The sequence below is a fragment of the Paraburkholderia sp. J63 genome (assembly GCF_905220245.1).
Lineage (GTDB): Bacteria > Pseudomonadota > Gammaproteobacteria > Burkholderiales > Burkholderiaceae > Paraburkholderia.
This window is the reverse complement of the sequence record NZ_CAJMZF010000050.1, coordinates 1-57,138: the sequence shown is the minus strand read 5'-3', so window position 1 is coordinate 57,138 and position 57,138 is coordinate 1. Positions and strand designations below refer to the sequence as shown.

Below are 57,138 nucleotides of genomic sequence, written 5' to 3'. Positions count from 1 at the left end.
CCCGTCTGCGCCTGCCTGCGCGTCCCGTTCGGCATGAAGGCGCCGACGGCGTCGAACCGTTCGGGCTGCTTGCCATGTGCTGAGACCGGATGCAAGAACGTCACGGGCGCGGCCCAGCCCAGCGCCGAGGCAATGCCCGAGAGCCCGCGCGGCAGTTCGGGATCCTGATCGTCCGCACGGGCGACGTGCACCACGCCATCGACCGGGAAGCGACCGCGCAGTTTCCGGATCTGTGCGAGCCACCTCCCCACATCGATATCTTCCGGCGATGCGTGCACAAGGATCGTCTCGCCGACATGCATCACGCCAGCCTGCTTGAGGCCGGGCGCGATCAGCTCGATACGCCGGTCCTCCCCGTTGACCAGCAGCCAGCGCAGGCGGCGCCTCCAGAACCAGCCGTGCGCGACACGGAGTTCCTCGGCCACGCGCTGCAGCCGTGCATCGCGCTTCGGCAACGGCGCCACGTTGACGGTGCCGCGGCGATGCCGGCCGAAACGCAGACGGGCAAGCCACGTCCAGGTGCCATAGACCGCGCCGTACAGGAAGTACAGCACCATGCCCAGCAGCGCGATGCCCGCGACGACCCAGCCCATCCAGCCGTGACGCGACAGGCCCCAGTCGTCATCCATCAGGAGTGCCAGGAGCAGCAGCAGGAGACAGAGCACGGTTACGCCAAGCACGTAACCAACGGGGCGGCGCACAGGTTTAACGTCGCTCATGATCAGGTTTCAGAAATCGAGGAAAGAGGACGCACGACGAGCCAGCAGGGCTGCTGTCTCGCCTCGGTCGAGATGAACTGGATCGCGCCGTTCGCACGGCACTGTTCGGCAGCAAGCGCAATAGCCAGCCAGCCGCATGCCGCCCCCGTATGACCCAGTGCGGCGTCGAGATCCGTGGTGACGGGCGCCTCTTCCGCCGTCACCTGCGGTGCCAGCGCGAGGTCAGTGTCTCGCCGCAGTCCGGTCATGCCACTGATCCAGGTACGTTCGATGGCGACAGGCCCGGCTGCGCCCCAGTCCAGCGCAGTATCAAGCACCGTGCGATTGTGATCGGATGGCGATATCGTTGGCCGATGCACGTTTGCGATGGCCAGGCCGCGATCCATGGCAACGCGGCCAGGCCAGCCCAGCAGCAGCGCCACTCCCGCTTCGCCGGTTTCCGCGGGCACCTCGGTACGCAGTTGAATGGCGACGACCAGCACGTACTTCACCGCCGCCGGCGTATCGTCGTCGAGCCACCTGTCGAGCGCCATCACGCGTTCATCGTCATCCAGCGCAACCAGGGTCTTTGCCCGTGTGCCGAGGGCATCACTGATGCGCGCCCATACGGCATCACGCTCTGCCGCGGCCTCCTCGTCGTGGATATCGAACCACACCTCGACCGGTGCGCCCACCGGGATGCCATGGAACAGCGGCGTGATTTTTGCGAGCAGACCATCAACAACGTCGTCGAGCAGATCACCTGTGGACGGGAAGTCGTCGCGCGACAGTTCGCTGTGGGCGCGGACTTCCTTTGTTTCGCGCACGGCACGCGGGACGAGTGCCGTCTTGCCGTCGATGACCTGCTCCGCAAGTTTGTCGCGGCCCATTGCCGTGTCATACGCGTAGCCAAGCAGTGCAAGCGGTCGCCGCGCATAGCTGGTGTTGTGCTGGATGGTCGCGTCGCGCTCAGTGTTGTCGCTCTGCGCGCTCCAAGCGCGAATCTCGTAGCTGTGCAGACGCGCGGCAAAGCCTAAAGCCCAGACCAGCGGCGCCACTGCAAACCAGCCGTAGAACTTCCAGCCTTGTGCGGGTCGGCCCTTTGGCCAGAGATAGAACGTCAGGGCAACGCCTGCGGCAACGGCAATGACGAGCAGCAGTCCCCAGACAATCGGGCTGGGTGGAGTGGCGTCATTAGCCTCTTCGGGAGGCAGATCGAAAAAATCAATGGGCATTGCGCGGCATGTCATTCAAGTACATCTACTGCTCAGACGGCATCGATTGATGCAGTCACCGAATCACAACGACCCGTTTATGTCGCTCTCTCTCGATGCGTAACGGCAGGGCTACAGTCACGAGATAGCCCCGCACGAGCACCCCGGCAAACCACAAAGACATGGGCATACAGAGTGCGGCCACAAACAACAGGACGCCATTCGTTCCAAAATTAGATGACAAGATCCGGTTCAGTATTAGATAGAAAGGCGCAACGCCGTAAATGATGTACATGAAGAATTTTGGGAACGGATTAAGCTCCTTGCAACGGCGCTCAAATGCCCTCATACCTTCCTGGATCTGGAAGTTGATCTCATCACCGCGTTCGTCGAATGTATGCTCGACGAATGACGTTGTGCGAATGGCATTCGTGGCATTCCGATACGTAATAACCACCCAGTAAATGGTCAACAGAATTCCGCCAATGAGCCCCGGCCATTTCATATAGGCGGTCATCGGCGCGAATATAAAAAAATAGAAATAGCCGACAATTCCTGAAAAGTAGTAGCCGGAGAACATACCAATGAGCCATACCAACCCATAGGCCCACAGCGCATTTGTCCCACGATATCCGTAATAGATTGCAAGAGGCCCAAGGCTGCACACGACGGTCAGCAGTGCACTGACTTTCCAGGGCCACTCCGATACGGCAAGATCATCGGCATATGCCGCATACGACACCCAGATGCTTAGCAGCATGATCATCAGGCACGCTTTAATAATCAGTTTTGTTACAAACAAAATCTGATCCGTTCGAGATTTATCGATTGATTTCATCTTACAAATTCAAAATCAGCGGCGAATTGAAATTTCCATTACTGCATGAACATCACTGGATAGCCCTGATAGTCTTTGGCCATGATCTTCTCGAGGTATTCAGCGGCCTCTTCCACCCATTTACCCAGCGAACGTATCCCGGAGGTCAAGTGTCCGGTCGCATTGGTTTTCTGGTCGATCAAATCGAGTCCGTAGCCCACAACTATCGCAGCCACTACGGTAAGACCGATAACAACTATCACCGGCACCGCAATCATTGAAGCGGCAGCGGTTGCGATCGTGCCAATAACCGCCGAAGCGATTGCCGCACTCAAACCCGCCTTGGCGAGATCCATACCGATCTTGCCAAGCAAATCGGCGAAGTCCTTCTTGGGCTTGCCGTCCGGACCAATCTGCTGGTAATCGTGCAACCACTCCGCCGTATCAAGCGTGACAGTAAAGATCAACGCAAGCAGGCCGCCCTTCTTGAAGGCGCCTTTTGACGCCTCCCATGCAGCAGCAGCCCGGGATTCCACTGCCCCGGCACCACCGGCAATCGTCAGAACCTTCTCGTTCTTTACGCCATATCGCGCCGCAGTCAAGAATTTGCGCAACCTCGGATTGCCGGTGAAAACGACATACCATCGCTCGCCGACATTCTTGTGGACAATCTTCATCAACCTGAACTTCTCGGACCAAATCTCGCGGATCCACTCCTTGTTGTCGCTGAAAAAGCCCAACGCCCCACCGAGCTGACCGAACATCCAATTGCGTGTCGCAATCTTGTTGGTATCAATTGCCGTCTCGTCCCCACCACCCGCCGCCACCGCGTCCACCAGTTCCTCCGGAATCGAACGCGAATCAACCTCAACGATGTGCGCTTCCTGTTGCGGTGCCACGGTCAAATCCGGCGCAAGTTTGATGGGTAGCTGAGACGCCAGCAGTGACTGATTTAGAATCAGAGAATCGGCTGCCCCGCCTGCGTTTGTCGATAGCGGGAACAGCATCTTTTCCGGACTTGGCAGCGGTTGGCTTGAAGCAGTTGCGGTGACTGGCCCCGCTTTCTGCCCGAGACCCACGGAGATGATGATCGGCGCAGGTTTGTCCTTCGGATCCTCCGTGCAACCCTGCGTGCAGTCCATCTTGCGAATCGGGTAACGTCCGAGCACCTTGTCGCCCTGCTTGAGAATCAGGCTCCCCTGGAAGGTTCTGCCGAGCCAGATATGACACAGCTCGCCGTCCTGGAACGTCACCTTCGTTGTGTTCAGCTTGCGCTTCGGGTCATAGAAGCGGCTGTATTCATTTTTGGGCTTGTCCGTCGTCACGGTATAGGTCGCCCCGTTGCCGAGCTTGATGTCGAACACCACATCGCGCTGCTTGCGCAGGATGATGAGGTTGTTCACCCCGCACCACAGCTTGGACTTCGGGGATTCGCCTGGCAGGTCGATGTAGTGCTTGACCTTGATGAGCGTGCGGTAATCGCTCGGTTCATACTCGCTGTTGACGTCACTCACTGCTGCCCTCCAGTCGTTGCGGCATCTGCGCCCTGAAATGATCGAATACGGTCTGGACCAGTGAGGCGCGACCATCGGCGCTCGTGGTCAATTTCTGGACGCTGCCATCCCCTTTCAACATGCTCAGAAGCTCTGCCTGGATCGGCTGGCCATCGGCATCCGTATAGCCGACGTGCAGGTCACCAGACTGCCTGCCCGACTGGAACTGCTCCTGCAGGCTGGCAGGGGCTTCGCGGGGCATGCCCGCCGCGCGCACGAGCACCTTGCCCGGACAGCCGATTTCGATGTTGCCGCCCTGCAGCTTGATGTACGCGCCTGCGCCCTCGGAGATCGTGACCGACTTCGCCCCGCACACGTTGAGGCTGCCGTCCGCGCTGGTGATCTTCATGTTCTGCTCGGAGAACAGCTGCAACTGGCCTGCCTGCGCCTGGATATCGACGGTGCCGTTTGCGGCCAGCGCCTTGATGCCCTTGTTCACCGCAAAAAGCGACACGGCCTCACCAGCGGCCATGGTGACGTTATCGCCCGCGTTCACGTCGGCATTACTGCCTGCCGTCAGTGCAACATGGTCACCCCCCGCAAGCTGGATGGTCTTCGGCGTGACCATGCCGATGCCTTCAGGTGCGGACATCAGGATAACGGCCTTCTGCAGGTCCCGGAACGCACTTTCGAGCTGCTGTTGCTGCGCCTTGAGTTGCGACAACTCCGCCGTGGCGTGCTGGGCCTGCTGACGCAGTGAGGCCACTTCGGACTGCGATGCCTCAAGCTGCTGGACCGCCGCCAGCATTTCCAGATGAGGCGCGTCGGGATTCGAATAAGGGTCCGCCGAGAAGAACAGTCCCTTTGCCGCGCGCATCGTCCCCCATGATTTCGTGGTGGCCTCGAAGCCCTCTCCGCGCGGGAGCTTTTTGCTGGTGAGCAGATAGCCCTGATTGAAAGCCGTCTGGCTGTACACCGTCGCGATGCGCGCACTTTCCTTTTGCTGCAGATCGTTAAAGACAATTTCCGCGCCGAGCAGGGGCGAGCGCCATATTGCGTAGGAAAACAACGCATCGTTGCCGCGCACCGGATCCTGGTGTCCAAAATCGTGCAGGGCACCGACGATGTGCATCTTGTCCACATCATGATTTTCCCCATCGAGCAGCACCTCGGTGCCCGGCAGATGGGGCGAGTGGAAGCCGCCCCGATCGGACGATGATGGGCGCAGCAGACGCAGGTTCAGCAGCTTGTTGTTGGTGTTGCCCGAGCCCTGAAGGAACTTCGGCAGGACCGGATAGCGGCCAAATTCGTCCATGTACGCATACGGCGTCGAGTCCAGGGTTCCGACGATGGCGACGATGGGGCCACTCAAAAATTTCCAGTCCCGCCGATAGTTGAACCGTGGCCGGTAGGCCAGGTGCGCGGGCATGCCCTTGAAGCGCGTGTAGGCCGGCTTCGTACGGCTGCCCTTCATCGTGAACGACGTGACCACGACGCCGTATTCGGCGCTCGCGAGCTTCGTGTTGGTGAGCTTGATGACCACGCCTGCCGCGATGCCCTTCGCATCGCTCTCGCCGGCAAGCGTGACCTGACGGGCAATCTGCTCATCGCGCCGCGTCTGCGCGAAGGCCGTGCCCTGCGCCGGCGTCAGATGGCCTTCCGCGCTGCGGCTGATCTGCCCGAACACCGAACGGTCGTCCGCCCCGGCAGAGACACTCGCCGTGGCCCGCAGCGGATCGTCCGGCGTACGGTAGTTGCGCTCCCACAGTTCGATCGTCGCCGGCACCAGCGTGCGCCGCGCATGGACCGCCTGCGCCGCCTCCTGCCAGTTGCTGTTCAGCCCCGAGGCGCCCAGCAGGGGGATATTGATCGAGCGGAGATAGGCACGCGGATTGTTCGCAAAAACAATGGTGTCGAGCTTGCCCTCCTCCCCGCGGCCCTGTTTATAAAACCAGAAGACACCGAGGCGACGGCAGTGACGAACTATGAAGTTCCACAAGGATTCTTCATGCATCACCACCTGTTCCATTTTCTCCGTTAATCCCTCAATCTGGAATTCGACATCGAAGGGCTGCAAATTCTTCCGGTCGACCAGCGCCTGGGTCAGCAGCTCCTGGAGGGTCACGTCTTTAAAGACGTCGCTCTTGATGATGCGCTTGCAGTACGCGACAAAGCGCGGCTCGATGCGCGCCTTGTAGGCAGCTTCATCGCGGCTCGTGCGGATGCGCTTCCAGCACGTCATCACCCCGTTGAAGGTCGCCGCCGCATGGGTGACGGGTTCGCTCCAGCTCGCCGAGGGGATCGAGACCCGCTCGTCGATCTGCAGGCCCGCCCGCTGCCCCACGTACTCCTTGCCATCGAGGTCGAGCTGCGGAGACGTCACCACGACGTCGACCTGGTAGTCCTTGCAGAGCCCGCCTTTCGCCTTGAAGCTGAGCACGTCGAGATCGTGCTGCTTCCTGCCGACCCACAGCCTGAGCTGTTGGGTCAGCCGCGAACCCGGCCGGTCCAGCGTCTCCCTGAATTCCCTGGATACCGCATTCATTTACGCGCGTTCCTTCTCTGGTTGAAAAGAACAAGGCATATTGGTTGCGCTGGCAACCTTTAGCAGTCGAATCTAGGACCGCACCCCGCATCCCGTCAATCAGACAGATCCGCCGATGTCTAAAATCCTCAACACTTTTGGCAAACACAGACAAATCGGAGTCCTTATGTTTTTTGAGATGCGTTTGCATGATAGACGGACGTGTTTCCTAATGGCGCACGGGCGGCGTGAGCAGATCGCGCGCAGGCAACGGGCCGCCCTGCTGTCCGTGATGGCCCAGCGCATTGGCAAGCAGCGCGGCGGCGTCGCGGGCATGCGCCTCGAGGCGTTCCGCGATCTGCTCAAGCAGGGGCAGCACTTCCTCCTGCTTTTCGCGCGAGTCAGGCCGTGCTGCGAGGCGCATCAGACAGCGCAACCGCTGGATGTCCTGCAGGCGCGCATCGGCATGGCTGACCGCCAGCATGACGAGGCTCTGCAGCCGGTCGTAATCGCGCAGGAGGTGATGCAGGGTGGTGCCCGAAACGGGCACGGTGACATCGTCGTCAGTCATGGCAAGCGGATCCGGAAACAGGCCTGCGCACGACGCAACGAGCCGGGTGAGCGGGCACGGTAACAGGGTTGGCGGACCGGCGTTGAGTGCAACCGGCAAGCCCGAGGGCCTCCCCACTACGGCCCGCTCACAGGAAGATGGGCGGGCAGCAGCGACGCACGGCCTGCACGGGCAGGCGTGCGCACTCGACAGTCGAACCCGCCAGGCCCGGGGCACCGCCGTTTCGGTGACGTTTTCGATTATGTACCAGCGCCTGCGGGGAGACAGCAGGCACCGCTTGCGCAGGATCAATTGCAACGCGAGCTATGTGTTGCGGTTTTTCCGGCCCGATGGATCAGGAACCACCACCCTGCGCCGGGGAAATCGCGGTCAGCGCCGCGAGGTTCGTATCGGAAAACCGCATCGGCCAGTACGTCACCGAGCGGGCCCAGAGATTCGCGCTGAACTGGCGGCTGCGCGCCGAGCCAATGCAGAACTCGACAGGCGTCACCGGATTCGCGCTGGCAATCGCGATGGCCGCGCCGCCGTTCACCGAGGCACTCGCCGAGGCACCGGCGCGGCTCCAAGCCATCGCGCCACGAAAGCGCTGCCCGTCCGCGACGGTAAGGTCCAGCGGCGTGCCGGTCGTGCCGCCCGAATAGCCGTTGAGACCGCCAGCGCCGTTCTGCTTGTAGATGCCGATGCCGTTGTCCGTGCCGTCATCGAGCGAGAACGCGAACATGCCGTCGCCGGCAACGCCATTGAACGCACCATCAAAAAGGATCGTCCCCTTGTCGGGGTCCAGCCATACGAGCCCGGTCGTCGTCAGAAAGTCAGCGGATGCTGCGCCGGTCGGGATGTAGGTGGTGCTCGTGCCCGCTTCCATCTGCGCGCCGCCCAGGTACTGCCCCGAGACGCCGTCGCCCGCGTAGCTGTGGCCGGGCTGGTCGGCCTGCATGAGATAGAGGTTCGCGCGGATCGTCGTCGCGCTCGACACCAGCCCGGTGATCCGGCATTCCGTCGGGCGCGAGCGTCGTATCGGTGCTGACCTGGATTCCGTACGGCGACCATGTTTCCGGCTCGTCGGAGTTCGTCAGGAGGTTCGACCGCTGCGACTCCATGAGCAGGCCGTCCACAACGCCGCTCGCGGGATCGTGCCCGAAGCGCGCGGTATTGTTGCCCGCGCTCCCTGTTCCTGACGTTCACGAATACGGGCGGCAGGATCGCCCGCCTCACGGTGACCGACAACGCCTATGGCGCGCGCGAGCGCCTGCTCGTGGTGCCGGCCGGCGCGCGCATCGACGAGCCCTGGGTGCTGGCCGCGAGCCGCCATTGGTACGACCTCACGGTCACGAGCCGCGACGACACGACCTTCGCGCGCCGCTACGCCGGCCACATCGAGAACGGCGAGCCGAGCATCAGCGATCCGGCGGCTATCGTGCCCGTCACGCAACTGAGCTGACGCACGGGGCGGTGGCGGAATCTCTCCTGAAAATAGGGGTCCAGGCACAGGACCCGAGACAGCACCTGAGCGCGAGGGCCCTCGATCCACTCGAAGGCCTTGCTCTTTTGGCCCGCCTGCAGAACGCGCGAAGCGGTGGCAGAATAGTCGGCTTTCAGGCATTTCCCGGCCACGGCGCCCCTCGCGTTACCGGGCGCGGCGCCCGCTTCCCCCCGTTGCACCGTTGAAAAGGATCGTCCCATCATGAGTTCCAGCGTGAAGCCCTATCCGGATACCCAGATTTACGTCGATGGCGCCTGGCGCGCCGGCGCGAAGACGATTGCCGTGATCGACCCCGCCACCGAGGCAGAGATCGGACGCCTGAGCCTCGCGAGCGAGCAGGACCTCTCGGACGCGGCCGAGGCCGCCGCGCGCGCGTTCGGCGCATGGCGCAAAGTCTCGCCGCTCGAACGCAGCAAGCTGATGCGCCGCGCCGCCGACCTGCTGCGCGAGCGCGCCGGCGAGATCGCCGCGATCATGACGCGCGAACAGGGCAAGCCGCTCGGCGAAGCGAAGGCCGAAACGCTCGCGGGCGCCGACGTCATCGACTGGTTCGCCGAAGAAGGCCGCCGCACCTACGGTCGTGTGGTGCCCTCGCGCACGGACGCGGTCCGCCAGATCGTCACGCGCGAGCCCGTGGGTCCGGTCGCCTGCTTCACGCCCTGGAACTTCCCGCTCAACCAGGCCGTGCGCAAGGTCTCCGCCGCGCTTGCGTCGGGCTGCACCGTCGTGCTCAAGGGACCGGAGGAAACGCCCGCGAGCTGCGCGGCGCTGGTGCAGGTGTTCATCGATGCGGGGCTGCCCCAGGGCGCGCTCAACCTCGTGTTCGGCGTGCCTTCGGAAGTGTCGTCGTATCTGATCGCGCATCCGGCCATCCGCAAGATCTCGTTCACGGGCTCGACGCCGGTGGGCAAGCTGCTCGCGTCGAAGGCCGGCGAGCACATGAAGCGCGCGACGATGGAGCTCGGCGGCCATGCGCCCGCTATCGTGTTCGCCGACGCCGATATCCCGCGCGCCGCGAAGCTGCTCGCGGGCGCGAAGTTCCGCAACGCAGGCCAGGTGTGCATTTCGCCCACGCGCTTCCTGGTCGAAGACGCCGCCTACGACGAATTCCTCGAACACTTCGTGGCGGCCGCGCAGGCGGTCAAGGTGGGCAACGGCCTGACCGAAGGCGTGCAGATGGGACCGCTCGCGAACGACCGCCGCCTCGCCGCGATGGAGCGCCTCGTGGCCGACGCGCGCGAGCACGGCGCAAAAATCCTGACCGGCGGCGAGCGCATGGGCCGCGAAGGCTACTTCTTCGCCCCCACCGTGCTGACCGACGTGCCGCTCAGCGCGCGCATCATGAACGAAGAGCCGTTTGGCCCGCTGGCGCCCGTTGCGCGCTTCTCGCGCTACGAAGACGTGGTGGCCGAAGCGAACCGCCTGCCCTGGGGCCTCGCCGCCTATGCCTATACGCGCTCGAGCGCGACCTCGGCGGCGCTCTCGGAAGACATCGAGACGGGCATGCTGTCGATCAACCACCACGGCCTCGCGCTGCCCGAAGTGCCGTTCGGCGGCGTGAAGGACTCGGGCTACGGCTCCGAAGGCGGCACCGAAGCGATGGAAGCGTATCTCGTGACGAAGTTCGTCACCGAGCATCGTTGATCTGCGGACGCGCCGCGCGTGGGCTTTGCCGCGCGCGGCGCGATTGTTGTACGGTTGTCCGCCTTAAACCTCCGGATAGCTGCGCGGATATCGCGGCAAGCCATCGTCCAGCCGAATCCACGCAAGCCGCTGCGAAGTCCAGGTGTGATGCTCGGGCGGCGCCGCACCGGGATCATCGAGTGTGCCTGTCGCCACATCGACTTCATCCGCGAACGCCGCGTGACGGTAAGTGAGCGGCGTACCGCAATCAGGACAAAAACTGCGCTCCACCTGAGCGCTCGAAGCATACGACTTCGGTGCGCCCGCAACAAACTTGAACGCCGCACGCGCAACACTCATCCAGCCGATGAACGGCGCCCCGGAAGCGCGGCGGCAGTCCACGCAATGGCACACCGTGTTGCCGATCGCTTCGCCGGAAATTTCGTAGCGGATCTTCCCGCATGAGCAGCCGCCAGTCAGCATCGCTCCCTCCACGTTCCGTTTTCGGCGGCTTTCGACCGCCTTACACCCGCACTATCGCCCATCTGCATCTACGCATGGAATAGATCGCGTGCTCGTGCTGTTGACATCGGTAACGGCCCCCACGGCCTGATACAGGACCGATCATGCCTCAACACACACCGATATGCCCATTGCGTTCGCCTGAACGTCCGGCGATTACGATTGCTTTTCCAGATCCGCACGACCGAACGCCATTTGGAGGCGAGCAATGACCCGCGCCGCCATCTGCGTTCCGTGCCGGCTCGCGGCCATCGCGGCGGTGATCGGCTGCGCCGGCGCCGCCTTCGCGTGGACCGCCGGCTGGCTCACGCCCAGGCGCTTGAGCGCGCCGCATATCGTGAACACCTTCGAAGCGAATTACGGCGTGCACGCCGGCTACCGACGCAATCACGCCAAAGGGCTTTGCGTGGAAGGCGAGTTCGAGAGCAACGGCAATGGCGCGCGCGTCTCGCGTGCCGCCGTGTTCGCGCCCGGTGACACGCCTGTTATCGGGCGCTTCGCGATTCCCGGCAGCAACCCGTCCGCGCCCGACGCCAGCACACCGGTGCGCAGCATGGCGCTATTGTTTCAGTTGAAAGACGGGGAGCAGTGGCGCACCGGCATGAATTCCACGCCCGTATTTGTGGTTCGCACCCCAAAACAATTCTACCGGCAGCTCGTTGCATCGAAACCCGATCCCGCGACCGGCAAGCCGGACCCCGCAAAGCTCGACGCCTTCTTCGGCGCCAACCCCGAAACGCTGCCGTTCCGTCAATGGGTCAAGGCGCATCCGCCTGCGTCCAGCTTCGCGAACACGGCGTTTTACGGCATCAATGCGTTCATTGCCACCGATGCCAACGGCAACACGCATGCCATACGCTGGCAGATGGTGCCGCAAACGCCGTTCGAGCCCCAAACATCTGCCCAGAAGGCCGACCCGAATTTCCTCGCCGACGATCTCGACGCGCGGCTCGTGCAAGGTCCGCTGCGCTGGCACCTCGTGCTGACCGTGGCCGCGCCCGGCGATCCGACGAACGATGCCACGCTGCAATGGCCGGCCGGACGCGAGCAGATCGACGCGGGCACGCTCGTGCTCCGGCAGGCGACGCCGCAACGCGAAGGCGCATGCCGCGACGTCAATTACGATCCGACCATCCTGCCCGATGGCCTGAAGCCCTCCGACGACCCGCTGCTCGCCGCCCGCTCGGCCGCCTATTCGGTCTCGTTCAACCGACGCACGCGCGAAGAAGCCGCGCGTTCACAGGAAAGCGCGCAACCATGACATCCACCCGCTCCCACTTCAGCGTCATTGCCCGGCTCATACACTGGTCCATGGCAGTCCTGATCATTACCATGCTGTTTGTCGGCGTGGGCATGGTCTCGACCGTTTCGCGGCTCCACAATACCTTGCTCGCGCTGCATCGCCCATTAGGCATTGCGTTACTGGTGCTCGTGATCGTGCGCGTCGTTGTGCGTCTCACGTGCGGCGCGCCGGCCTTGCCTGCCGACATGCCGGCCTGGCAGCGCCTGGCCGCGCACGGCTCGCATCTCGCGCTCTATCTGCTCATGATCGCCATGCCGTTGATCGGCTGGTCGATGCTCTCGGCGGCGGGGTATCCCATCGTGCTCGGCGGCGGCGTGCACCTGCCGCCCATCGCGCCGCACAACGTCGCGCTCTACGCATGGCTGCGCGCGGCGCACACGTGGCTCGCGATGGTGCTGTTCGCCACGGTCCTGCTGCACATCGCAGCGGCGCTCTTTCACGCGCTCATTCGCCGCGACGGTGTGTTCGCGAGCATGGCGCGCGGATAGCGCGCGGGCTCGTCACGCCATGCCTGCGGCACGCATGGCGTCCCTCTGGACTTGCGCGTCGCTCAGCTTGCGGTGCTGCGCCAGCCGAGCCCCAGGCTTTTCTGAAGCGAAACAAAGTCCTTGAGCAGTTGCGCCTGCCCGGAAACCACGTCTTGCTGCGCAAGGAATTCGGCGCGCTGCGTGTCGAGCAGATCGACGAGGCTCGATGCGCCGGCGCGATAGCGCTGGCGCATCAGCGTCGCCGAGCGCTGAGCCGAATCCTGCACCTTTTGCAGCGTCACCAGGTGCTCGCGCTGGTAGCCATAGCGCGAGAGCGCGCCGTTCGCGTCCTGGAGCGCCGCGAGCACGGCTTTTTCGTAGCGCGCTTGCGCTTCGTCGCGCGCGGCCTCGGCGCCATGCACGGCGCCGAGCGTGCGGCCGAAGTCGAACACGTTCCACTGCAGATACGGCACCCCGACCCAGCTGAAATTGCTCTTGCGCATCAGATGGCCGGGGTCCGCCGCCGTAAAGCCCAGATCGCCGAACAGCGTGAGCTTGGGCAAAAAGTCGGCCACGTGCTCGCCGATCTGTGCATTGCTCGACGCGAAGCGACGCTCGGCCGCGCGGATATCGGGCCGCTGCGCGAGCATCGTCGCGGGGTCGCTCACCGGCACCGATGCGGGCAGCGTCGGCAGCGCGCGCGGCGCAGCCAGTTCCGCATCGAGCGCGCCGGGCGCCTTGCCGGTCAGGACTGCCAACTGGTCGAGCGACATTTCCACCTGCGCCGCGAGCGGCGCGAGCGTCGAGCGCGTGGTCTCGACTTGCGTCGTCAACCGCTCGACGTCCACTTCCGCCGCCGTTCCGCCGGCACGCCGCTGCTCGGTCAGCGTCAGCATCTGCTGCTGCAATTCGGCCGTGCGTTGCGCAATCGCGAGGCGCTGCTGTTCGTCGCGCAGATCGATATAGGCCTGGGCCACTTCGGCCGCGAGCGAGACTTGCGCATCGGCCAGATCGGCCTGAACGGCGTCGGCTTCGTCGCTCGCCGCCTCCACCGCGCGGCGCGTGCCGCCGAACAGGTCGATCTCCCACGATGCGTCGAAGCCCGCGGTATAGAACTGCAGCGGCCCGCGCCCCGACCCGGAGCTAGCCGGCTGCTGCGAAAACGCGCCGAGATCGGGCTCGCGCATGCGCGGCGCAGCGGCGCTGGCCGAGACCTTGGGCATCTCGGCCGCCTGTTGCTGCTGCAATTGCGCGCGCGATTCGCGCAGCCGCGCCTGCGCCGCTCGCAGATCGGGGTTGTGCGCAAAAGCAGCGGCGACCAGCGCATTGAGTTGCGGGTCGTCGAATGCGAGCCACCATTCGCTGGGCGCGCGCGCGGGCGTCACGCCCTGCGCCGGCGTGCGAGCGAAGGTGGCGGCGCTCGCCGCCTCCGGCGCGACCGCCGGAGCGCCGCGATAGTCGGGGCCCACGGTGCAGGCCGCGAGCGCACAGGCGGCGGCGAGCACCGTGAGCGGCACGCCTGCGGACCGGAAAGAACGGAAAGGACGGAAAGAGCGAATGGCCATCATGAGTCAGAAGTCGGGGCGTCAGTGGCCGGCGGACGGCGTCTTCACGCCGGGCTGCGGTTTCTTGAGCAGGAGGGCAAGCGGCACGCAGGCGGCCAGCGCAATGCCGAGCACCCAGAATGTTTCGGAGAACGTGATAACCAACGCTTGCTGCTGGATCTGCGCGGCGATCTGGCCCAGCGAGCGCATCTGCGAATAGGCCATGTCACCCGTTTGCGCGAACCAGTTCGCCGCGCCCGCCGCCACGCGCTCCTGCCCGATCAGCGAGTTGGCGCTGAGCGACTCGCGCAGCACCGCCGTGTGAAAGGTCTCGCGGCGATCGATAAGCGTGCCGATGATCGCAAGCCCCACCGACCCGCCCAGATTGCGCGCCATGTTGTAGAGCCCTGCCGCGTCGCCCGAATCTTCGCGTGCGACCGCCGCCATCGAGGCCTGATTGAGCGGCATCATCGCGAGCATTTGTGCCGTGCCGCGCACGAGCTGCGACCACATGAAATCGTGGCCCACGCTCTGTGCCGTGAGCGAAATGTCGAGCATGCAACTGAGCGTGAAAAGCAGCAGCCCGCTCACCACCAGCACGCGAAAATCGACCTTTCCTAGCAGGCGAGGCAGCACCGGCATCATGAGGAATGCGGGCAAGCCTGAAAGCAGCATGATCGCGCCCGACTGCTCCGCGTTATAGCCCGCGACCAGGCTCAGGAACTGCGGCAGCAAATAGGAAATGCCGTAGAGCCCCGCCCCCACCGCGAACACGATCACGATCACGCTTGCATAGCGCGGATTGCGCATGAGCGAAAGACGCAGGATCGGCTTTTTCGCCGTGAACTGCGAGAGCGCGATGAGCGCCATGCCCGCGATCGACACCCACGTGAGCGTGACGATCATGTCCGACTCGAACCAGCGCTCGCGCTGCCCCTCTTCGAGCACGACGGTGAGCGAACTCAGGCCGACGGCTAGCCCCACGATCCCGAGCCAGTCGGCCTTGAAAAAAGCATCCCAATGCGGACGATCAGGCTTGAGGCCGACGATCAGCAGCGTGATGAGCGCAAGACACACCGGCAGGTTGATGAAAAAGCACCAGCTCCAGCTGATGTTTTCCGCGAGCCAGCCGCCCACGACCGGACCCAGCAGCGGACCGAGCAGCACGATTAGACCGAACACCGTCATGCCGATCGGCAATTGCGAAAGCGGCAGGCGCGTGCGGATGATAGTCTGGCCCGTGGGGATCATCGCGCCGCCCGTGAAACCCTGGCCGATGCGCCCCGCGATCATCAGGCCGAGCGAATTCGACCAGCCGCACATCATCGAAAAGCCGATGAACAGGACGGCGTTGGCGAGCAGAAAATTTCGCAGTCCGAAGACACGCGTGAGCCATGCCGCAAGCGGAATCATCACGATCTCGGACATCAGATAGCCCGTGGAAATCCACGTGCCCTCGGTGCCCGTCGCGCCGATCTCGCCTTGAATCTGCGGCAGCGCCGAGTTCGTGATGGAGATGTCGAGCGTCGCCATCAGCGCGCCCAGCGCGCCCGCCGCCACTGCAACCCAGTCGGCGGCGCTCGCGCGCTCGCCGTGCGGATGCGCTGCGCCCGCTTGTGCGACGGCGTCTTCAGCCACGATGGTTCTCTGTGTCGATACGGCGATCGTCGTCGCGCGCGGAGCGCGTATCGACGTCGACGGTCACCGACATGCCCGGCAACAGCACGCTGCGCGTTTCGGGACCGGTGTCGAGGCGGATGCGCACCGGCACGCGCTGCACGATCTTCGTGAAGTTGCCGGTGGCGTTCTCGGGCGGCAGCAGCGCGAATTGCGCGCCCGTGCCCGGCGAGAAACTGTCCACCACGCCGTGCAGCGTATGACCCGGCAGCGCGTCGACATGCATCTCGACGGGCTGGCCCACGCGCATGCGGCCGATCTGCGTTTCCTTGAAGTTCGCGGTGAGGTAGGTCTTCTGCACCGGCACCACGGTGAGCATGCGCGTACCGGGCTGCACGTACTGGCCCACGCGGACCGTGCGGTCGCCTACGCGGCCCGCCAGCGCGCTCCTCACCACCGTGTTGTCCAGATCGAGTTGCGACTGCGCGGCGTTGGCGCGCGCCGCCTCGAGTTGCGCACGGGCCTGCGCGAGCTGCGCGGTGAGCGCGGCAATCTGCGAACGCGCCGCTTCCACGGCGGCCGTATCGGCGGCCAGCGTCGCCTGGGCCTGATCGCGCGTGCTCTTGAGTTCCGCGAGCCGCTCGGTCGTTTCCGCGCCCGTCGCCGCGAGCGGCGCATAGCGCGCAACCTCGTCCTGCGCGTGGCGCAGGCTCACGCGCGCCACTTCCTGCTGGGCCTGCGCCTGGGCGATGTTGGCATGCTGCTGCGCGATCTGCGCCTCGGCATGCTGGATGTCCGCGTCGCGCGCATCGACGGTGGCGTTCGACTGATCGAGCGCGACCTGGTACTGGCGTGCGTCGAGCTTCACGAGCGGCGTGCCGACGTTGACCGCCTGGTTGTCGGCCACGAAGACATCGGTGATATAGCCGCTCACCTTCGGCGCGATCGTCACGCTGTCCGCCTGCAAATAAGCGTCGTCGGTGCTTTCGATGAAGCGCCCGACCAGCCACCAATGCCCGCCCCAAACCCCCGCGGCGACGAGCGCCACGAGTCCGAGACCCGCCAGCACGATGCGCTTCGTGCCACGTTTCTCCGAAGAAACGGCGTCGCCCGGCGCCTCGCGCCCAGGTGCGCCCGCAGTTGTAGACATGTTTGCCCAAACCCCAAATTATTCCGATTGGCAAAATTATTCCATTCGGAAAAATTGTGTCAAGTGATATATTTCTTGCTGCCAGGGCGCAAACCGAATGCTTATGAACGAACCGAAACGATTGCGCCGCCCTTCGGCGGGCGGCTATGCGCGCGGCGACGAAACGCGCCGCAAGATCATCGAAGCCGCCATCAGCCTGTTCGGGCAGCACGGCTTCGAAGGTGCCTCGACGCGGGACATCGCGGCGCGAGCCGGCGTCAACGCGCCCGCGCTGCAGTACTACTTCGAGAACAAGGAAGGGCTCTACCGCGCGTGCGCCGAGTCGCTCGCCGACGAATCGTGGCAAGCCTTCGAGCCCGCCGTGCTGCGCGCGCGCGCAGCGCTCGAACGCGACGCCGACACGGCCGCGCTCATCGACGCGTTCATCGACATCCAGCGCACGGTGGCCGACCGCACGTTCGTGAAGCACTGCGAGCCGGACCAGCGCCTCTTTTTCGCGCGCGAGCAAGGCGGCGGCGAACCCGAAATCGGCTCCGCAGTGCTGCTCGAACGCGTGCGCATGCCGCTCAACGAAGTGAACTCGGCGCTGCTCTCCCGCATCACCGGCGTGAGCGCCGACGATCCGCTCACCATCGTGCGCATGTTCAGCCTCTACGGGCAGTTCCTGCTCTTCTATATCGCGCGCCGCTCGACGCTCACGATGCTCGAATGGAAGGACATCGACGCGGAAAAGGCCGAATTCCTCAAGGCCAACATTGGCGAACAAACGCGCGTGCTGCTCGAACACTGGAGCCGGGAACGCGACGCGAAGCGGGATCGCAAGGCGCATGGCGCCTCCGGCGGCACCCCGCGTGGCTCCTCGCATAAAGCCTGACCGGCAGCGCGAGTTTCCGATCCTGAACCGCATCGTCGTTTCGACGTGCTTCGGAAACTCCGGGCCGCCTTGCACCGCATTGCACGCTTTGGCGCTCCGGCGCCTCCAACTGATCCGTGCGGTCTGCCCGTGCGCGTGCTAGTGTTAAAAATTCATTCCACGCGCAACCGGTTCCGCCATGTCCCCTACCACCGCCGTTCTCAGCATTCTCGCCGCCGTGCTGCTGGGCGCCATGAGCCCCGGCCCCAGCTTCGTAATGGTCGCGCGCAACGCGATCGGCCTGTCGCGTCGCCACGGTGTCGCCACCGCTTTCGGCATGGGCATCGGCGCGATCTGCTTTGCGGGCATTGCGCTCGCAGGACTCTATACGCTCCTTTCCACGGTCGCATGGCTCTATGCCGGCCTCAAGATCGCAGGCGGCCTCTATCTGCTCTATATTGCTTCGCGCATCTGGCGCGGCGCGGGCCAGCCCGTGACGATGAACAAGAGCGAGATGCTGGGCGCGCGGCCGGCCAGATCCTTCTGGACGGGCCTGACGACCCAGTTGAGCAATCCGAAGACGGCCGTGGCTTACGGCAGCATCTTCGTGGCGCTCCTTCCTCAGCATCCGCCGCTCTGGTGCTATTTCGCGCTGCCGCCGCTTGTGTTCGCGATTGAAACCGGCTGGTACACCGTGGTTGCGCTCTGCTTTTCGAGCCAGCGTCCGCGCGATCTCTATCTGCGCGCGAAACACTGGATCGACCGCATTGCCGCCGGAGCGATCGCCGCGCTCGGCTTGCGGCTGATTCTCAGTGCGGGCCAGCGCGGGCTCTAAGACACGCCGCGCGTCTGATTTACGGGAGCGGCGCCACGCGCCGCTCCCGCCCCTCCCCGATTCATCATGAACCCTGCCCCGCAATGTCGGGCGTTCCCGGATTTCCCGGCGCGGTGCGCGCCGCCTCCTGCACGATGATCCGCTCGATCTCGTCGAGCGACGACCTGTGAGCCTCGCGCAACGCGTTCGGTATTCATAAGGCCTCTATAGCGATCAGGTAGATTTTGCTAACTTGACGAGCAGGTGCTGGCGACTGACGTAAAAATTTTCGCGCAATCTCGATCCATGACGTTCTGCCGACTCGCAGTGCTATGGCGCCTTGAATAAAAGCCGTGCCGGTCGCGCCGTGCTGCTTGTGCTTGCGCGCACCGCATCGACGGCGCTGGAGCGCAACCCCAAAGGGTCTCGATGTCCGTGCCAGAGCGGCGATCCGGAGCGCGGCACGTATTCTGCTCATGCACTACGGGCTCCGCGCCATCTGCATTGCGCAGCACGAGCCATCACCGAGAGCGGAGGTGTCATGGAAAACACGGATCGGCTAACCGAAGACTTCGCGCAAGCGCGCGGCGCGCCACGCTGGAATGCGCGCGAAGCAGCACCGCTCTCATGGAGCGCGATCGTAGCCGGGGCCTTCGCAATGGCCGCATTCTCACTGATTCTGCTGATGCTCGGCACGGGGCTCGGTCTTTCGTCACTCTCGCCCTGGCCCGGCAACGGCGCGCACGCGAAAACATTCGGCTTTGCAGCCATCGTTTGGGTTTGTGTGACACAGATAATGGCTTCGAGCCTCGGCGGGTATCTGGCCGGTCGCCTGCGTCGTCACTGGCCCAGCGCGAGTGCGGACGAAGTGCACTTTCGCGACACGGCGCACGGCTTCCTCGCGTGGTCGCTCGCGACGCTCCTCACCGTAATCGCGCTGGGCTCCGCCGTTTCAGGCCTGATACGCGAAGGCGTGACCGCCGAAGCGGCGACTGCGTCGAGCGGCGAACGTATGGCAGCGGATAGCGGCGTGCTCGATCGCGGCAACGCACTGGCTGCATACGACAGCTGGCCAATGGGCTATCTGATCGACGGCATGCTGCGTCCTGCAGCCAACACGCCTGCAGGCGTCGCGCAGGAACCCGGCGGCGCATTCGCAACCGCCGCGCAAAAGCAGGAGATCGCGCGCATTTTCCTCAATACGCTCCCGGCCGGTGGCACGCTGTCTTCCAACGATAGCGACTACGTCACGCGCATTGTGGCCCAGCAGACCGGGCTCGCGCCCGCGGACGCCCGCGCGCGAGTCACCGATACCTGGCAGCGTTTGCAGGACAAGACGCGTGCGCTCGAAACCGCCGCACGGGACAAGGCCGACAAGGCTCGCAAGATGGCCATCCACGTCACGCTTTGGCTGTTTATTTCGCTGCTCATGGGTGCGTTTGCCGCCAGTCTCGGGGCAACGATCGGCGGCCGGATGCGCGAATTGTGACGGCGTTGAAGGGATGCTCTCTGCTCAAAACAACAGGAGGCTGGCATGCGTTCGATTCTTCTTTATCTGTTAGGTGTCCCAATTCCGATCATTATTCTCATCGCCCTGCTTTGGCATTGATTACCTGAGAACGCCGCTACCGGACCCGACGAAGCACCATCAAAGTCCGGCAACGGCACGAAACCCCGCTCCGCCTCCGCCTGACGCGGGCGGCGCGGGGTTTCGCCGGAACATGGAACACATTTATTTCGTATCGGTACTTGACAGTCTATCTTCCAGTAGATAAATTGTAGCCCATGGAAACGAAACTCACCGTGCGCGAACAAGTGCTGGACCACGCCATCACGTTGATGATGCTGCGCGGCTACAACGGGTTCAGCTACCGCGACCTTTCCGAACTCGTGGGCGTGAAAACGTCGAGCATCCACTATTACTTTCCGTCGAAAGACGACCTGGTGCTCGAAGCCGTGAGCCAGTACAGCGACGAGGTCATGCGCGCCCTGCAGGCGGTGGACCCGGCGCTGCCGGCAAACGAAAAGCTCGCCACGTACACGCGGCTGTTCGGCAAGACGCTCGGCGACGGCAACCAGATCTGCCTGTGCGGCATGCTGGCCGCCGACATCGAGACGCTGCCCGAAGCGGTGCGTCAGGCGGTGCAGGCGTTCTTCCGCGCCAATGAGTCGTGGCTCGCGAAAGTGCTGGAGCAAGGTGTCAAGGAAGGCACGCTGGTGGCAAAAGGCAAGCCCGAGAACGCGGCGCGCACGTTGTTCGCAGCGCTGCAAGGCAGCGTGCTCGCGAGCCGCCTGTTTCATACGAAGACGCGTCTCGAAGATGTTGAGGCGATGTGGAAAGTCGTTTCCTGATGGGGCGGCGACGGCGCCAACCCCGAGCAACTGTTTGCGGCAGGCTATAGCGCCTGCTTCATTGGCGCGATGAAGTTCGTCGCCGCGCGCGACAAGATCGCTATTCCGGCCGACGTTTCCATCAATGGCCGCGTGGGCATCGGCGCGATTCCCAACGGTTTCGGCATCGAAGTCGAGCTGCGCATCTCGCTGCCCGGCATGGACCGCGCGGCCGCGCAAGAACTCGTCGACAAGGCCCACATCGTGTGCCCGTACTCGAACGCCACGCGCAACAACATCGACGTCACGCTGACGATCGTTTAACGACGCGCCAGTTGTTTTCCCGATTTCCGATTGGAACGGTCGGGCCGCGAGGTCCGACCTGCGCGGCCGTTTCTCCTTATCGGATCGGAAATTTTCTCTACGCCGTCCGGCTTCGCTCAGCCGCGGCGTCCTGAGCCAGGCCCGCCATCAAGCCGCTCGCGCGCTGGACCTTGGCCTGCACCGCGCGGTCGAGCACCGAACGCCCTTCGGGAAGCGCCAGCGTAAGAAACGCCCGCGCCCGCGTGATGCCGGTGTAGACGAGTTCGCGCGTGAGGATCGGGCTATAGGTATCGGGAAGCACCAGCGCCGCGTGCGTGAACTCCGAGCCTTGGGACTTGTGCACGGTCAGCGCGAACACGGTCTCGACACCCTGCAAGCGGCTTGGCGATACCCATTTCACGCCGCCCGTGCCATCGCCGGCCGGAAACGCCACGCGTAGCACCGGCGGCGCACCCGCCTCCACCGGCAGATCGAGTGCGATACCGATATCGCCGTTCATCAAGCCTAGTTCGTAGTCGTTATGCGTGACGAGCACGGGCCGACCCGCGTACCAGTCGCCGAGCGGCGCGATCAGCCCTTCCTCCTGCAGAATCCGCGCGACGCGCCGGTTGAGGCCTTCCACGCCCCATGCGCCGCGCCGCAGCGCACACAGCAGCTGGAACTCGGTATGCGCCTTCAACACCGCTGCCGCCCACCCGGACAACGCTTCGGACGACGCGCCCGCCTCGGGACGCAAGGCGCGCATCTTGACCAGGTAGTCCCGGTAGCCGCGCCGCTGCGCGGCACCTTCGGGCGCATCGCTCGCGGCATGTTCATCAGGCGCCTCGCTCACGACACCATCGACGATGAGCGCGCGCAGCAGCGCGTCGTCCTGCGCGGGGCAAACGAGCCGCGCAAGATCCGCGTAGCCATGCCGCCATATTTTCGCCACACCGGTGGCATCGCCCGCGTTGACGAGATCGGCAAGCGCGCCGATCCCGCTTTCCGATGCGAAACGATGACTCTCGCGCAGCATCGCCACAGCCTGATCGAGCGGCGTGCCATGCTCGTCGAGCATGGCCGCGTCGATTCGTTCGCCTGTCGCGGCCTCGAGCCAGGCGCGAGACGCCTGCGTGTAGTGGCCTTCGCGCGCGCGCTGGCAGAGTTCGCCCAGCACCGCGCCGGCCTCCACCGAGGCCAATTGGTCCTTGTCGCCGAGCAGGACGAGACGCGCCGTGGGCGGCAAGGCATCGAGCACGGCCGCCATCATCTCGAGATCGACCATGGAAGCCTCGTCGATCACGAGCACGTCGACGGGCAGCGGATTGCCCGCATCGTGGCGAAAGCGCCGGCTGCCCGGCCGCGTGCCCAGCACGCGGTGCAATGTGGTCACCACGGTCGGAATCGCGCTTCGTAGCGCGGCGGCGTCCACCTGCTGCGCGAGCGTCTCGAACGGCAGCCTCGCAACGGCGCCCGCGATCGACTCGTTCAGGCGTGCCGCCGCCTTGCCCGTGGGCGCCGCGAGACGAATCCGCAATGGCCGCGCGCCCGCCGCCACGCGCCCGAGCGCAAGCGTCTGCAGCAGCGCGAGCAATTTAACGACCGTGGTCGTTTTGCCCGTGCCTGGGCCGCCCGTGATGATGCTGAAGGCGCTACGCGCCGCCAGTGCGCAGGCGAGCTTCTGCCAGTCCGCGCCTTTCGCATCGGTACGGCGCGGCGCAAACAGCGCGTCGAGCGCCGCACGCGCGTGCGCGGCGGGCAACCCGGTCTCGAGCCGGGCACCGTGCGCGAGCCGCGCCTCGATCCCCGCGCGCACGTCCTGCTCGTATTGCCAGTAGCGTCGCAGATAGAGGCGCGTGCCCGTCAGCACGAGCGGCGTGCTGCCTTGCTCGCGCCCGACCAGATCGGGTGCGTCGAGCGCGCTCAGCCACTGCGTGAGCGTCACGCCGGCCAGCACCTCGGCGGGCGGCAGCGGCGGCTCGTCGGTGAGCACCTGCGGGCCGTCGGGCGGCAAGGAAAGCGCGAATGCCGGATCAGCGAGCGTCGCCTGCAGGTCGAGACAAACATGTCCGCGTCCCAGTTGATGGCTCGCGAGCGCCGCAGCCAGCAGCAAAAGCGGTGGTGCATCGGGCGCCTCGTCCAGCAAGAAGCGGGCGAAGGCGCCATCGAGCGTGCGCAGCCAGCCGCGTTCGACCCAACGTTCGAGGGTGCCAAGCATCTGCGCCGACGATTCGCATGTGGTTGCGCTCGCAACCACATCGGCGGACGACATGTTCCGCACCGGCTCCTCGGGCATTTCGTCATGCTCCGCATCGAATTGCTCGAACAGATCCCCGGTCACGCCGATGCCGTCCTTCGTCCCGCGTGCTCCCGTGGTACGTCGCTTCGTCATACTGCGTCCTCCAGCGCGCCATGATGCGCGAACAGCGCATCGAGTTGCTCGATCAGCTCGCGCGGCGGGCGCTCGCAATGCAATCCCTGGCTCGGCGCGTGACCACCGCGCAGGAACATATAGACCGCGCCGCCCATGTGGCGGTCGTAGTCGTAGTCGGGCAGGCGCGACTTGAGCAGGCGATGCAGCGCGAACAGATACAGCACGTATTGCAATTCATAGCGTGAATGGAGGATCTGCGAGCGCATCCTGGCCGGCGTATAGGAAGCGTCGTCGGGACCCAGCCAGTTCGACTTGTAGTCGGCCACGTAATAGCGGCCTTCGTGAATGAACACGAGATCGATGAAGCCCTTGAGCATGCCGTTCAACCGCGTCGCATCCAGCGGCGGACGGCCCGCGCCGTCGAGCGTGAGCGCCGTGACGAGCGCATCGAGCTCCTCCGTGTCGACCTTGTGCACTGCGACCCAGAACTCCATTTCGGCCATATAGGACGGCTTGTCGAGCGATGAAAGCACGACGGGCGGCACCGCCTCGCCATCGAATGCAGGCAGTTGCAGCGGCATGCGGATGAACGCCAGCATCCATTGCGTGAGCGTGTCGATCCAGCGATCCCAGCCGCGCACGCTGCAGCGGCGCGCGATCATGTCGCGCAAACGCGCCTCGTTTTGCGCGATCTCCGCGAAGCCCTCGTTCGCCACCCACTCCATCAGTTCGTGCAGGAAGCTGCCCGCGTCGGCGCCACGCTCGAAACCATGCATCGGCGCACCCGCCGGTGCAATGAGGTTGGCCTCGGACGTGGCAAGCGCGGCGTCTTCGTCGACGGGCGCGCTCGCATCGAGCAATTCGAGGAACACGTCTTCGCCGCGCGTATCGGGCGCCATGCGCGCCTCTTCCTCCGCGTGCGCGGCGTAGGCATCCTGCGCCCCCTCCACCGTCTTCAGGCTCGAATAGCTCGCGATCCACCATGGCACGCGCGCACGGCGCGGGAAAGTGCGGGCATGCCCACGCACGACGCCCGGCCCCTGCTGCGCGAATATTTCGTTGCCCGGCTCCGGCGCCTGCGCCACGGCAATGTCCGCGCACGAGCCACGCAACGTTTCGAGCAGCATCGCACTCTGGTCCGCCGGCAAGGCCGCGCCGCCGCCCATGAGGTAGCCGAACGCGCTCGCCTCCACGCTTTGCAACGGCGCATAGCCTATCCATGTCGCGTAACGCGCGCGCGTGAGCGCGACGTACAGCTTGCGCAAGTCCTCGCCCAGGCGCTCGCGGTCGGCTTGTGCAAGCACGCGCGGGTCCGCTTCGAGCGTGATGTGCAGATCGCCGTTTTCATCGTGCCACTTGAACGGCACGTCATCGGCCTTCACGGCGCGATGCGCGCATGCGAACGGCAAGAACACGAGCGGGTATTCAAGGCCCTTCGACTTGTGGATCGTGACCACCTGCACGAGCCCCGCATCGCTTTCGAGCCGCAACTGGCGCGCATCGCCTCCGCCGCCCGCACTTTCGTCCTCGCGCTGCTCGTCGAGATAGCGGATGAGCGCGTGCTCGCCGTCGAGCTGCGTGCTCGCCTGCTGAAGCAGTTCGGCCAGATGCAGCAGATTCGTGAGCGCACGCTCGCCATTGAGGCCCGAGGCCGCGCTCTGCCCGAGCAGACGCTGCGGCACGTGGAAGTCGTTGAGCAGACGACGCAGCATCGGCAGCACGCCCTTCTTGCGCCACACCTCGCGATAGCCACGGAATTGCAGCACGCGCGCTTCCCATGCGATCTCGTCGCGGCCGAGCGCATCGAGCTGGCTCCACCCGAGGCCGAGCGAAGCCGTGGCGAGCGCGCTGCGCACGAGACGGCCATCGTCGGGCTCCGCACAGGCGCCGAGCCAGTAGCGCAATTCCTCCGCCTGTGGCGTCTGATACACGGAATCGCGATCGGACAGATAGACGCTGCGCACGCCACGCTGTGCGAGCGCTTCGCGAATCGCCCGCGCCTCGTCGCGGTTGTTCACGAGCACGGCCATATCCGCGGGCCGCAAGGGCCGCAAGCCGTGCTCGCCTTCGAAGCCCGCGGCCTGGGCCTGGCCCAGATTGAGCAGGCGCACCATTTCGCTCGCGCAGCTCGCGGCCATGCTGGCGAAATAAGCGGTCTTGCTCAAGGGCTTGCCGTCTTCCGCAGCGGGCAGCCACCAGACATTGAGCGCCGAAAGTGCGCTGCCGCCCGCCACGAGTTCGTCGGCACGGCCATGTGCGTCCGCGGCAACGAACGGCAGCGCATTCATCTCGCCTTGCGCGCCGCGAAACAGAAACGCGCCGCTGCCTTCGGGACGCGACTCCGCCGCCTCGAAGCAGCGGTTCACCGCGTCGACCATCGCGCGCGTGGAGCGGAAGTTTTTCTTGAGCGTATAGAGACGCCCCGCGCAGGCGCGCCGAGCGCGCAGGTAGGTATAGATATCGGCGCCGCGAAACGCATAGATCGCTTGCTTAGGATCGCCAATCAAGATGATTGCCGTCTCGCTGCGGTTCGCCCCGATGTCGTAGACCGCATCGAAGATCTGGTACTGGACCGGATCGGTGTCCTGGAATTCGTCGATCAGCGCGACCGGATACTGCTTGCGGATGATCTCGGCAAGACGCGGCCCGTTCGGCTTCTTCAACGCCGCGAGCAGACGCGTGAGCAAGTCGTCGAAACCCATTTGCGAACGACGCGCTTCTTCCTGCGCGAAGCGCTGCGCGACCCAACGGGCCGCATGGCACAGAATGGGCCGCTTCGCCTCAGGACGCGCGGCGAGCGCTTCCCACAATGTCTCCATCGCGGTGAAGCACGCGTGTGAGGGCGGCGTGCCGTCTTTCCAGATTTCGGCGAGACCGGCGGGCGTGAGGCGCGTCCAGACGGCCGCATCGTCCTTGAAGCCGGGATGCGCGCTGTCCGGATCGTTCGCCCATTCGCGCAGTTTGCCGAACCACATTTCGCAATGGCGCGTATTCAGCTTCTTCGCGTCGAATTGCTTCTTCTCGCGCGCCGCCGCAATGAGCCCTTGTGCCTCGTCGATGCCGGCACGCCAAGGCGCCTTGAGCGCTTCGAGCGCCTCCTGGGCCCGATTGCGGGCGTCGAGCAGCGCCGCCTCGGGCGCCTGCGCCTCGGGCAACAACTCCGCATGCGCGAGCAGGCCGCGAATCGCGTTGTACAAGTCGTCGGGGCTCGCGAACCAGGCGCGCACTTCTGCCGCGCTCTGGGCATCGAGCGGCGCCATGAACGTGCGCCAATAGTCCCGCACCACTTCGGCACGCAGTTCGGTCTGATCGGTCTCCAGCGTCTGCGAAAACAGGCTGTCGCTATCGAACGCGTGCTCGCTGAGCATGCGGTTGCACCAGCCGTGGATCGTCGAAACCGCGGCCTCGTCCATCCATTCGGCGGCAAGCTGCAAGCGCCGCGCGCAAGCGGGCCACCGGTCCGCTGCGTATTCCTCCCGCAGATCGTGCAGCAGATCGTCACCGGGCGAGCGTAGCGGCACATCGTCGGGGTGCGCGCGAAAATACTCGGCCGCTTCGATCAAGCGCGCGCGAATGCGCTCACGCAGTTCTTTCGTGGCGGCATCCGTGAAAGTCACCACGAGGATTTCCGGCGGCGTAAGCGCGCGCATGCCCTCGTGCGCGGAGATTATTTCGTCATGCTCAGCGCTTTCGCCGCTATGGCCCAGCACGAGTCGTACGTACAGCATTGCAATCGTAAACGTCTTGCCGGTGCCCGCGCTCGCTTCGATCAGGCGGCTGCCATAAAGGGGAAAGCGCAAGGGCTCCAGCACGTCGGCGATCATGTCGTCTGCCGGGGTCATGCGGTTTCTCCTGCGGTATTGGCAGCGCCCATGGCACCGCGTTCCGGCTTCGACGAGGCAAGCGGCGCGCGCTGTACCGGCATCAGCAATGTCGTTGCCAGAGCAACGAATTCACCGTCGCCGACGAGCGCGTCGAAATCGGGAAATGCCCTGCGCAGATAGGGATTGGTGTCACGCTCGCCAGGCATGCGCGCGGCGCCTTCGTAAGCCGTGCGGGCGGCGTCCCACGCCTCGGCGGGCACGGTTCCGGACACACGATCGAAATCCACCGGCAGCTTGCGCAGCCACGCGAACGCGGTCTTCACGGCGAGCGGCAACGGCCGCCGTCCGCCTTCGTCCCACGCCGCGAGCAGCGCAAGCATCCACGTGCGCGCGACGGCCTGGGCAACGGGCGCGAATTCCGCCACGCCCACTTTGCTCACGACCACCGTCGTCACCTCGCCGGCCGCGAGTTGCGCGGCGATATGCGCGACCCAGTACGCGACGAGACGATCGCCGCGATATTTGTTGTCCTTGACGAGCGTGCCCGCATCGAGGATGACGCGCCCCAGTGCGCCGCCCTCGCCTTCGCGGATATCGTCGACCCAGTCCTGAATCGCGAGCGCACGGCCATCGATTTGCGTATCGAGACGAATTTCGTACTGGCGCGCGAGCGGCGTGGGCCAGCGCGCGAGCGCCTTGCGATACTCGCCGAAAAGATCCTGCATCGGCGCGAGCAGCTCCTCGCCGATCACTTCGCCGAAGCCGCCCGCCGCGAGGTCGCCGCTGCGATGCATGCGTTCGAGACGCGCGCGCGCCACCGTATCGAGGTCCGCAACGCCCTGCTCCATCGCGGTCAATTGTGCGCGAATCAGTTCGCCCTGCAACTGCCACGCCTGCAATGCATCCACTTCGAAGGGCTCGTGATTCTCGCTCGCCTCGTCCTGCATTTCGAGTCCCACGCGCAGACGCTGGCGAAAGAAGCTGCGCACCGGATCGCGCAGGAAGTCGCCCAGCTCGCGCACGGAAAGCGGCTCGTCGCGCTCGGCCACTGGCAAGGGCCCCGTATCCGCCTGCTCCGCGCCGGCCAGCGGCACGGGGCGGCTCCACTCGTGCGCGTAGGTATAGAGCGTCGCGCTGCGCGGATCGGCGGGGAAGTAGTCGGCGCTGAATGGCTGCAGACGGTGTTCGATCGTCAGCGCATCGAGTAGTGCATGGGGCCCGTGAGGCGCATCGTCCTCGTGCTGCGCGAGCCGCCAACCGTCCTTCAGGTGGTCGCGCAACTGCCCGACAAGCACCGAGGGCGGACGCGGCGTGTTGTCGGTCACGCTGCGGCCCACCCACGAAATATGCAGATGATCGCGCGCGGAAAGTAGCGCTTCGAGAAACAGATAACGATCGTCTTCGCGCCGCGAGCGGTCGCCTGGCCGATAGTCGCGGCGCATCAGGTCGAAATCGAGTGGCGTGCGGCTGCGCGGATAGTCGCCGTCGTTCATGCCCAGCAGGCACACGTAGCGAAACGGAATCGCCCGCATCGGCATGAGCGTGGCGAATGTCACCGCGCCCGCGAAAAAGCGCTGTGCGAGGCCGCCGCCGTCGAGCTGCCCGAGCCAGTTCTCCGCGACGATCGCGAGCGGCAACGCATCCGTGAGCGCGGCCTCGTTGCAGGCCTCGCGCCACGTTTCCAGCGCGTTGTCGAGACGTTCGAGCGTATAGGCATCCTCGCCTTCACCGGCGGCGAAAAACGCGGCCTTCAACGCGCGCAGGCGCTCGCACCAGACCTCGACGCTGGCCGGTTCGCGCAGCGTGCGCCATGCGTGATCGAGCGCATCGACGAGGCGCGTGAGCGGCCCGAGCAATGCGGCGTCGAGGCCGCCGATTTCGGCGTACGGTTCGATGCCGCGCCACGTGCCCGAGCGGTCGCCCGCAGCGTAGCCGAGCAGCATGCGTCGCAGTCCGAAGGACCAGCTGTTTGGCGCACTCGCCTCTTCGCCTTGCGGCAGCCCCAGGCTCGCGCGCTGCTCGCCATGGAGGCCCCAGCGGATGTTTGCGCCATCGATCCAGTTACGCAGCGTGGGCACGTCTTCGGCCTCGATGCCAAAGCGCGCGCGCACGGCCGGCACTTCGAGCAGGTCGAGCACGTCGCTCACGGTCACGCGCGCATGGGGCAGCGAAAGCAGCATTTCCAGCGCGCCGATCAGCGGATCGAATGCCCGTTGCGCGCGGTCCGCGATACTGAACGGGATATAGCGGGGGTCGTCGTTTTCGACGAGGCCGAACACGGCCTGAATGTGCGGTGTGTAGACCTCGATATCGGGCACCATGACGATCACGTCGCGCGGCCGCAAGGCCGGGTCCGCCGCGAACGCCGCCAGCAGCCGGTCGTGCAGGATCTCCACTTCGCGCTGCGCGCTGTGCGCCACGTGGAAGCGGATCGACTCGTCCACTTGCGAATCGACAGCGGGCCAATGCTTCTGCGTCTCGGGCAAAGGCCGCAGATCGCGAATGTCGTCCTGCAACTGCAGCAGCAGCGTATGCGCTTCACCGCCGTCGAAGAGATCGATGCGCTGACCGATGCGCGTGAAATGCGGCGTATAGGTCTCGCGCGCTTCGTCGCTATCGTATTCGTCGAGCAAGCCGATGAAGTCTCGCCCCTGCTTGCCCCACGCCGCCAGCAAGGGCTGCGCGTGCAGATGCAATTGCGACTCGTCGAGTATGGCCGGCGCCCCTTCACGGCGGCGCTGGCGCGCGTGCCGCGCGCGCAACAGGTCCTGGTCGGCGACGATGTCGGCCCAGTAATACATGCAGGGGTTGTGCACGCACAGCAGCACCTGGCTCCAGCGCGCGAGCGCGGCCAGCACTTCGAGCGACTGGCGCGGCAGGCTCGAAATGCCGAACACGACGAGGCGGCGCGGCAGCCCGCGCGGACGTGTATCGCCCTCCTGCCATGCCTGGGCGCGCTCCATGAAAAGCTCGTGCACGGCGGCGCGGCCCGTGAGCGCCAGCGCGCTACCGTGCGGCGCGCTCGCGCTCACGTCGGCCAGCAGCGCGCGCCAGAGCGCCGCCTGCCAGCGCGCGTCGTCGGCGAGCGGCACGCGGTTGTTGCGTGCGTCGATCACCACGTCGTCGTGCGCGGCCCACGCGGCGAGCCAGTCCGCGCGATAGACCTGGTACTGGTCGAACAGATCGGCCACGCGCTGCGCGAGCTGGAAGCACTTGCGCTGCTCCTCGTCGTTCGCCATGAAGCGCTTGAGCGGCTCGTAGCCGGGCGTATCGAGCAGCGCGGGCAGCATGCGCATGAGACGCCAGACGAGGCGCGATTTGTCGAACGGCGAGACCGGCGGCACCGCGTCCTCGCCCAGCACCGCGCGATAAACGGCCCAAAGAAAGCGCGACGGCAGCGACATTTCGAGCGCCGCCGCGATACCGCAGCCGCCGTCCTCGGGATCGGCCGCGAACGCGAGCTTGAGCCACTGCGCGATGCCGTTGCTCTGCACGAGCAGCATTTCTTTTTCGAGCGGCGCGATGGGGTGCTGGCTGATCCATTGCACGATCAGGTCACGCAGGCGCTCGGGCTCGTTGCCGTGGACGAGCATCAGCCCCGCGGGCAATTGGCGCGCGCTCAAATGCGGCCTCCTTGCGGAGCCTGGGCGCCACGGACAGCGTGGCCGCCATGAGCGATTGCAAAGCGCTGTGAGCAGGGTCGAAGCGTGAGGAATGCGGCCATGTCGCCTGATGGTGTATGTCTGTTGCCGATAAGAAACCGATGCACCGCACGCGCTTTCCGATGCGAAACCGCTGTGAAATCCGTGCAAAGCGCGGCGCGGGCCGGCTTGCACGCCGGCCCGAAGCGACATGTTACGACATTGGGCGCTCAGCCGAGGCGCGTTCCCGCGGCGGGATCGAAGAAATGCAGGCGCGCGGCCGGCAGGCGTACGGCAATGCGCTCGCCGCGCGCGGGGCGTATCTCGTGCGGCAGGCGCACGACCACGTCGTTGCCGCCCCAGCGGCCGTGCGCGAGATTGTCGGCGCCCAGCAGCTCGCAGGTTTCGACTTCGAGGGAGGCCGCTTCGCCCGCCTCCGTCTGCGTGCCGCCGTTGCCCTGCATGTGCTCGGGACGCACGCCCAGCACGCATTCGCGTCCCGGCTGCAACGCCACGCGCAGCGCGGCCGGAAGCTGCTCCATCGGCAAGGCCAGTTGCGGCCCCATGCCCGCCGTCTCGAAGCGCTGGCCGTCCGCGCTCACGCGGCCGCGCAGCAGGTTCATGGCCGGCGAGCCGATGAAGCTCGCCACGAACATCGACGCGGGCCGGTCATAGATCTCACTGGGCGTGCCGATCTGCTCGGCACGCCCAGCGTTGAGCACCATCACGCGCTGCGCGAGCGTCATCGCCTCGATCTGGTCGTGCGTGACATAGAGACTCGTCGTGCGCAGGCGCGCATGCAGCCGCTGGATCTCGAGACGCATCTGCACGCGCAGCTTCGCATCGAGATTCGAAAGCGGCTCGTCAAAGAGGAACACCGAAGGCTCGCGCACGATCGCGCGCCCCATCGCCACGCGCTGGCGCTGGCCGCCCGACAGCTCGCGCGGCCTGCGTTCGAGCAGCGCGCCGAGCTCCAGAATCCCGGCCGCCGCGGCCACGCGGGCGTCGATCTCGCGGCGATCGAGCCCCTGCAACCTGAGGCTGTAACCCATGTTGCGCGCCACCGTCATGTGCGGATACAGCGCGTAGTTCTGAAACACCATCGCAATGTCGCGGTCTTTCGGCTCCATGCGATTGACTACCTTGCCGCCAATGGCGATCTCGCCCGAGCTCACGCTTTCGAGCCCCGCCACCATGCGCAGCAGCGTGGATTTTCCGCAGCCGGAGGGCCCCACGAGCACCATGAATTCGCCGTCCGCCACATCCACGTCGATGCCGTGCAGCACCCGCTGCGTCCCATCGTACGACTTCGTCACGCCACGCATGCTCAATGCCGCCATGCCGTCTCCCTTCCGTGCGTTCGTTCTTTCGTTGTGCGCGCGTGGCGCTTGCCGTTCATCGTCACCGGTCACTTCTCCACATCCACGAGCCCGCGCACGAACCAGCGCTGCATCGCCAGCACCACGACGAGCGGCGGCAGCATCGCGATCATCGTCGCGCACATCACGAGATGCCATTGCGTGGCCGCGTCGCCGCTTGAAATCATGCTCTTGATGCCGACGACGGCCGTGGTCATGGGCGCCGTGCTCGACATGAGCAGCGGCCACAGGTACTGGTTCCAGCCGTAAATGAACGTAATGACGAAGAGCGACGCGATATTCGTTTTCGAAAGCGGCAGCACCACGTCCCAGAAGAAGCGCAGCGGTCCCGCGCCGTCGATGCGCGCCGCCTCGATCAATTCGTTGGGCAACGTGAGAAAGAACTGGCGAAAGAGAAACGTCGCGGTGGCCGAGGCGATCAGCGGCAGCGTGAGGCCCGCATAGGTGTTGGTCAGATGCAGCGTGGCCGCAACCTGCACGGTGGGGAAAATGCGCACTTCTACGGGCAGCATCAGCGTCACGAAGATCAGCCAGAACGAGAGGCGCCGAAACGGAAAGCGGAAGAACACGATCGCATAGGCCGAAATGATGGAAATGGCGATCTTGCCCACCGAGATCACCAGCGCCGTGATGACGCTGTTGAGCAGCATCGTGCCGAACGGGCTCGCGGCATTGCCCGTGCCCACGTTCCAGACCGTTGCCGCGTTCGCGAACAGATGCGTGCTGGGCACGAGCGAAAGCGGCACCGAGAACACCTCCTGCTCGTTCATCGTCGCCGCGCAGAACGCGACATAGACGGGAAACGCCACGACGGCCACGCCGAGCAGCAGCATCGCGTGGCAAAAGAGATTGAAGTATTTGCGGTTCTCGATCATTGATCAGTAACCCTTAATACTGAACACGCCGTTCGATGAAGCGGAACTGGAAGATCGTGAGTGCCGTAACGAGCAGCATCAACACCACCGACTGCGCCCCCGAGCTGCCGATATCGAGCCCGCGAAATCCTTCGTCGAAGATCTTGTAGACGAGCGTGCGCGTGGCCTGCCCCGGGCCGCCGCCCGTTGCCGCGTCGATCACGGGGAAGGTGTCGAAGAGCGCATAGACCACGTTCACGACGAGCAGAAAGAAGCTCGTTGGCGAAAGCAGCGGCAAGGCAATGCCGAAAAAGCGCCGCACCGGGCCCGCGCCGTCGATGGCCGCGGCCTCGAAGAGCGACTGCGGAATGGCCTGCAGCCCCGCGTAGAAAAACAGAAAGTTGTAGCTGATCTGCTGCCATACGGACGCAATCACCACGAGCGTCATGGCCTGCCCCGGATTGAGCGCGTGATTCCAGATGACATGCACGCGCGCGAGCGCATAAGTCACGAGGCCGATGCTCGGATTGAACAGAAAGCCCCAGAGCACCGCCGCAATAACGGGCGCCACCGCGTACGGCCAGATCAGGAAGGTCTGGTAAAAGCGCTTGCCGCGCGTGACGTGATGCGCCATGGCGGCGAGCACGAGCGAGATCACGAGCCCGCACACGGTCACGAGCGCGGCAAAGACCAGCGTCGTCTTGATGGAGTCCAGATACAGCGGGTCGGTGAAGAGATGCGCGAAATTTGCGAAGCCGACGAATTCCGACGAGGTGCCGAAGGCGTCTTCGGCCTGAGTGGACTGCAGGAGCGCGACGCCCGCGGGCCAGAGAAAGAACACGGCCGTGACCGCGAGCTGCGGGCCGACCAGCAGATAAGGCAGCAGGCTCGCGCCGAAACGGGAGCGTTGTTCCATCGCGTCGATCTCCTCGAATTGCGCCGCCGTAGCGGCGCGCGCCTGCATTTTATCCGAGAGTCACGAGACGACCGCTCCTGTTGTGCCGCGTGCCGCGATCAGCTCGTCCACGACGCGTATCACCTGGCCCGCCGTGATTGCCGTCGTGCACTGGTAGCGCAGCGCGTCGCCCGCATGGCGCGGACACCAGCCGAAGTCGCCGTCGAACTCGACCGTGGTGTCGTTGTAGCAGCTATTGCAGGCGTGAAAATTGATCACGCGCCACGGCGTATGGAACTCGGCTTTCGGATGCGAAAAGCCACTGATCAGCACGACGGGCACCCCCACCGCCCATGCGAGCCAGGACAGCCCACTGCCCAGCCCGACGAAGAAGTCCGCATGCGCGAGCAGGCTCGCGCGTTCCTGCAGTGGACGCGGGCCCGTATAGTCCTCGGCGCCTTCCGGCATCGTGTTCGGCGCGCCGGGCGGCCCATATTCGCGATCGCGGTCGATGCACAGCACGCGATAGCCGCGTGCCTTCAGGTGTGCGACCAGCACGCGCCAGCCATCGGGATGGTTCCAGTATTTGCACTGCGCCAACGCCTGTGCTGCGATGCACACATAGGGCTGCGCCACCACGCGCGAGCGGTCGGCCACGACTACGTTGGTGCGCCGCTCCACCGCCGGCACGCCCAGCATGTAGGAGGCGAAGTCCTGCAAGCTGCTCATGCGTGGATCGGTGGGCTGATGGTCGCGGTCGGCATACGGGGAAAAGCAGCCCACGCGGTAGGTTGCGTAGATGGGCTCGCCGTCATCGTGCGCGGCGCCAGAAATCTCCGGCATTTCCGATACGAAACGCAGCGCCGGATAGCCGGCTTCGAAGAGCGCATGGAGCCATGGCCGCATCTGCACGGTCACCGAACAGCCGTGCCGTTGCCGGAAGGAATCGATCGCCGGCACCCAGGCGATCGCATCGCCCAATGCGCCCGAGCCGATCGTCACCCATACGTGCTTTTGCGCGGCGTCGAACACATGGGAGAAAACCAGCCGGGCGCCGTCGAGCACTTCCAGGCGGAAACGCACGAAATATTTACGGCGGCTCGCCGCGATCTCGCCGGCCGCAGGCACGGCGTCGAAGACGAGGTTCTTCGTATCGAGGTCGTACATGCGCACGCGCCAGCCCGCCACCGGCAACAGCACGCGGCATCCATAGTTGAAGTCGTATCGAATGCCCTCGGGGCCGGCGAGGCGCGGTGCGTTCAGGGGCGCGAAAGCGGCGGCGTGGAGCCCGCGTTGACTATCGGAAACCCCGGAAACTTCGGAAACCCCGGAAACTTCGGAAACCCCGGAATTTTCGGGAAGCGGGCGCGATTCGGGATGATCGTGCATATGCACCGTGGGATCTTGTTTGCGTGGCTACCGGATTCGAAGCGGTGCCGCCGGGCAAGCCGCCCGGCGCCACCGCGCCCGATGATAGTGCAGCGCCACCCTCGCGCGCTGCCACGCAGATCAAGACATCGCCAGATCGCCAGTCCCGCCATGCGAGCGGCGATTGCGTTACGCCAGCGCCGCCGCCGCGAACTTGCCGAGATCCGTACCCGGATCGCGCAGCGCGGCCACGTCGAGCGGCTTGCCCGAGCCCACGAGCTTCTTGCCGCACAGGAAGTCCGGCATCGAACTCACCGCATCGACCGCCAGCAATGTGCCTCTTTTCAGGTAGTAAACAGCGAAGCGGCGCGCGGCCGGGTCGCCACGCACGACGGTTTCGTCGTAGCCCTCGTGCAGGCCCACCGTCTGCAGCTTGAGATCGTACTGATCGGACCAGAACCACGGTGCGTCGCACGCGGGCCGCGGCTTCCCGACAATGGCCGAAGCGGCCAGCTTCGCCTGCTCGACCGCGTTATGCACGCTCTCCAGACGCCCCGTGCGGCTGTAGTGCGCAAGCGGCCGGCTCGCGCAGTCGCCAATGGCGAACACGTCCGGGTCCGAGGTGCGCGCGTCCTCATCGACCTCAATGCCGTTCACGCAAGCGATGCCCGCTTCCTGCGCGAGCGCGACGTTCGGCGTAATGCCGATGCCGACCAGCGCGAGCGTGGCCGGCACGATTTCGCCGCCCGCGAGCTGCACGCCCGTGAGCTTGCCGTGCTCGCCCACGAACGCCTCGATCTTCGCGTTCAGGCGTAAATCGACGCCCTGCGCACGATGCAGATTCTCGTAGAAGGTGGAAACGGTCTCGCCCGTCACGCGCCCCAGCACGCGCGGCGCGGCCTCGAGCACCGTCACCTCGTGCCCCAGTTGACGAGCGGCGGCCGCGGCCTCCAGGCCGATGTAGCCCGCGCCGATCACCACGAGCCGCTCGCCGGGCTTCACGCGCTCGCGCAGCACGTCGGCGTCGGCGAGCGAGCGCAAGGCCACGATGCCCGCGAGGTCGTGTCCCGGCAAGGTCAGCGCGCGCGGCGTCGAACCGGTCGCCAGAATGAGTTTGCTGTAGTGCAGCGCCGTCCCGTCGCTGAGCGCGAGCGTATGGCTCGCGCAGTCGAGCGCCTGCGCGCTCGCGCCGAGCTTCAGCTCGATGCGCTGATCGTCGTAGAACTGGCGCGGCTTGAGCCAGAGCCGCTCGAGATCCGCCTCGCCCTTCAGGTAGGCCTTGCTCAGCGGCGGACGATGATAGGGCGGCACCGGCTCGTCGCCCACCAGCACGACGCGCCCCTCGAAACCATACTGCCGCAACAGCGCCGCCGCGTTGCCGCCCGCGTGCCCTGCCCCGACGATCACTACCGTGTTGCCTGCTTCCTGCATCTGAGCTCCCGTTTATTGATTCGCCGCGCGCATGGGCCATGGCGATTCAGCACGGCACCTTGCCAATCTGGGCTTGACGACGCGCACGACCCGCGCGCGCCGGGACCGGAATCATCTCACGTCCGCGCGGGGAACGGCAAAGCCCTCCATTACGCGCGCGGCAGCGGCAAGCGGGCCAGCGCGAGGACAGCACTGGGCAACCACGCAGTCAATCGAGCGCGCTGTCGTTCGGCGCCGCGTAGAGCGCGCGCAACGCATCGCTCATCGGGAAATGGAAATTCACGCCCCTGGGCGGCACCGGCTGTTCGAACCATTTCGTATAAAGCGCGTCGATCTGGCCGCTTTTCATGAGGCCGTTCATCGTATCGTTCACGAGCTTGCGGAAAGCCGGATCGCCGTTGCGCAGCATGAATGCATAGGCCTCCCAGGATTGCGGCGTGCCGACGATCACCCAGTCGGACGGATGCGCGGTCAGCGAGCGCGCGCCCGCGAGCAGCACGTCGTCCATCATGTACGCGACCGCCCGGCCCGATTCAAGTATCTCGCGCCCCTGGCGATAGTCCTTCGCGCTGATCACCTGCATGTTCATATGCTTTTCCAGATTCATGCGGCGCAGGATGCGCTCGGACGTGGTGCCCTGATTGGTGAGCACGGTCTTGCCCACCAGATCCTTGAAATCGTGGATGCCCGAATCCTTGCGCGTCAAAAGGCGCGTGCTCGCGACGAAGAAGGTATCGGAAAACGTCACCTGGCTGTGACGCGCCTGGAGATTGGTGGTGACGCCGCATTCGAGATCGACGGTGCCGTTCTGCACGAGCGGAATGCGGTTCTGCGAGGTCACGGGAATGAAGCGCACCCGCAGATTCGGGCGATGCGTCTGCGCTTTTACGGCATCGACAACATGATTGCAGATGTCCTGCGAAAAGCCGGTCACATTGCCGTTCGCATCGAGATACGAAAACGGCACGGAGGTCTCGCGATAGCCGATCGCAATCATGTTCGCGGCGCGGATCTTCTCGAGCGTGGGCTGCGCGACCTGTGCGCGAGCCGGTTGCGTCAGTAACAACGACAGCGCGAGCGTTGCCGCGCCGGCCAGACCTGTACGCAACACCGAACACGCTACCTTCGCCACGCGCTTGAGTCGCTTCATGACCCGCTCCCCCCATGCCCGATATTCGTTTCTATTCGTGTAGCGATGTTAGCTCGCGAAGGCCGTTGCGAGAAAGTGCAATCCGCCTGCGCACGCCCACGCGATGCACGCGTAAATTGCTCTGGACTTCGAATGAAATGTAGTGGGTGAAAAAAATGCCTGCGCCAGTCCGGTGCGCGTCACATGCAAGGCGCATAATCGTAGCGGTACGCAATCGGCGCTGTCAATATTTTGTAAGCCAAGCCGAATCTGCGCGCGAGTCCGGCGCCGGGCTAGAATCGTCTATCGAGTTTCGTATCGGATACATCGCATGGAGGAGCGCACGCCATGACTCATGCCGCCCCGCCCCGTCGCCCGCGCGTCTATCTCGCGGGCTTCGACGTGTTTCGCCCCGACGCGCTCGAATACGGCGCACAACTCGTCGCCGCATGCGGCGAATCCGGTTTCGAGGGTCTTTACCCGCTGGACGTCCAAGTGCCCGCGGACCTCGACGGTCCGCGCCAGGCCGCGTGGATCTACCGCGCCAATATCGACGCCATTCGCAGCGCGGACATCGTGATGGCCAACGTCGACGATTTTCGCGGCCCGGGCGAGCCCGACTCGGGCACGGCGTTCGAGATCGGCTTTGCTGCCGCGTTGGGCAAGGAAATCTGGGCCTACACGGCCGATGCCGGCACGCTGGTCGAGCGCGTGCCTTCGCAACCGGGCGCACAGGGCCGGCTCTGCGAGCGCGGTTTTCTCGTGGAGGATTTCGGGCTGTCGAAGAATCTCATGATCGCGTGCGCGGCGCGCATCGTGCAGGGCGATGCGCGCACGTGCCTCGCGGCCATGGCGCGAGGGCGCGTGGACTAGCGGCCCCCGCACCACGCTTGCGCCGCGGCATTCGCGGCATGGCGGAACGCGCAGCGCCTTCAGTGGTGCATCGCGCTCATCGTGCTCATGCGCTGCAGCGCGCGAATGCGCGCGACCGCTGGACGGTCCGCCACCGCGGTCTGGTAGAGCTTCGCGACATCGGCCTTGAGCGCCGTGCGCGAAGCGCCATCGAGATACACCATGTGTCCCGACGGGTAGAAGCGCGCGCTCAGGTTGTTACGTACCTTCTGGTCGACGAGCGGCATCTGCTGCAGATCGATCACGGTCTGGTAGAACGGCGTCACGAAATCGTAGTAGCCGTTTGCCGAAAGCACGCGCAAATCCGGATTCAGCGCCATCACGGCCGCAAGGTCGCCTGCCGTGTAAAGCACGATGTTGCCCTGTGCGTCGATGCCCTTTTGCGCGCCCGTCGGGTCGATATGGCTGAAGTTCCAGTTCTGGAACGCCTGGTCGTTGAGGTCCGTGAACGACGAGTTGGTGCGGAACTTGAGCGTCTCGTTCAGATAGCTGTTCCACATGGCCGTGTACACGCCGCTCACCGCGGTCATGGTGGGGTCGTTGCCGCCCGAATTCGGGTCGATGTTGCCCGCAATACCCGTGTCGATCGCGGTCACGCGGCCGTCGTACGACCCGAGCGCCACGCCCTTGTCCTTGAGCAGCGTGGTGAGGAACAGCGAGTTGCCGCGGCTGTCGTAGGCGGCAATGTCGAGGTTCCAGGATTCGAGAGTCTGCGTGTCGATGCCCGTGAATTGCGAAAGTTTCTTGAGCGTAGCGGGAATCGCCGGATTTTTCGGATCGGGGAATTTTTCCAGCGCGACCCGGTAGTCCGTGCGCGCGAACTGCGCCACCTGGGCCGCGAACGTCTGCAGGTCCTTGGGCGCCGGCTTCACGCCCAGCCGCTGGTGATACCACGCGTCGGCGGCCGCCGTGGGCAGCGCGCCCACGGGGTTGCCGCTTTGCGTGTAGTCGAGGATCGAGGACTGCAAGGTGATGCCGTTCAGGTCCACGCCGTCTTCGTGAAGACGATACGCGAGCACGCAGCTGCGCGCCGTGCCATACGATTCTCCGTAAAGAAACTTCGGAGAATTCCAGCGATCGTTGGCGCTCAGGTAGCGCTTGATGAACTGCTTGAGCGAGTCGGCGTCCTGGTCCACGCCCCAGAAGTCGCGGTTGTGATGCGGCGCGATGGCCGCCGAATAGCCCGTACCCACCGGATTGATGAAGACCAGGTCGCTCTTGTCGAGCAGGCTGTCCGGGTTGTCTTCGAGCGCATACGGCGCGGGCGGCGTGAAGCCCGGCATGGAGGTCTTGATGCGCTTGGGCGCGAACGAGCCAAGCAGCACGAACACCGAGGAGGAGCCGGGGCCGCCGTTGTAGAAGAACGTGACGGGACGGTCCTGGGCCTGCACGCCGTCTTTCGTGAACGCCACGTAGAAGATCTTCGCGTTCGGCTGCGAGCTGCTCGGGTCGACGGTGACGAGATGGCCCGCGGTCGCGGTATAGGCAATCGCCTCGCCGCCGATCTGGATCGCATGATGCGTGATGGCGGCGTTCTCGGTCATGTCGGTCACGAAGTCGTCGGGACCGTTGCCGTAAGCGGTGGGATCGAAGCACGGCTGGTCGTTCGGGCTGCGATGCTTGCCATTGCCGCCCGCCGCGGCCTTGCCCTTGCCGCCGTTGGACTGAGCCTCTTCGTTCATATCGTCTCCTTGCTGCCGTGGTATGCGTCGATAGTTTCGCTCTGGAAACCAGGAAAACTTCTGAACTTCTGAACGCGCACCGCGCTACGTCACACGGCCACACGATGCGCCGTTCAGTGCGCTGGTTTCCGATCCTACGCCGAGCCAAGCGCGGCTGCCACCTTGGTGCCCACCGGCGTGCCGAGGCCCGTGCAGGCGTCCCAGCCGGACGCGGCCGAGTAGTCGCCGTTGTTGCCGCTCGTGACGTCGTTGAACGCGCCCGGCTGCGCATAGAGCTTCGCGTTGGCAAAGCCCGCCGCCTTGCCGCTGTTCGCGTTGATCCGCGCGATCAGCGCGGCCCATAGCGGCGCGACGGCGCTCGTGCCGCCCACCACGGTATCGGTCCCGCCGATATGCACCTCGTAGCCCGTGGACGGATCGGCGTCGGCGGCCACGTCGGGCACGCCGCGCTTCGCGAGCGCACCCGCGGCGCCCTTGCCGCGCGCGACCTTCAAGCCCTTCTGCCAGGCCGGCAGCGCGAACGTCGCGCTCACGCCGCCGCCGGTCGCGCCGTTCTCGCCGCTGTTCCATACCGTCTCGCGCGTGATCTTGCCATTGGCCCCGGTGAGCTGGGTGCCGCCGCAGCCGAGCGCGTAGGGACTGGACGCGGGAAAGTCGACATGATCGGCGCCGTCGCCCACACCGTCCGACGAGCCGCTGTCGCCCGATGCACAGCACACCGTCACGCCCAGCGCCACGGCCGTCTGCAGCGCGTCGTTGAGCGCGCCCAGCGTCTGCTGCGACCATACGGATTCGGGCGCGCCCCAGCTGATCGAAATGACCGATGGCTTGCGCTGGCTGTCGTGCAGGGCCGCGCTCACGGCGTCGACGAAACCGGCTTCGCTGTTGGGCGCGAAGTAGACGGCGATCAGCGCCGCGGGCGCGAGCGCACCGGCGATCTCGACGTCGAGCGTGACCTCGCCGTCGGGGCCGTTCGGGTCGCCGCTCGGCGCGTTGCTGGCCTGATCGACCGAGACGGCCTCCACGCGCGGCGGCGAAACGCCCAGCGCGCTGAAATAGGCATCGAGGTCCGACTGCGCGTAGCCGCCGCCCATTTCGATGAGCGCGATGCATTGGCCCTTGCCATCACCGGCCGGAAAATCGTAGAGCTCGGCGACCTGCAGCGGCGTGAACGAACGGCTCACCGCGCGCGCGGCGCGGATAGGCGGACGCACGGCGCCACCGGACCCGCCAGCCGTGGCAGGCGGCTGCCCGGCTTGCTCCGGGGTGGTCGCGGGCGGTTTCGGTTCAATGCGGAAATGCGGTTGCACCTTGGCGCGGCTGTCGAGGCCGACGACCGCGGTGATCACCCCTTGCAGGTCGGTGGGCAAACGCACGGGGCCGGTGGGCTGGCGAAAATGCTGCTTGAGCTTGCCGACCTGATGCTCGAAGCGCTGCAGGTCCACGCCGAATGCCGCGTTGAACTGCTGCACGGTCCCGGAGAGCACCACGCGGTGCGCAGCGGGATCGGCCTTCACGACCGCCAGGCCGTGAGTTTTAGCGAACGCTTCCACTCGCCCGATGTCGGCGGCGGCGGCGCCGAAGCGCTGCTCGTATTGCTCGCGCGTGATCGGCTGCGCGCCGGGCGCGCCCGACGCGATCCGCTCGACCAGTTCGCGAAACGCGGGCTCGGACTGGCGGCGCAGTATCACAATGACGTTGAAATGTTCCGTGGGGTCGCACGCGCCGACGCATTGCGCACCGGCGGGCACTGGATGTTCATTGCCTGCGCCGGGCTGTGCGGTGGACTGTGCACTGGGTTGCGCGCCGGGTTGGGCGCTGGGATTGGATTCGGGACGCCTGGTCATGACGGGATCTCCTCGATGAGCACCTAACCGTTCGCGTTCGGACACACAAGCGATTATGCGAGTTCCTCGCGTCGCGCGATTCGACGATGGCCTGGCGTGCGTAGTGCTTCCGCTGGCACGTCTGCTGGCCCGCGCCGCAGCCTTTCCATGCCGAAGATACCAATGCACCGAGCATTGCCTCAGGCCAACCGAACGCATGTGCGACGCGCATGCGAAAGAGGTCGGCCAAGCATGCCGCGTGCCCACGTCTCCGGATGCCGCATCACGGCCATCGAGGCGACCGTAATTATCGAATCGAGCGCTGCACATCACCGCCCAGCGACTGCAACTTCTTTACTTAGATATTTCCCTTAGCCTTCCTTACCATCGAGCCGAGGACTCCAGAGCCACCCGGCATAACGCCCGCAATACACGACAAACGCAACAACCCAGCAAGCGCCCGAAACATCGATCGCCACCAGTGTCTGCTGCGGCCAGAGCACCGGCACGAGCACACGCATGAGCGCGGCGAGCACGAGCAGGCCGTAGCTGGCCAATTCCGCGCGTCCCGCGACTAGCGGCCGTCCCGTATGGCCGCGCGCCGTGCGCGTGATCATCGCGACGATCGCGCAACCGACCGCGCCCACCGTGAACGCATGAATCGCGAGCGAATGCGCGACGAAGCCCATCGCCGCGAGCGAGAGCATCGCGAAGCCGAGCGGTATCCACGCATAGGCGACGTGCAGGATCGCGAGGATGGGACGATTGCCGACGCGCCACGACCGCCAGCCGTAGAGCCGCAGGCCTTGTGCGCATGCGGCGAGCGCAGCGGCAATGGCGAGCACGGGGCCAGGCGCGCCGAAGCCGTCGAGCACGAACGCGAGCGCGGTCAACGGCAGCACGGCCGCCTCCACGAAGCGCCAGCGCCGATATGTAAACCCCGGAACGGCGTTGACGGTAAAGGACGGAATGATGCGTCCGCCGATGACCGTCACGAACAGCACCAGCAGACCGACCGCCACGTATGCGCTGTGCAAGGCCCAGTCGGGACGGCCCATAATGGCGGCCAGATGAAAGACGATATTGGTCAGCGCGAGCAGCCCCAACGCGACGGGCAGAAAGATGTTGTGGCGGTTCTTCGCGTGCACGAGCACGCGCAGCAGCACGAGCGCGCACACGGGCAGGAACGCGACGTCGACGATAATGGCGACAGCCGGCGGCGCGTAGCCCACGGCCGCGCGCCCGGCGAGCCACAACAGCCACAAGGCCGCGAGCGACCTGCCCTGCGCGGGCGTGACGGAGGTCCATGCGCGCACCGCGGTCAGCAGGAAGCCCGCCACGATCGCGGCGGCGAATCCGAAGATCATTTCGTGGGCATGCCACAGCGCGCCCGGCAAATACGGGTGGAGACGCGGCAGCGGATGCCCGTCGAGTTCGGCCAGCCACGCCAGCATGGCCGCCATGCCGAAGAGCGAGCCGCCCAGATAGAACGGGCGAAAGCCGAGCGCCCATAGCGCGAAGCCGCGTCCGGCGCGCGCGGGCGGCTCACCGATCTGGTACAGATTCATATCCGCTCTCCGGCAAATAGATGCATTTTATTTGCATCTTATATGCGTTGAGCCCTGCGTGCTGATGTGGCATTTCCTCGCAGCCCGGCCGGAGAGCGTGTTTTTGTGTTTTTTAGTGCGGTGTGAGCAAAAGAAAAAAGCACGCTACGCGCCAAAGCGCACAGCGTGCTTTCATAAGGATAGCTAACGTCAGGCTGCCGCGGCCAGCGCCTGCGGCAGATGGTTCTGCAGATAGGCCTCGAATTCGTCCTTCACCTCGGGATGGCGAAGCGCGAATTCAACGGTGGCCTTCAAATAGCCAATCTTGCTGCCGCAATCGAAGCGCGTGCCCATGTAGCGATACGCAAGCACCTGCTCTTCCGTGAGCAGCGATTGCAGCGCGTCGGTGAGCTGAAGCTCGCCGCCCGCGCCCGGCTTGAGCGCACGCAGATGATTGAAGATCGTCGGCATCAGCACATAGCGGCCGACCACGCCGAGATTCGACGGCGCGACTTCCGGCGCGGGCTTCTCGACGATGCCCGAGAGCTTGAACACGTCCTCTTCCCACTCGCGGCCATCCACGATGCCATACGAAGCGCTGTTTTCGCGCGCGATCGCCTCCACGCCCACCACCGAGCTGTGATAGTGGTTGAAGGTATCCACGAGCTGCTTCATGACCGGCTTGGGGCTATAGAGCAGGTCGTCGGCGAGAATGACGGCGAACGGTGCGCCGCCCACGAGCTTTTCGGCGCACATCACCGCATGGCCGAGACCCAGTGCTTCGGCCTGGCGCACGTAGAAGCAGTCCACGTTGCTCGGCTTGATGCTGCGTACGAGATCGAGCAGCTTCTGCTTGTTGCGCGCTTCGAGCTCGGCTTCGATCTCGTACGATTTGTCGAAGTGATCTTCGATCGCGCGTTTGCTACGGCCGGTCACGAAAATCATTTCGGTGATTCCCGCAGCGATCGCCTCTTCCACCGCATACTGAATGAGCGGCTTGTCGACGATCGGCAGCATTTCCTTGGGGCTGGCCTTGGTAGCGGGCAAAAAGCGCGTACCGAGGCCCGCAACAGGAAATACCGCTTTGGTAACTTTGAGCATGATGTTCATTCCCAGTTCGATCGTTTGAGTAACGGTCTCGCAGCAAGGCAAGCCGGCGTCCCCGAGGGTTCTGTTGGGCCGTTTTTTATTTTCAAAAGGGTCGGGTCCGTCTGGTACAGCAAAAAAGCGACGAAATTCCGGTTGCGACGGTCAAGCAGACCAGTGGAAATTATTGCTGATTGATTGCCATGCACCCCGAATAATCGGCATGAATTTCCTGATCCGGTTTCGATCGGCAAGCAAGCAGTTTCAATCCGGTTTCAAGCTGGCTTGCAATCGCGGCGCAATGGCGAATATTGCATGACCGCGCAGTTTACTCGACTTCGTCGGCGGGCGGCAAGCCGCCCGATTGCGTGCGCGAGCGCCGGATAGGCTCATTGCGCAGCGCTTCGCGATACGCCGACACCGCGACGAGAATCAACAGCACGGCAATGCCGGCCAGCAAATGCAGGTTCATCGAAATCTCCATCGACCTTAGGCGATCCCCATCAAATTAGCATTTCAAATCGCGCAAATAAATCGCTTTCGCGTTACAAGGTTTTATTTCTCGATTTCGACGTGGTTATCAACCATTTCCCGGAATACTTTTTGAAAAACTTTTGGATAATTTCCCCGCGCGAGGCCCCTATGATCGCCAGGTAGCCTCCCGCCATCACGCATGCCCAATCAATCAATGAGCGATCCCGCACTCGAAACCGTTCTGCCGCCAGCAACCAGCATGCCCGTGGCCGCGCGGCCTGTTGCAGCCGTCGCCGGCGATCACCTGATCGACGCGCTGCGCGGCTTCGCTGCCCTGCTGGTGGCGTATTTCCATTGCCGCCAGGTCACGTGGATCGGCATGGGCGCCTTCCATCAAGCCCACGCGAGCCTCGCGAACCCCGGCACGATCGCCGCGTGGCTCACACTGCCCGTGGCGTGGGGTTCCGCGGGCGTACCGATCTTTTTCGTCATCAGCGGCTATTGCATTCACCGCAGCGGCGCCGCGCGGCTGCTGAAGAACCCCGATTTCCGGCTCGACGCCGGACAGTTCTGGCTGCGCCGCTTCGTGCGGATCTATCCCGTGCTGCTCGCCGCGCTCGCGCTCACCTTCGTCGCCGATTCGTTCAGCCTCACGATGACGCCGGTGAGCCACAAGATTCTCGACATCGGCCCGCGTGCGTTCCTCGTCAACCTGCTTTCGCTGCAAGGCGTGGCGGGCCCGACCTACGGCTCGAATGGCGCGCTGTGGACGCTCTCGCTCGAAGTGCAGTTCTACCTGCTCTATCCGCTGCTTTTCGCCATGCGCCGCCGCCTCGGACTCAATGCGGTGCTCGTGGGCATCGCCGCTATCAACGTGATTTCGGCGCTCACGCTCGCGCGCCACGACGTCGTTCTCTTCACGTCGTACTGGTTCTCGTGGATGCTCGGCGCGTGGATTGCCGAAGCGCGTCTGCGCGGCTCGGAGGGCTTTCGCTACGCCTGGGTGGCCGCGGCCCTCCTCGCCGTGGCGGGCTGCGTGGCGTTCCACTTCGGCCAATATGGCGCGTTCCAGCTCTGGGCCTGTGCCTTCGCCTGCTATCTCGTGAAGGCGCTTGCACAACCTGCCCCAGCGGGCGGCGTGATCATGCAGGCGTTCTCGAAGCTCGGCGCGTTCAGCTATTCGCTCTACCTGATCCATCTGCCGCTTTTCGTGCTGCTCGGCTCGTTCCTGTTCCGCTCGGCCCTGCAGACTTCGATCTGGGCATCGTTCGGCTTCACGCTCGCCGTGCTGCCCGTCGCGTGGGTCTTCTATCGGCTCTTCGAACTGCCGGCGCTCAATGTGGCCGCGCGCCTGCGCAAGCGGGTTGCCTGATGGACGATCGGGGCGACTAGATCGCGCTTATCGACACTGACACTTCATGATTTTGAGCCGCTATCTAGCGGCTTTTTTTGGCGGCACATCGTCAGGCCGACACTCACGCTTCAGCCCGATGCGTAAAAAAGCGGGGCCGCAAATGCGGCCCCGCTCCCCCCGTCCTGCTTCAACGGCCTCCCGCTTCTCCCTGAACCCTGGCGTCCTATCGTGCGCGCGTCACGACGCCATCGAGCACGCGCCCGACCGCTTCCACGTATTGCTCCTTGCCGAAGCGCTCGCGCGCCACGGCAAGTCCGTTTTGCGCGAGCCGCTCGCGCAGTGTCTCGTCATCGCAGAGCGTGGCCAGCGTCTTCGCGAGTTCCTGTGCGTCGCCCGGCGTGCAGAGCAGCCCGCTCTTGCCATGCTCGACAATCTCCTTCACTCCGCCGTCGCGCGAGGCCACCACGGGCCGCTGCGCGAGCATGCCCTCCACCACCACGCGCCCGAACGGCTCCGGCGTAATGGAGGTATGCGCGATCACATCCATCGCACGCATGCAGGCCGCAATATCGTGCCGGAAGCCAAGGAAATGAACACGATCCGCGAGACCGCGCGCCGCCACGAATTCGTGCAGCTCCTGTGCATAGGCATCCTCACCAAACAAGGGCGCGCCCACGAACACGGCATGCGCGCGCGGCTCGTGCAACAGCGCTTCGAGCAGCACATGCTGCCCCTTCCAGCGCGCGAGGCGGCTGAACGCGCCGACCAGAAACGCGTCCTGAGGCAGACCGATCTGCGCGCGCAGTTGCGCCTGCGGCACGCGCGCGAGCGCACGGAACGGCGACTCGTCCACGCCGTTGTGCACGACGTCGATGCGTCGCGAATCGAATTTCGTGAGATCGGCGAAGACCTGCGCCGAGGCGTGCGAGTTTGCAATCACATGCGCGAGGCCGAGCTTCGCGCAGCCCTTGATGACGGCACGCTGCACGCGCCCGAAGTGCTCGTCGCTCACGATGTCGCGCAGATGCCAGACCACGGGCTTGCGCGCGAGCTTGCCCGCGAGCACGCCGATCACCATCGCGCGCTGTGTATTGGCGTAGAGCACGTCGGCGCCGCGCGCGCGGCGGCGCGTCTCGCGCACGAGCGCGGCAATGCCCGCGAGCACGCCCAGCTTCGGCACGGCGCCGCCGTCGCGGCGCACGTTGCGCAATGCGCCCGAATCGAGCACTTCCACGCGTGCGCCCGCGGCGTCGAGCGCCTCGCGAAACGGCCCGTCGTTGAACAACAGCACTTCGATGCGTGCGCGCAGACCCTTCACCACTTCGAGCAGCGAAAGCTCCGCGCCGCCCAGTACGCCGCTCTGGTCGATCGCCAGCACACGAGGCGCGTTTTGCTGCGCATCCTGCGTCAGCGCGCTGCCGCCATCGTCGTCTACGTCGGACGCTTGAGGCACACTCACACGCGGCAGCCCGGCCTCGGCGATCGCGGGCACGGCCCGCGCCACGCGCGCAAAGAACTGCTCGCGGAAATGCGCTGCGGAAAAGTACTCCGCATTCGCGCGGCAATCCTCGGCGCGAAAGCGCCCCGGATCGCGCTCGAACGACTCGACCGCCGCGACGATGGCCTCGGCGCGCTGCTCCTCGAAGAAGAGCCCCGTGGGCCGCGAACCCGAATCGCGCACCGTTTCGAGCGCACCGCCCTTGCCATAGGCGATCACGGGCGTGCCGCACGCCTGCGCTTCCACGACCGAGATACCGAAGTCCTCCTCGGCCGCGAACACGAAGGCCTTCGCCCGGCGCATGCGATCGTGCAGCACCGGGAACGGCTGATACCCCATGACCTCGACGTTCGGCCCGGCCTTCGCGCGCACCTTCTGCATGTCGGGACCGTCGCCGATCACCACGAGGCGCTTCTCCGGCATACGCGAAAACGCCTCGACGATGAGGTCGATCTTCTTGTACGGCACGAGCCGCGAAGCGGTCAGATAGAAGTTTTCCTTGCGCGTCTCGAGTTCGAACGCATCGACGTCGACGGGCGGATACACCACCTCGGCCTCGCGCTGATAAACCTTGTGAATGCGCCGCGCGATAAACGACGAATTCGCCACGAACTGATCGACCGAGTTGGCCGTGCGCACGTCCCAGTTGCGGATGTAGTGGAGAATCAGCCGCGCGAGCATCGACTTCGGCCCGCGCGTGAGATGCGACTCCTGCAGATACTGGTGCTGGAGATCCCACGCGTAGCGGATCGGCGAATGCACGTAGCTGATGTGAAACTGGTCGGGACCGGTCAGCACGCCTTTGGCCACCGCATGCGAGCTCGAAATAACCACGTCGTAGTCCGAAACGTCCAGTTGCTCGATGGCGAGCGGCATGAACGGCAGATACGCGCGGTACTTCGTGCGCGCTTTCGGCAGACGCTGGATGAACGAGGTCGTCGCGCGTTTGCCGCGCAGGAACTTGCGGTCCTTGTCCTCGACGAAATCGACGACCGAGAACAAGTCGGCGTCGGGAAAGCAGTCGATGATCTGCTCGAGCACGCGCTCGGCGCCCGCGTAGGTGACGAGCCAGTCGTGCACGATGGCCACGCGCGGCTTGCGGTTCGCGGTACGCGCGGCGCGCGCATCCTGCAGTGGCCGCAATGCGCTCACCGTGGACTCGCTGCGGGCATTGGCGTGAATATCGCGCCTTGGGGCGGGCGCGGCGGCGCTTTCGGACGGCGCCACTTCGTCGATCAATTCGTGACTCATGCGCTTTTCCGTAGGTTCAGGCGAAACAGAAGGGAACGGGCGTAGCCGCGCAGCAGCGGCGTGGTCGCCACCGACCACACGCAGTTCGCCACGGCCAGCACGACGCCCGCGCCGATCGCATAGATCGCGTCGGGGAGCCACCATGCGATGGCGAGCGCGGCGGCGAGAAAGCTCAGGTGTGCGAACATGTCCACCACGATCGTGCGGCTATGAATGCGCGAGAGCCAGAGCAGCACGACATAGTCGAAGAGCGCGCGGAACAGCACGGCGGCCGCGGCGCCAGGCAACCCGAAGCGCGAGATACCGAACCAGAGCAGGCCCGCGTAGAGCGGCAGCTCGACGAGTCCCACGCGCGCCGCGGCGGCGGGATTGTTCTGCGACTGGATCAGGATGCGGGTGACGCCGGCCTGCCCGATCAGCCACACGGCAATGATCAGGAAGCGGCCCACCGGCGCGCCGTGGCCCGCGATCACGGGGCCTACCCACGCGCGCAGGAACGGTTCGAGCACCACGATCGCGCCAATCGCCACAGGGGTAAAGACCGCATTGAGAAACTGCAGCGACTGTGCCGCGATCTCGTCGGCGTGCTCGCGGTGCAGCGCGGAAAGGCGCGGGAACAGCGTGCGCACGAGCGCGTTGGGCACCATGTTCAGGCGCGTCACGAGATTCTGCGGCACCGTGTAATAGGTGACGAAGCGCGCGCCCAGGCCCGCGCCCAGCATCATGCGGTCGAGCGAGTCGGCCACCATCGTGGTCACGCTCGCGACCAGCATCCAGCCGCCGAAGTTGAACAGCGCCTTCGAGGTGTCGAAGCGCGGCCCGCGCACGTGCTTGATGCCGAGCACGCGCAGCGCCGAGTGACCGAGCAGCACGCCCGCGATGAGGCGCGCGAGCACGGCGGCGGCCAGCACCGTCTGCAGGTTCGGCGCGATCGCCCACGCGGCGGCAAGCGGCAGCAACTGGAACAGGAACGTGCCGAGCGTCTGGTTCGTGTTGTAGATGCCGAAGCGCTCCGCGCCGTTGATGGCGCCCGCGAACACCCACGAGACGTTGGCGATGGGAATCGCCACGGCGAGCCACGGCAGCGCGAGATAGACCTCGTGACGCAACTCGGGCGTCACGTGCGTGAAGTACGCGGTGTAGAGCGCGCCACCCGAGTAGATCAGCAGGCCGCCAATCGCACCGGTGGTGAAGTTCAGCCAGAACGCGCTCCAGAACACGCGCTCGCACGCTTCGGCGTCCTTCGATGCGTAGGCCTTCGAAATATGATTCTGCGCGGCCATGCTCATGCCCAGATCGAGCACGCTGAAATAGCCGATCAGCGTCCAGACAAGCGCGATCACGCCGTAGCGGTCGACGCCCAGCAGCTTGATGTAGGTGGGCACCGTGACCAGCGACACGAAGGTCGGCAGCACGAGGCCAAACAGATTGATTGCGACGTTGCGCAGTATGCCTTTGTCCATAGGTGTTCCGGTAGCGTGCGGTGCGGCAGTACGGTTCCTTTGAGGAATCCTTAGTGCTTCATCAAGCGGGCATCGAGCGGGCGTCAGGCCGGCTTCCAGCGGTACATCGTCACTTTGCCGCGCGCGTCTTCTTCAACGAAGATCAGGTATTCGCCATTGGGCAGGCGGTGTGCGGTAATGCCGAAGGGCACGTCCACCCAGCCCGAGGTATTGCCGACTGCAGCGCCAGGGCCGAACGTGCCGATCTCCTTCGCGCTGTCCTTGTCGTACACGTGGACGAAGCCCGCGGGCTCCACCACGAACAGGTACTGCCCTTCCACGGTGACGCCCGCGGGCGTCACCGGCGGCTTCGCCTTGGGGTCCCAGGGCAGGTGCAGCAGATAGCGCTGCTGCGGGTTGCCGCTCGACCACTTGTCGTAGCGCACGAGCACGCGGCCCGCCTCTTTCACGAAGCCCGGATCGTGCGGCGCCTCGGCGGTATAGCCCGTCACGTAGAGCGTGTCGGTCTGCGGCTCGTAGATCGCGCGATGCACCTCGGTAAACGGCGCGGGGATCGCGTACTGGTCGGCCTTGTCGTAGGCGTAGATCGGGTTGCCCTTCGCGTCGAGGCCGCCGAAACGAAAGCGCGTGATGCCCTTGTTGTCGCGCGCGCGCCAGATGTCGCCGCGCGTGTCGATCCACCAACCCCAGCCGCCGGCCAGATGGCCGGGACCCGGGTACTTCGTGAATTCGCCGGCGTCGAATCCGCCGTTGCCGTTGCTGTCGCGCCAGATCCAGTCGCCGCCCGGCGGCGCATTCGGAACGTGCTCCACGGGCCGCGCGCGGCCTGCGATAAAGCCCGAGGGAATCGCGGTCTCGCCGTTGTGCTGCGGATCGAAGCGATAGATCTTCAGGTGATCCGCGTACATGTCGGTGAGATAGAGGAACGTGTGACCGTTCAGCTCGCGCGCGGTGGGCAGGCCGGGCCACATGTCGCCGTTGAACACGGGGTCCTGCGGATACTTGAAGCGATTGGAGAGGAACCCTACGTATTTCCAGTCCTGCCCCGGCGGCTTCGAAAGATCGAGCTCGAAACGCTTGTTGCCGGTGTAAACGCTATTGGGCCGCGACGGATCCATCCACGCGCCATCCACGAACAGCAGTCCTTCAACGTTCCAAAGACGCTTGCCGTCGGGCGAATAGCTTTCGAGCGTAGCGCCCAGCCCCGCACCGATCGTGCCGTGGCGCGGGCCGATGCCGTTGGTCGACACGTAGATGTTGCCCTTCGCGTCGCTGCCCACGCCGGTCAGGCCGTTGAAGCGGCCAGGGCCCGGCCTGCCCGCGACGCCCGAGAAAATGCCGCCGCGCTCGCCCAGCGTGCCTGTCTGCTTGTAGCCGCCGCCCTCGCGCGCGTAGATGAGGATCTGCTGGCGCGGGCCGTTGTCGGCCACCAGAACGCGCTGCTGCGGGTCCACGTTCACGTCCACGGGCACCGAGTCGGCGGGCAGTTCGATCGTGGCCGAAAGCGGCTTGCCGTCCGCCGAATAGTGCGCGATGCGCGGCGCCTGATCGGTCACGCTGCCCGTGATCACCCATAGCGAGCCATCGCCCGCCACGGCGATCTTGCCCGGCTCGTGCACCTCGAATTGCGACTTGCGCTGCATCGAGTTCGCGTCGTAGACCTCGATGCGGTTCGCCGTGGTGTGGCTCACATAGAGCAATGAATCGGTGGCCGCAAGTCCGCCCACGTCGGCAGGCGCGCCCAGGTCGGGATGCGAAACGGCCGGCACATCGGCAATCTTGAGGAACGCGCCCGCAAGCTGCGCGTGCGGATTGAGCGCATCGGGCGAGGCCTGGAAGGCCGCCGCGCGCTTCGGGTCGTCGATCGGCCGGCGCGTGACGCCGTACCACTGGCGCCCCTTTTCAGGCCAGATGCCGGGCCCGACCAGATGCCCGCGTTCATTGCCCACGGCCACGGCCGCGTACAGATAGCGGTGGTTCACGGCCACGGCGTTGCCGCCGTATCCGCCCCAGCCATGCGTGCCGCCGGCAAAGCCGAGCACCTTGCCGTCTTGATACGTGCTGATCTCGGCGCCGCTCTCGTCCCAGGGCGCGTCCGTGTAGACGTTGCCATCGGGCGTCACCGCAATGGCGGTGATATTGATCTGGGTCCACGTGCCCTGGCCGTTGCCATAGGTGTTGCCGATCCACGATGTCGTCACATTGAGTTGCGGCGCGGCGATGGTCTGTACCGAAGAGGTGCAGACGAACGCACTGAGTGCAGCGAGCGCCAGCGTCCTGCGCATACGGCGGTCGGGAATCGGAAACGGCAAGGCAATTCCTCCGGTCGGGTGAATCCGTCTGGATCATGCCGTACATTGACGAAGAAAAATCGCCCCACAAAAAGCGAAAATAATTCAAAAAAATTCAGTATTCGCCACGCTCACCGTTGCGGATGCGAAATAAATCGCCGCGCGCGGCGCAAAGGCCCGTGCGGCGGCCACGGCGCGATCTTGTCCCGATTTCGGAAACGAAACAGCGGCGAGACCGCAATGAAATCGCGGCAATAGTGACGCGATAGTGACATGCATATTCAGCGCCAATCCAGGTGATTTCATTTTCAAAATCGCACGCCAATATATTTCGGCTTTTTGACCATTTAATTCTTTTTAGAATGAACCGGCCTGTGCATGCATGAAACAACCGGATAGCCGATGACCGTAAACAGCCTAGCCAGCCCGCCCCAACCTTCCCACCGCATCGTCCAGCTCGACGGCCTGCGCGCCTTCGCCGTGCTCGCCGTTTTCGCGCAGCACGCGTTGAAGGCGCCGTTGTGGATGGGCGTGGACCTGTTCTTCGTGCTGAGCGGCTTTCTGATCACCGGCATCCTGCTCGAGCGTAAAGCGCGCGGGCAATCGTATTTCAGCTACTTCTACGCACGCCGCGTGCGCCGCATCCTGCCGCCGTACATCCTGCTGATGATCGTCTCGTCGGTGCTGTTCGGCTTCGGCTGGGCGCATTACTGGCCCTGGTATGCGTTCTTTGCGACCAACATCGGCGACGCGCTGGGCCAGAGCGGCCATGACAGCCTCAACATCCTCTGGTCGCTCGCCGTCGAAGAACAGTTCTATATCTTCTGGCCCTTCGTGGTGCTGCTGCTTCCCGAACGTGCGCTCGCGGTCGTGGCCGCGGCGCTCGTGCTGATCGTGCCCGTGCTGCGCGCCGTCGCGACGCCGTGGTTCGATTCGTTCTGGCCCATTTATTACCTCACGCCGTTCCGCATGGACCTGCTCGCCTCGGGCGCGCTGCTCGCCGTGCTCGTGCGGCGCGACCGCAACGCGCTCGAACCGTTCAAGGTGCCCGCGGCGATTTTCTTCTTTGCCGCGCTCGCCGTGCTCGCGTGGCTGCATCTGCATTACCCGCGCTTTCGCGCTGCCAACACGCCGCTCTCGAACGCGCTGCTCTATAGCGTTTCGCTCGTGCTCTGCACCTCGATCGTGGTGTACGCGCTGCAATCGAAGGGCTTCGTCAAACGTGTGCTTAGTCATCCGGTGCTCGTCTATATCGGCACCATCAGCTACACGATCTATCTGATTCACCTCACGATTCTCTACGCGGTGTGGCCGCTCCATTTCAGCCGCCCGGTGAGCGCCGCCATCGCGCTCTCCATCACGCTCGTTTATGCGAGCGCTAGCTGGTTCCTGCTCGAAAAACGTCTCACGCGCGGCCCGAGCCACCGGACCCTGCCCGCCGATGCCGTGCGCGCCCGCGTGAGCACCCCGACTTCGCAGTCCTGAATCTCGACACGATAAACAGGTTCCGAATCCACGTTCGCTACTTCAAAGGTACTCACACATGAACGAACGACGCAAAGCGATCATCACCGGCGTATCCGGCCAGGACGGCGCGTATCTGACCAAGCTGCTGCTCGACAAGGGCTATCAGGTGGTCGGCACCTACCGGCGCACCAGCTCGGTCAACTTCTGGCGCATGAACGAGCTCGGCGTCACCGATCATCCCTCGCTCGAACTCGTGGAGCACGATCTCACCGACGCGGGCTCGACGCTGCGTCTGCTAGAGCGCTCGCAGGCCAGCGAGGTCTACAACCTCGCCGCGCAAAGCTTTGTGGGCGTCTCGTTCGACCAGCCCGTGACCACGGCCGAAGTGACCGGCATCGGCGCGCTGAATCTGCTCGAAGGCATTCGCGTGGTCAACCCCAAAACGCGCTACTACCAGGCTTCGACCTCCGAAATGTTCGGCAAGGTTCAGGCTGTGCCGCAGCGCGAAGACACCCCGTTCTACCCGCGCAGCCCGTATGGCATTGCCAAGCTGTTCGCGCACTGGTCCACGGTCAACTACCGCGAGTCCTATGACATCTTCGCGACCAGCGGCATTCTCTTCAATCACGAGTCGCCGCTGCGCGGCCGCGAGTTCGTGACGCGCAAGATCACCGACGCCGTCGCGAAGATCAAGCTCGGCAAGCAAAGCGTGCTCGAACTCGGCAATATGGACGCCAAGCGCGACTGGGGCTACGCCTCCGAATACGTGGAAGGCATGTGGCGCATGCTGCAGGCCAATGATCCGGACACCTACGTACTCGCCACGGGCCGCACCGAAACCGTGCGCGACTTCGTGACGATGGCGTTCGCCGCGGCCGGCTTCCAGCTCGAATGGTCGGGCCGCGCCGAACGCGAGACCGCCGTCGATATTTCCACGGGCAAGACGCTCGTGCGCGTGAGCCCGCGCTTTTACCGCCCCGCCGAAGTCGATCTGCTGATCGGCGACGCAGACAAGGCGCGCAGCAAGCTCGGCTGGGAGCCGCAGACCTCGCTCGAACAACTCTGCCAGATGATGGTTACGGCCGACCTCGCGCGCAACGAACGACATGACACGTTCTGAGCGCCCCGAAGACGCCCAGCGCGCGCCCCGCGCGCTCATCACCGGCGAGGGCGGCTTCACGGGCCGCTACATGGCCGCCCGTCTCGCCGCGGACGGCTATCGCGTCTGGGGCACCGCGCGCCCCGGCGAGCCCGTGAGCGATGACGGCGTGCCGGGCGGCACCACCACGCTCGTCGCCGACCTGCTCGATCCGCAGGCGCTCGCGCATGCGGTGGAGACGGTCCAGCCCGACGTGGTCGTGCATCTCGCGGCCGTGGCGAATGTTGCCAACGGCGACGTGGCCCGCACCTATATCGTCAACGTGGTCGGCACGCGCAACCTGCTCGACGCACTCGCACACCAGCGCCACGTGCCGCGCGCCGTGCTGCTCGCGAGCAGCGCGAATGTCTACGGCAACGCAACCTCCGGTGTCATCGACGAAACGGTGGATCCACAGCCCGCGAACGACTACGCAGTGAGCAAGCTCGCGATGGAATACCTCGCGAAGTGCTGGAATGCGCAGTTGCCCATCGTGATCGCGCGGCCGTTCAACTATACCGGCGTGGGCCAGAGCACCGACTTCCTGCTGCCCAAGATCGTCGAGCACTACGCGCGCGGCGATCGAACCATTTCGCTCGGCAACACCGACGTGAGCCGCGACTTCTCCGATGTGCGCGACGTCGTGGACGCCTACGCGAAGCTTATCGCGGCGGCGCCGCGCGGCGAGACGGTCAACGTCTGCTCGGGCACCGGCCGCACGCTCGGCGAAGTGCTCGCCATGCTCTCGCGCATCGCGGGCTACGAGATCGACGTGAAGGTCGATCAGCGTTTCGTGCGTGCGAACGAGGTGCGTCAACTCGTTGGCTCGAACGCGAAGCTGCGCTCGATCGTCGGGGACTCGCAGCGCACGCCGTTCGAGTCGACGCTGCGCTGGATGTACGACGAAGCGCGCAAGCGCCCGAATAC

The 57,138-nt window shown here is 65.0% G+C and carries 40 protein-coding genes and 3 pseudogenes; 14 read left to right on the top strand and 29 right to left on the bottom strand.

All coding sequences use genetic code 11. The annotated features are described in order from the left end of the window. The 7 genes and pseudogenes from U5775_RS33660 to U5775_RS33630 form a co-directional block, all read right to left on the bottom strand. Positions 1-719: pseudogene (locus U5775_RS33660) on the bottom strand (type VI secretion protein VasK); the annotation flags it as partial. A 2-nt stretch (positions 720-721) separates the two neighbouring features. Beyond that, on the bottom strand, positions 722-1,933 hold the full coding sequence (locus tag U5775_RS33655) for a hypothetical protein (protein WP_322062446.1): 1,212 nt from the start codon (positions 1,931-1,933) through the stop codon (positions 722-724). 55 nt (positions 1,934-1,988) lie between these two features. Continuing rightward, entirely contained in the window at positions 1,989-2,750 is a 762-nt protein-coding gene (locus U5775_RS33650) for a hypothetical protein (protein ID WP_322062445.1), read from the bottom strand. 38 nt (positions 2,751-2,788) lie between these two features. Further along, the gene (locus U5775_RS33645) at positions 2,789-4,243 is read right to left on the bottom strand and encodes a hypothetical protein (protein WP_322062444.1); all 1,455 of its coding nucleotides are present in this window, start codon (positions 4,241-4,243) and stop codon (positions 2,789-2,791) included. Next, positions 4,236-6,767 (bottom strand): DUF2345 domain-containing protein, encoded by a 2,532-nt coding sequence (locus U5775_RS33640; RefSeq protein WP_322062443.1) that lies wholly within the window; start codon positions 6,765-6,767, stop codon positions 4,236-4,238. Before U5775_RS33640 ends, U5775_RS33645 begins: the two co-directional genes overlap by 8 nt. Before the next feature lie 208 nt (positions 6,768-6,975). Then, positions 6,976-7,317, bottom strand: a complete 342-nt coding sequence (locus U5775_RS33635; RefSeq protein WP_322062442.1) for a hypothetical protein — start codon at positions 7,315-7,317, stop codon at positions 6,976-6,978. Between the two features lie 334 nt (positions 7,318-7,651). Further along, a complete protein-coding gene (locus tag U5775_RS33630; RefSeq protein ID WP_322062441.1) occupies positions 7,652-8,293 on the bottom strand; it encodes a hypothetical protein in 642 nt (213 codons plus the stop codon). 189 nt (positions 8,294-8,482) lie between these two features. On the opposite strand from U5775_RS33630, the pseudogene U5775_RS33625 reads away from it, so the two are divergent. Then, positions 8,483-8,758, top strand: a pseudogene (locus U5775_RS33625) (phospholipase domain-containing protein); the annotation flags it as partial. 243 nt (positions 8,759-9,001) lie between these two features. Next, the gene (locus U5775_RS33620) at positions 9,002-10,444 is read left to right on the top strand and encodes an NAD-dependent succinate-semialdehyde dehydrogenase (RefSeq protein ID WP_322062440.1); all 1,443 of its coding nucleotides are present in this window, start codon (positions 9,002-9,004) and stop codon (positions 10,442-10,444) included. Positions 10,445-10,507: 63 nt separating this feature from the next. Here U5775_RS33620 and U5775_RS33615 read toward each other — a convergent pair whose 3' ends face one another. Beyond that, positions 10,508-10,906, bottom strand: coding sequence for a GFA family protein (locus U5775_RS33615; protein ID WP_322062439.1), 399 nt, complete (start codon positions 10,904-10,906; stop codon positions 10,508-10,510). A gap of 247 nt (positions 10,907-11,153) precedes the next feature. On the opposite strand from U5775_RS33615, the gene U5775_RS33610 reads away from it, so the two are divergent. Both U5775_RS33610 and U5775_RS33605 read left to right on the top strand, forming a co-directional pair. Then, positions 11,154-12,206 (top strand): catalase family peroxidase, encoded by a 1,053-nt coding sequence (locus U5775_RS33610; RefSeq protein WP_322062438.1) that lies wholly within the window; start codon positions 11,154-11,156, stop codon positions 12,204-12,206. Next, positions 12,203-12,736, top strand: a complete 534-nt coding sequence (locus U5775_RS33605; RefSeq protein WP_322062437.1) for a cytochrome b — start codon at positions 12,203-12,205, stop codon at positions 12,734-12,736. The genes U5775_RS33610 and U5775_RS33605 overlap by 4 nt, the downstream gene beginning before the upstream one ends. A 62-nt stretch (positions 12,737-12,798) precedes the next feature. Here the strand turns inward: U5775_RS33605 and U5775_RS33600 are convergent, their stop codons facing one another. The 3 genes from U5775_RS33600 to U5775_RS33590 are packed head-to-tail and all read right to left on the bottom strand — an operon-like array spanning position 12,799 to position 17,026. Further along, complete coding sequence (locus U5775_RS33600; RefSeq protein ID WP_415913716.1) at positions 12,799-14,283, bottom strand: efflux transporter outer membrane subunit; 1,485 nt, start codon at positions 14,281-14,283, stop codon at positions 12,799-12,801. Between the two features lie 18 nt (positions 14,284-14,301). Next, positions 14,302-15,897, bottom strand: a complete 1,596-nt coding sequence (locus U5775_RS33595) for an MDR family MFS transporter (protein ID WP_415913715.1) — start codon at positions 15,895-15,897, stop codon at positions 14,302-14,304. Next, the gene (locus U5775_RS33590) at positions 15,890-17,026 is read right to left on the bottom strand and encodes an HlyD family secretion protein (protein WP_322062436.1); all 1,137 of its coding nucleotides are present in this window, start codon (positions 17,024-17,026) and stop codon (positions 15,890-15,892) included. Before U5775_RS33590 ends, U5775_RS33595 begins: the two co-directional genes overlap by 8 nt. A gap of 103 nt (positions 17,027-17,129) precedes the next feature. On the opposite strand from U5775_RS33590, the gene U5775_RS33585 reads away from it, so the two are divergent. The 5 genes and pseudogenes from U5775_RS33585 to U5775_RS33565 all read left to right on the top strand — a co-directional run. Continuing rightward, a complete protein-coding gene (locus U5775_RS33585; protein WP_322062435.1) occupies positions 17,130-17,900 on the top strand; it encodes a CerR family C-terminal domain-containing protein in 771 nt (256 codons plus the stop codon). A gap of 178 nt (positions 17,901-18,078) precedes the next feature. Beyond that, positions 18,079-18,714 carry a LysE family translocator gene (locus U5775_RS33580; RefSeq protein ID WP_322062434.1) on the top strand — a complete coding sequence of 212 codons (636 nt, stop codon included), beginning with the start codon at positions 18,079-18,081 and terminating at the stop codon, positions 18,712-18,714. Between the two features lie 520 nt (positions 18,715-19,234). Then, positions 19,235-20,182 (top strand): hypothetical protein, encoded by a 948-nt coding sequence (locus U5775_RS33575; protein ID WP_322062433.1) that lies wholly within the window; start codon positions 19,235-19,237, stop codon positions 20,180-20,182. Positions 20,183-20,478: 296 nt separating this feature from the next. Beyond that, positions 20,479-21,045, top strand: coding sequence for a TetR/AcrR family transcriptional regulator (locus U5775_RS33570; RefSeq protein WP_322062432.1), 567 nt, complete (start codon positions 20,479-20,481; stop codon positions 21,043-21,045). A gap of 3 nt (positions 21,046-21,048) precedes the next feature. Continuing rightward, positions 21,049-21,348 (top strand): annotated as a pseudogene (locus tag U5775_RS33565) (organic hydroperoxide resistance protein); the annotation flags it as partial. 97 nt (positions 21,349-21,445) lie between these two features. Here U5775_RS33565 and recD read toward each other — a convergent pair. The 9 genes from recD to U5775_RS33520 form a co-directional block, all read right to left on the bottom strand. Next, entirely contained in the window at positions 21,446-23,719 is a 2,274-nt protein-coding gene (gene recD, locus U5775_RS33560; protein WP_322062431.1) for an exodeoxyribonuclease V subunit alpha, read from the bottom strand. Continuing rightward, on the bottom strand, positions 23,716-27,543 hold the full coding sequence (gene recB / locus U5775_RS33555) for an exodeoxyribonuclease V subunit beta (protein ID WP_322062430.1): 3,828 nt from the start codon (positions 27,541-27,543) through the stop codon (positions 23,716-23,718). The genes recD and recB overlap by 4 nt, the downstream gene beginning before the upstream one ends. After that, on the bottom strand, positions 27,540-31,148 hold the full coding sequence (gene recC / locus U5775_RS33550) for an exodeoxyribonuclease V subunit gamma (RefSeq protein ID WP_322062429.1): 3,609 nt from the start codon (positions 31,146-31,148) through the stop codon (positions 27,540-27,542). Before recC ends, recB begins: the two co-directional genes overlap by 4 nt. A gap of 248 nt (positions 31,149-31,396) precedes the next feature. Further along, the gene (locus tag U5775_RS33545) at positions 31,397-32,506 is read right to left on the bottom strand and encodes a sn-glycerol-3-phosphate import ATP-binding protein UgpC (RefSeq protein ID WP_322062428.1); all 1,110 of its coding nucleotides are present in this window, start codon (positions 32,504-32,506) and stop codon (positions 31,397-31,399) included. 68 nt (positions 32,507-32,574) lie between these two features. Further along, positions 32,575-33,420: a sn-glycerol-3-phosphate ABC transporter permease UgpE gene (ugpE, locus tag U5775_RS33540; protein WP_322062427.1), complete on the bottom strand. Its 846-nt coding sequence runs from the start codon at positions 33,418-33,420 to the stop codon at positions 32,575-32,577. A gap of 13 nt (positions 33,421-33,433) precedes the next feature. Beyond that, positions 33,434-34,315, bottom strand: coding sequence for a sn-glycerol-3-phosphate ABC transporter permease UgpA (gene ugpA, locus U5775_RS33535; RefSeq protein ID WP_322062426.1), 882 nt, complete (start codon positions 34,313-34,315; stop codon positions 33,434-33,436). A 60-nt stretch (positions 34,316-34,375) separates the two neighbouring features. After that, the gene (locus U5775_RS33530) at positions 34,376-35,683 is read right to left on the bottom strand and encodes an autotransporter strand-loop-strand O-heptosyltransferase (protein ID WP_322062425.1); all 1,308 of its coding nucleotides are present in this window, start codon (positions 35,681-35,683) and stop codon (positions 34,376-34,378) included. A gap of 168 nt (positions 35,684-35,851) precedes the next feature. Further along, positions 35,852-37,093 carry an NAD(P)/FAD-dependent oxidoreductase gene (locus U5775_RS33525; RefSeq protein WP_322062424.1) on the bottom strand — a complete coding sequence of 414 codons (1,242 nt, stop codon included), beginning with the start codon at positions 37,091-37,093 and terminating at the stop codon, positions 35,852-35,854. Between the two features lie 208 nt (positions 37,094-37,301). Next, positions 37,302-38,243: a transporter substrate-binding domain-containing protein gene (locus tag U5775_RS33520; RefSeq protein WP_322062423.1), complete on the bottom strand. Its 942-nt coding sequence runs from the start codon at positions 38,241-38,243 to the stop codon at positions 37,302-37,304. 327 nt (positions 38,244-38,570) lie between these two features. Between U5775_RS33520 and U5775_RS33515 the strand changes: the two genes are divergently transcribed. Then, positions 38,571-39,095: a nucleoside 2-deoxyribosyltransferase gene (locus U5775_RS33515; RefSeq protein WP_322062422.1), complete on the top strand. Its 525-nt coding sequence runs from the start codon at positions 38,571-38,573 to the stop codon at positions 39,093-39,095. A 59-nt stretch (positions 39,096-39,154) separates the two neighbouring features. Here the strand turns inward: U5775_RS33515 and U5775_RS33510 are convergent, their stop codons facing one another. The 5 genes from U5775_RS33510 to U5775_RS33490 form a co-directional block, all read right to left on the bottom strand. Then, a complete protein-coding gene (locus U5775_RS33510) occupies positions 39,155-40,816 on the bottom strand; it encodes a S10 family serine carboxypeptidase-like protein (protein ID WP_322062421.1) in 1,662 nt (553 codons plus the stop codon). 134 nt (positions 40,817-40,950) lie between these two features. Then, positions 40,951-42,663: a S53 family peptidase gene (locus U5775_RS33505; protein WP_322062420.1), complete on the bottom strand. Its 1,713-nt coding sequence runs from the start codon at positions 42,661-42,663 to the stop codon at positions 40,951-40,953. Between the two features lie 350 nt (positions 42,664-43,013). Beyond that, positions 43,014-44,210: an NnrS family protein gene (locus tag U5775_RS33500; RefSeq protein ID WP_322062419.1), complete on the bottom strand. Its 1,197-nt coding sequence runs from the start codon at positions 44,208-44,210 to the stop codon at positions 43,014-43,016. A gap of 189 nt (positions 44,211-44,399) precedes the next feature. Beyond that, positions 44,400-45,290, bottom strand: coding sequence for a UTP--glucose-1-phosphate uridylyltransferase GalU (gene galU / locus U5775_RS33495; protein WP_322062418.1), 891 nt, complete (start codon positions 45,288-45,290; stop codon positions 44,400-44,402). 313 nt (positions 45,291-45,603) lie between these two features. Next, entirely contained in the window at positions 45,604-45,747 is a 144-nt protein-coding gene (locus U5775_RS33490) for a hypothetical protein (protein ID WP_238462334.1), read from the bottom strand. Positions 45,748-45,963: 216 nt separating this feature from the next. On the opposite strand from U5775_RS33490, the gene U5775_RS33485 reads away from it, so the two are divergent. Beyond that, positions 45,964-47,121 carry an acyltransferase gene (locus U5775_RS33485; protein ID WP_322062417.1) on the top strand — a complete coding sequence of 386 codons (1,158 nt, stop codon included), beginning with the start codon at positions 45,964-45,966 and terminating at the stop codon, positions 47,119-47,121. 205 nt (positions 47,122-47,326) lie between these two features. Here the strand turns inward: U5775_RS33485 and U5775_RS33480 are convergent, their stop codons facing one another. The 4 genes from U5775_RS33480 to U5775_RS33465 all read right to left on the bottom strand — a co-directional run bounded on the left by U5775_RS33480 (position 47,327) and on the right by U5775_RS33465 (position 53,912). After that, positions 47,327-49,852, bottom strand: a complete 2,526-nt coding sequence (locus U5775_RS33480) for a glycosyltransferase family 4 protein (protein ID WP_322062416.1) — start codon at positions 49,850-49,852, stop codon at positions 47,327-47,329. Next, complete coding sequence (locus U5775_RS33475; protein WP_322062415.1) at positions 49,849-51,315, bottom strand: flippase; 1,467 nt, start codon at positions 51,313-51,315, stop codon at positions 49,849-49,851. Before U5775_RS33475 ends, U5775_RS33480 begins: the two co-directional genes overlap by 4 nt. A gap of 83 nt (positions 51,316-51,398) precedes the next feature. Beyond that, positions 51,399-53,600 carry a hypothetical protein gene (locus U5775_RS33470; protein ID WP_322062447.1) on the bottom strand — a complete coding sequence of 734 codons (2,202 nt, stop codon included), beginning with the start codon at positions 53,598-53,600 and terminating at the stop codon, positions 51,399-51,401. Positions 53,601-53,711: 111 nt separating this feature from the next. After that, positions 53,712-53,912 (bottom strand): hypothetical protein, encoded by a 201-nt coding sequence (locus U5775_RS33465; protein WP_322062414.1) that lies wholly within the window; start codon positions 53,910-53,912, stop codon positions 53,712-53,714. A gap of 96 nt (positions 53,913-54,008) precedes the next feature. Here U5775_RS33465 and U5775_RS33460 point away from each other — a divergent pair, with 96 nt between their 5' ends. The 3 genes from U5775_RS33460 to U5775_RS33450 form a co-directional block, all read left to right on the top strand. Then, positions 54,009-55,091: an acyltransferase gene (locus U5775_RS33460; RefSeq protein WP_322062413.1), complete on the top strand. Its 1,083-nt coding sequence runs from the start codon at positions 54,009-54,011 to the stop codon at positions 55,089-55,091. A 58-nt stretch (positions 55,092-55,149) separates the two neighbouring features. Further along, positions 55,150-56,193 (top strand): GDP-mannose 4,6-dehydratase, encoded by a 1,044-nt coding sequence (gene gmd / locus U5775_RS33455; protein WP_322062412.1) that lies wholly within the window; start codon positions 55,150-55,152, stop codon positions 56,191-56,193. Next, on the top strand, positions 56,180-57,138 hold a 959-nt coding region (locus tag U5775_RS33450; RefSeq protein WP_322062411.1), incomplete at its 3' end, for an NAD-dependent epimerase/dehydratase family protein. The genes gmd and U5775_RS33450, both read left to right, overlap by 14 nt.

Bases quoted from the DNA above. Each gene is read 5' to 3' on its own strand.
- U5775_RS33655 (WP_322062446.1), bottom strand. From the start codon at position 1,933: ATGCCCATTGATTTTTTCGATCTGCCTCCCGAAGAGGCTAATGACGCC.
- U5775_RS33650 (WP_322062445.1), bottom strand. From the start codon at position 2,750: ATGAAATCAATCGATAAATCTCGAACGGATCAGATTTTGTTTGTAACA.
- U5775_RS33640 (WP_322062443.1), bottom strand. From the start codon at position 6,767: ATGAATGCGGTATCCAGGGAATTCAGGGAGACGCTGGACCGGCCGGGT.
- U5775_RS33635 (WP_322062442.1), bottom strand. From the start codon at position 7,317: ATGACTGACGACGATGTCACCGTGCCCGTTTCGGGCACCACCCTGCAT.
- U5775_RS33620 (WP_322062440.1), top strand. From the start codon at position 9,002: ATGAGTTCCAGCGTGAAGCCCTATCCGGATACCCAGATTTACGTCGAT.
- U5775_RS33615 (WP_322062439.1), bottom strand. From the start codon at position 10,906: ATGCTGACTGGCGGCTGCTCATGCGGGAAGATCCGCTACGAAATTTCC.
- U5775_RS33610 (WP_322062438.1), top strand. From the start codon at position 11,154: ATGACCCGCGCCGCCATCTGCGTTCCGTGCCGGCTCGCGGCCATCGCG.
- U5775_RS33605 (WP_322062437.1), top strand. From the start codon at position 12,203: ATGACATCCACCCGCTCCCACTTCAGCGTCATTGCCCGGCTCATACAC.
- U5775_RS33600 (WP_415913716.1), bottom strand. From the start codon at position 14,283: ATGATGGCCATTCGCTCTTTCCGTCCTTTCCGTTCTTTCCGGTCCGCA.
- U5775_RS33590 (WP_322062436.1), bottom strand. From the start codon at position 17,026: ATGTCTACAACTGCGGGCGCACCTGGGCGCGAGGCGCCGGGCGACGCC.
- U5775_RS33585 (WP_322062435.1), top strand. From the start codon at position 17,130: ATGAACGAACCGAAACGATTGCGCCGCCCTTCGGCGGGCGGCTATGCG.
- U5775_RS33580 (WP_322062434.1), top strand. From the start codon at position 18,079: ATGTCCCCTACCACCGCCGTTCTCAGCATTCTCGCCGCCGTGCTGCTG.
- U5775_RS33575 (WP_322062433.1), top strand. From the start codon at position 19,235: ATGGAAAACACGGATCGGCTAACCGAAGACTTCGCGCAAGCGCGCGGC.
- U5775_RS33570 (WP_322062432.1), top strand. From the start codon at position 20,479: ATGGAAACGAAACTCACCGTGCGCGAACAAGTGCTGGACCACGCCATC.
- recD (WP_322062431.1), bottom strand. From the start codon at position 23,719: ATGACGAAGCGACGTACCACGGGAGCACGCGGGACGAAGGACGGCATC.
- recB (WP_322062430.1), bottom strand. From the start codon at position 27,543: ATGACCCCGGCAGACGACATGATCGCCGACGTGCTGGAGCCCTTGCGC.
- U5775_RS33545 (WP_322062428.1), bottom strand. From the start codon at position 32,506: ATGGCGGCATTGAGCATGCGTGGCGTGACGAAGTCGTACGATGGGACG.
- ugpE (WP_322062427.1), bottom strand. From the start codon at position 33,420: ATGATCGAGAACCGCAAATACTTCAATCTCTTTTGCCACGCGATGCTG.
- ugpA (WP_322062426.1), bottom strand. From the start codon at position 34,315: ATGGAACAACGCTCCCGTTTCGGCGCGAGCCTGCTGCCTTATCTGCTG.
- U5775_RS33530 (WP_322062425.1), bottom strand. From the start codon at position 35,683: ATGCACGATCATCCCGAATCGCGCCCGCTTCCCGAAAATTCCGGGGTT.
- U5775_RS33525 (WP_322062424.1), bottom strand. From the start codon at position 37,093: ATGCAGGAAGCAGGCAACACGGTAGTGATCGTCGGGGCAGGGCACGCG.
- U5775_RS33520 (WP_322062423.1), bottom strand. From the start codon at position 38,243: ATGAAGCGACTCAAGCGCGTGGCGAAGGTAGCGTGTTCGGTGTTGCGT.
- U5775_RS33515 (WP_322062422.1), top strand. From the start codon at position 38,571: ATGACTCATGCCGCCCCGCCCCGTCGCCCGCGCGTCTATCTCGCGGGC.
- U5775_RS33510 (WP_322062421.1), bottom strand. From the start codon at position 40,816: ATGAACGAAGAGGCTCAGTCCAACGGCGGCAAGGGCAAGGCCGCGGCG.
- U5775_RS33505 (WP_322062420.1), bottom strand. From the start codon at position 42,663: ATGACCAGGCGTCCCGAATCCAATCCCAGCGCCCAACCCGGCGCGCAA.
- U5775_RS33500 (WP_322062419.1), bottom strand. From the start codon at position 44,210: ATGAATCTGTACCAGATCGGTGAGCCGCCCGCGCGCGCCGGACGCGGC.
- galU (WP_322062418.1), bottom strand. From the start codon at position 45,290: ATGCTCAAAGTTACCAAAGCGGTATTTCCTGTTGCGGGCCTCGGTACG.
- U5775_RS33490 (WP_238462334.1), bottom strand. From the start codon at position 45,747: ATGAACCTGCATTTGCTGGCCGGCATTGCCGTGCTGTTGATTCTCGTC.
- U5775_RS33485 (WP_322062417.1), top strand. From the start codon at position 45,964: ATGAGCGATCCCGCACTCGAAACCGTTCTGCCGCCAGCAACCAGCATG.
- U5775_RS33480 (WP_322062416.1), bottom strand. From the start codon at position 49,852: ATGAGTCACGAATTGATCGACGAAGTGGCGCCGTCCGAAAGCGCCGCC.
- U5775_RS33475 (WP_322062415.1), bottom strand. From the start codon at position 51,315: ATGGACAAAGGCATACTGCGCAACGTCGCAATCAATCTGTTTGGCCTC.
- U5775_RS33470 (WP_322062447.1), bottom strand. From the start codon at position 53,600: ATGCGCAGGACGCTGGCGCTCGCTGCACTCAGTGCGTTCGTCTGCACC.
- U5775_RS33465 (WP_322062414.1), bottom strand. From the start codon at position 53,912: ATGAAATCACCTGGATTGGCGCTGAATATGCATGTCACTATCGCGTCA.
- U5775_RS33460 (WP_322062413.1), top strand. From the start codon at position 54,009: ATGACCGTAAACAGCCTAGCCAGCCCGCCCCAACCTTCCCACCGCATC.
- gmd (WP_322062412.1), top strand. From the start codon at position 55,150: ATGAACGAACGACGCAAAGCGATCATCACCGGCGTATCCGGCCAGGAC.